The following is a 40,636-nucleotide window of genomic DNA, read 5'->3' as shown; positions in this document are numbered from 1 at the left end:
GCTCATCCGGGCTACGCGTCTTGCGCGAGGGAACCAACCTGCCTTCGTTCTACCCTCCCGCCATCAAATCCTTGGCCAGCGCCATGTAAGCCGGCAGCGTCACAGGGTCGTTGGCGGCGTTGCCGGCGGCCGGGTGCGAGGCGTAGCGCGCGATCACCATCTCGGCCTTCGGATCGATATAGAGGCCCTGGCCATAAACGCCGCGCGCCATGAAGGCGCCGTGCGCATTGTGCGTCACCCACCATTGATTGCGGTAGGATGCCCCTGGCAGTGTGGTGTAGCCGGCCGGCTTGAATTTCCCGGGGTCGCCGCCGCACGCGATATCCTCGACCACTTGAGACGGCACGATCTGGCGGCCGTTGAAGCGGCCGTGGTTGCGCATCGTCTCGCCGAAGCGGGCGAGATCGCGTAGCGTCTTCGACAATCCGCCACCACCGCTTTCGGTGCCGATGCGGTCGACGTGATAATGCGCATCCTCCTCGGCGCCCATCGGCGCCCAGATCCGCTCGGAAAGCAGGTCCGACAGCGTCATGCCGCTGGCACGGCGGCAGATCCAGGCCAGCACGTCGGTGTTAACGGTCTTGTAGGCGAACGCCTTGCCATGCTCGCCCTGCTTCTGCTGCGCGCAGAGGAAATCGAAGATATTGGTCGCGCCCTCATAGCCCGGCTCGATCGGCGCCATGCCGTTGGCGCGCCGCAGCCCCCACACGTCGGAATTCTTGTCGGTATAGACCTCGGTGTATTTGAGGCCGGTGGTCATATCCATCGCCTCGTGCACGCGGGCATCGCCGAATGCGCTTGCCTTCAGCTCCGGCACGTAATCGGTGATCGGCGCCTGCGGATCGATCTTGCCCTCGGCGATCAGGATGCCGGCGAGCGTGCCGGTGAACGATTTCGTCACCGACATCGCGATGTGCGGCTTGTGCGGCCTCAAGGCGCCGAAATAGCGCTCGTAGATCAACTTGCCCCGGTGCAGCACGGCGATGCCGTCGGCATAGGTCTCCTCGAGCATGCGCGCGAAGGTCATCGGGCGGCCGTCCATCGTCACCGATGCCGACGCGCCGATATCACGGTCTTCGCGCGGCAGCACCGACGCCGGCCCTGCCCCGCGCCAGACATTCACGGTCGGCACCAGCTGGCGGATGTTGCTCCAGGCCCAGCGCAATTCGGGGAAGCTGCGGAACGAGCCGTTCTGGAAGGTGATGGTCCTGTCCTGCGGCGGCGGAAAGCCCTGCATCCAGCCAAGCGTTTGCGGATCGGATTCGGCGGCGGTGAGATTTTGCTGTTGATTGGCGGCGGCGGCTGCGACGGACATCAGGGCTGGCTCCAGAGCTGCGAATGCGAATTTCGTATCACGCGACAGCACCAGGCACATCCTGCGTTTGCGCCGGGGTGACCGTCGCGGCGAGCGCACGCCGCAACGCGAATGGCCGCGCGCCGCAAATACCAGCTCGATCGGACACCCGACTATCGAGCCCGGGCCAGATCATTCCGGCACGCGGATTACCCCGCCGCCGCGCGCTCGATCGCGGCGATGTCGATGTTCTTCATCGTCATCATCGCCTCCATCGCGCGCTTGCCGGCGACGCGGTCGGCGCTGTTGACGAGCTCGAGCAGCCGCCGCGGCGTGATCTGCCAGGCAAAGCCCCAGCGATCCCGGCACCAGCCGCACGGCAATTTCTCGCCGCCGTTGGACGTGACCGCATTCCAGTAGCGGTCGGTCTCCTCCTGGCTGTCGGTGAGCACCATGAAACTGACCGCCTCGTTCGGCGTGTAGTTGGAGCCTCCATTCAACCCGACGAAACGCCGGCCGAGCACGGTGAACTCGACCGTCAGCTCCTCACCCTGCCCGATGCCCGGTATCGGAGATTGATGGCCTGCGCCGACATGGCTGTCGGGAAACGTCGCGGCATAAAACTCCGCCGCTTCGCGCGCCCGGCCCTGATCGAACCAGAGGCATGTGACGAGATCGGTCATGGCAGTCTCCTTCCAGGGATGATCGAGCAGGATGGAAGGCATAAACCTTGATTATGGTCCTGGTTCGACGCGGCGCAGGCTTTCGTTCCACAACGTGTTTCGCCATCGCGGATCATGTTTCGCCACTTCGGCCCACGCGCATGATCACGAGCGGCACGATGACGATCACTCCCGCCATCAGCATCACTCCGGATACATCCGAGAGAGTCAGCATCCGGGCACCAAGAATGGCTCCGACGCCGATCGCCGAATTGATGACGGCCGAGTGGATCGCGGCCGCGGACATTGCCATGGAACCGGCCGCACGCAAGATCCAGGTCTGAAGGCCCGCGAACAGCGCCGCGACGGCGGCGCCCCAGACGACGAGCAAGGTAACGGCCGTGCCGGTCCCCAGTTGCGGGCCAAACCATCCAAGCCCGACGAGCGCGCCCGCGAGGGCAAGCAGTCCCCACGTGATGACGGATGTCATGAAGCGATCGATCAGAACACCGGTCAGGATGTTGCCGACAAATCCTGCTCCGCCAAAACCGAACAGCATCACGCCGATCATGAAGGACGGCACATCCGCGATCTCGCCGAGGAAAGGTTCGATGAAGGTGTAGGCTGCGAAATTCGCCGCCGCCATGAACGCCGTTACGGCATAGATTCTGCGCAGGTCCTGTCGGCGAACCACCGCTGCCAGCGCTTGCCATCCTGCCGGCGATCCGGCCCGGAGCCGCGGAAGAACCCCGACCATCAGGACGGACGTGCACAATCCGACGCCGCCGATCACGCCGAATGCCGCGCGCCATCCGCTGTTCTGTCCGATGAGGTTGACCAGCGGCACGCCGATGACGGTTGCCATCGAGATTCCGCCGAGCACGATCGCTGTCGCAACACCCATGCGATGAGACGGCGCAATCTGCGTTGCGATCGCGGCCGCCATCGCCCAGAAGAAGCCGTGAACGACGGCACCGACCGCCCGCGCCAGCAACAACCCCGTGAAACTGTCGGAAAGCATCGCCGCAAGATTGCTCGCGGACAGCACCAGCATCAGAACAACGAGCAGCGGCTTGCGGGGAAAACGTTGCAGCAGAACCGTGGACAACAGGCCACTGGCAGCGCCGATCCAGGCATAGAGCGTGACCGTGAGCCCGACGGCGGCCTGGTCTCGACCAAGATCGAGGGCGATCTGGGACAACAGCCCGACCGGCGCGAACTCGGTCGTGACCATCGTGAACGAAGCAACGCCGAGCACGATGACGGCGAGCCAGACGCGGAGCCCGGGACTGTCAGTCGTCATGCAGGTGACCGGTCTGGACGGGGCGGCCTGATGTCCCTGATGACGCGCCGATAGGCCTGACGCCGCGCTTCATCCATGAACGCAGCCTTGAGGCTGTTGTCGGCGAGGCTCAATTGTTCCTCGGCAGTCAGGCCTAACGCCGCTGCCGCGCGGACGAAGTTCTCGTTGACGTGACCTCCGAAATACGCCGGGTCGTCGGAGTTGACCGTGACGCAGAGGCCGGCGTGGAGCAGCCGGCGCAGATTGTGACCTTGGAGATCGGGGAAGATCCGCAGCGCCACATTCGACAGCGGGCATACCGTGAGCGGCGTCCCCTCGTCGGCAAGGCGCCGCATCAGTGCCGGATCGGCCTCGCATTGGACGCCGTGATCGATGCGATCGACGCCCAGCCTGTCGATCGCTTCGGTCACATAATCCGGCGGCCCTTCCTCACCGGCATGCGCGGTCGTCTTCCAGCCAAGCGCGCGGGCGCGGGCGAAGACCTCGTCGAAGGGTCCGGGCGGGTAGCCTTTTTCCGGTCCACCGAGTCCGAGGGCCAGCACGCCGTCGCGCCGGCGGCGTGCCGCCTCGATCGCGGCGAAAGCCTCTTCAACAGGCTCATGCCGGCGAACGCACAGGATCATGCCTCCGGTGATATCGCGTCGCGCGTCTGCAAAAGCGGCGCTGATGCCGTCCATGACAGCATCGAACGGCACGCCGCGCTCGGTATGGTCGGCCGGGGTAACGTAGATTTCCGCATGAACGACATTGTCTTCCCGCGCGCGGGTCAGGTACGCGCGCGTCAGCTCATAGAAGTCGCGCTCCGTCCGAAGCACGGTCAGGCCGGCCCAGTAGATTTCCAGAAACGACCGGAGATCGGAGAAGCGATACGCCGAGAGGACGTCGGTCATCGAGCGGTACGGAATCGCCACATCGTTCCGGCGGGCAAAATCGAGCAGCATGCCCGGCTCCAGTGTTCCCTCGACATGCACGTGAAGCTCGGCCTTCGGAACGGCCTTGATGTCAAACAACGGAACGGAATTCATTGAACGCGATTTCTGGCCTCGGGCGTGTTCCGCTTCAGGGCTTATTCCGGCGCATCCAAACGGATGCGCGGGCCAAAGCTCATCTGCCGTACGAGCCCGACCTAGCAGCCTTTGTCGAAAGGTCGCCACGCATAAAATATGCGAACGTTATCCGGCTCAGGCAGCCTCCCCCTGCTTCAGGCAATGGTGGTGACCAGCCGTGCGGGGGCACCGTCGGCGAGCATGATGCGCTCCCACAGCATGCGCCCCGGAAGGATCACGAGGTCCGCATCGGAGTTCGGACCCGTATTGACCTCGAGCGAGCTGAGCTGCCCATCATACCAGCCGAGATCATTGAGCGCGGTGTCGGCCGCGAGGATTTCCGGAGAGGCATAGACACGTAGCGATTTGCCCAGGAATTCGGACAAGCCGGTTCGCCATTCGGCCTGCCTGGGCGCCGATGCGGCAAGCAGCCGGTGCGTCAGGTCGCACACCAGATGGACCTTGCGCGTCGAGGATTCGACGAGACGCTTCAGGGCGGCATCCTGGGCCGGCTCGCACGGACCCATGAGCAATCGGCGCGCCGAGATCCACTGGCTTTCGGACAGATCGAGAATGCCGCGCTCCCAGCGCGACACGGTCGCCTGATCCACACCCATCAATTCAGCGAGGTGGCTTTGCTTCATCTGACGAAGCAATCGCATTCTTCGCAACCCGCGGCCTTGATCACCCATCATTCACCCGACTTTGTTCTGCAACTCGTGGCGCGGGTCAGCGAAGACATGCTCCGCGGACACCGCTACCAGGAGCGGCTGCGGCGTACACTCCGCAGCCGCGCGCCTGGCGCTGGTCGAACCACAGGCATCTCACGAGCCCGGTCACGGCAGTCTTCCTTTTTTTGCATAGGGTGGTTGGCGAAACCGCACACCGCCATCACGATGAAGATTCCTGTCCGGTCCGGCCGCGCGATGCGGTGGCCGCAACCGTTCCGCAAGCACGCTGTCGTCCCTGCGAAAGCAGGGACCCATACGCCGCGGCCGGGGTTGGGAACAGGACTCGTCGTTCTGGCATCGCTCAACAATGACCATCGGTGGTTATGGGTCCCTGCTTTCGCAGGGACGACACTGAGTGTGTTGCGCGAGCCGCTGATTTGCCCGTCGCAGGCAGCGCGAGAGGAATTGAATTGCGTCGGGGAAACTCGACTGCGTGACACGCATGCGCGAGCCTGTAGCCCGGATGGAGCGCAGCGAAATCCGGGGTTCTCGCCTTTGGCAGGACCGGTCCCGGATTTCGCTGCGCTCCATCCGGGCTATGCTTGGCCAAAAGATTCCGGAATCGGCTGTCGGGGCGCGCGCCGCCCGCTCGTCCTCGGGACGCAAGGACATGGAGAGAAACGATGCCCCCCATCATTACCGCCTTCGAACGGTCGCCCGATGGCGGCAAGGGACTGGCGCGGGATACCCGCGTTCGCTGGGCGCTCGAGGAAGTCGGCCAACCTTACGAGGTCCGCCTTGTTTCGTTCCAGGCGATGAAGGAGCCGGCGCATCTGGCGCTGCATCCCTTCGGCCAGATTCCGACCTATGAGGAAGGCGATCTCGCGCTGTTCGAGACAGGCTCGATCGTGCTGCATATCGCCGAACGTCATGCCGGCCTGCTGCCGGGCGATGCCAATGCCCGCGCCCGCGCAATCACCTGGATGTTTGCCGCGGTCAACACGGTGGAACCGCCGATCCTCGAACTCATGACCGCCAGGATTCTGGAGAGCGACAAGCCCTGGACCAAAGAGCGGCTGCCTCTGGTCATGGATCGCATCCGCGAGCGGCTGAAGCAACTCTCCGCCCGCCTCGGCAAGGCCGACTGGCTCGACGGCGCGTTCAGCGCCGGCGACCTGATGATGGTGTCGGTGCTGCTCAGGCTGAGAGCATCGGGCATTCTCGACGAATATCCGGGTCTGTCCGCCTATGTCGCCCGCGGCGAAGCCCGGCCGGCTTACCGCCGGGCTTTCGAGGCTCAGCTGGCGGTCAACACGGGTAAGCGACCGGCCGGCTGACGTTGGCGACATCAGGGACAGGCCCTCGCGCAGATGGCAAAGCCGCCGGACATCGCTGCGCCTGTCCGGGCCAGCTTTGCTAGTCGAACGGATCGTGTTCTGGCAGCGGTTCGGTCAGCTCGAATCCTGGATGAAGCTGCGAAATAATCTCCAGTGCGGTGCGGCCGGGTCCGATCCCCGCGGGGTGCACGCCCGACGCATCGTAATACTGGTTGCTCAGCACCGCGACACCGCATTGCAATTCCGGCACGACGATCACGATCGCTTCGAATCCGCCCCTGCTCGTCGCGCCGTTCTTTGTGAAAACGGTATGGCCCTGCGTGTCCGTGGTGATCTGCCAGGCGAGGCCCATGGTGACGCTGGTCTTCTCCCCGCAGATGGGGAATGTCCCCTGGTTCTGCTGCGTGAGCGCGATCTGCGACCCGAGCGGCCCCTTCGGCGCCGCGATCTGCGCCGCGAGAAACCTGATCATATCGTCGCCGGTGGTTTTCAGATCAAAGGCTGTGCCGCCGGTCGGCGTGTTGCGGTCGAAAACGATCTGGTATGGCGGCTCAGAGCTCTTGCTCCAATGCCCGATACATCCCTGCGCGATCTTCCACGACGAGTTGAGCACGGCTCCCGTTTGCTTCATGCCGAGCGGACCGGTGACGTATTCGGCCAGGATCTCGTTGTAGTTATGGCCCTTGTCTTTCGCAAACATCTGCGTGACCGCAAAGCCCAGGGTCACGAAGCCGATGTTCGAATACTGCCAGCAGCCCTGCGGCGGCGTATCATATTGATTCCACCAGTTGATGAGTTCACTGGAAGGCGGCTCGTCCGCAAACAGCTGCTCGCTGTAGCCGGTCAAGCCGTCCCCCGGCTGCTCCGGCATGCCGGAGGTATGGGTGGCGGATTGCACGAGCTGGATGGCGTCCAGCACCGGCGTTCCCACCGCGCTCGCGCTGAAGAGGTTCAGATAAGGGCCGATGGCGTCGTCAAGAGAAGGCCCGCCCGCCTTGACCGCCACCGCCAACAATGTGCTGGTGAACACCTTGGTCACCGATCCGATCTCGAACACCGTGTCGGTCGTGACACTGAATGGCGCGGGCGAAGAGCCCGCCACACCTGACAGTCCCTTGGGGTAGACGTAGCCCTTGGTGCCGAACGATTTTTCGTCATAGACCGCGATGCAGCAGCCAGGGGCGTTGCTGATGTCGAGATACTTTTTGGCCGCCTGCTGAACGATCTGTGCGGGACTTGTCGTCGCGTCGATCATCTGGTCGCTCATTTCGTCCTCCTGCCGATGAAGATGCATGATGTTGACCTTTGGTTGCATCATCTCATACAACTCCGTTCAGCGCGAGTGAAATCACCGTGACTGTTTGTTTCAAGTTGGGGCGGTGGAACGTTCGTGCGGAAAGCAGCGTCATCAGGCACGGGCTTGCGCCGGCGTTCCGGCAGTCGCGAAAAGTCTGGCGGATATCGCAGGGCGGTTAGCGACGCGCAACCCGCCGCCTCGCGCGTGGCTTCAAGATGTGGCGGATCACGCTTCGCCAGTCCTGCTGCGCGCTCGGCTGGATTATGCTTGCTGCCAGAGCATCGGAAATGACATGGTCGATTTCACACCGCTGATGCAGGCAGAGCGCAGGACCTATTCGTGAGCACCAATCAAGCGATCAAACTTGCAGTGATCGGACGCGGCCTGATCGGGTCGGCGGCTGCGCGGCATCTGAGCAAGATGGGCCACGATGTTGCGCTGATCGGGCCCGATGAGCCGGCGGATTTTTCGCGCCATGGCGGCGTGTTCGGCAGCCACTATGACGAGGGCCGCATCACGCGGAGTTACGATCCGGGGCCGTTCTGGCGGCAAGCGAACCGTGCTGCGATTTCGCGCTACGGCGAGATTTCAGCGGAGAGCGGCGTGGAGTTCTATAGGGAAGCCGGTGGGCTTCACATTGGCCACAGCGAAACCACCGATGTTGCTTCGATCGGCAGGGTCTGCGCCGAAGACGGGATCCGGTGTGAAGCCTATCATGATGCGGGGCTCGCGGAGCGCTTTCCGTTTCTGAGATCGACGGCGGGAATGCAGGGTTATTTCGAGCCGCGCAACGCCGGATACATCAGCCCGCGTCGCCTGGTCCGCGCGCAGACGATCGCGGCGGAGCGCGCCGGCGCCCGGATCATCGACGAACCCGCGCTGGGGATTTCGGAAAACGGCTCCGGCGTGACGATCCGGACGCGATCAGGCAGCGTCGAGGCCGAGCGCGTTCTGGTCGCGGCGGGCGGGCACACCCAATCGCTGCTCGGCCGCTCGCTGGGTTTTACGGTCTATGGCCGAACCGCGGCGCTGTTCCGACTTGGTGCGGCGGAGGTTCAACGCCTGGCCGGAATGCCGTCGATGCGTTGTCTCGGGCCCAAGGGCGACAATCCCTACATCCTGCCGCCGATCCTCTATCCGGACGGCCAGACCTGGCTGAAGCTCGGCGGCGATCCGGTCGATCTTCCGCTCGACAGCGAGGCCGATATCAAGGACTGGTTCCGCTCGGGCGGATCGATTGAAGTCGCCGATCGGCTTCAAGGACAGATCCTTGACCGCGTTCGCGACCTCGCTTTCGAGGAACGCCGCGTCGTGCCTTGCATGACCACCTTCGGCGACAGCGGCCTGCCCTGCATCGGACCGCTTTCGGAGCGCGTCACGGTCGCCTTCTGCTGCTACGGCAAGAGCGCAAAATGTTCGGACGAACTCGGCCGGCTCGGCGGCATGGCGCTGCTCGGCGAGGTCCGAGCAGAGCTCGCGCCATGACGGAGTTTTGTGCGGCGTTTGCGTCCGAAAGTTCCTAGGCACGCAGGACGGGTTCGCCGGCGGGTAGCCCGCATGAGCGCAGCGATGTGCGGGACACCACGACACGCCCCCGGATATCGCTTCGCCCGTCCGGGCTACGCTTGCTGAACCCGTCGGAGTGCCAACGCGTACGTAACGCACCCTCACGATCATCACGCGAGGACGTGATGGATTACGCTTCGTTCATCCGGCCTGTCGGTGATGGTCTGCATCGCACGGCGAGGATCGCATTGCTCACGCAGCGTTGAGCCGGCGTGAGTGATGATTGCATTTAAGTCCGCCGTTGCTGCGCACAAATATCTGACGAGGCCAGACTCCTTGGCCCCATAAACAAAACGGAGAAACTCAATGACGAACGTCAAACTCCTGTCGGCTGCTTTGATCGCGGTTGCCATGATCGCGTCGCCGGCAATGGCGCGTGAGACCCACGCCGTGTCCCGCCACGTCGCGGAGGCGAGCGCCGCCGCGCCGACCGAGCCCGTCTATGTCGACGGTCGCGCCTGCATTCCGGCGCCGCGCGTCGGCTCATTCGCCACCGCGCCCTGGACCGGCAACAACGTCCCCTGCGAGCCCGGTCCATATTGATCGCGCCGCGCGCATCGATCGGTCGGGCTGCCCCCTAGCCGCTTGACCGACGCGCTGCGCCGTCGCGACGCTGAAACAGCGAGTAGCCCGCATGAGCGCAGCGATATGCGGGATACCGTGCGACAAGCGGATAGCAATGCCCCGGACATCGCTTCGCTCATCCGGGCTACGCCTGCTCGATCGTTCGCATCGTGCCCAATGAGTTGATTTGTCGTTGCAGAACGTTTCTTCGTCTTGACTCCCGCCGCGCGTCAGTCGCGCGATGCGGACAGTCCGGCGAGAAGCGGCGCGTACGCGGCGAGCCTGCGGGATACGAACTCGGTGAAGAGCCGCACGCGCTTCGTCTTGCGTGTCTCCCCCTGTGTGAGAAGCCAGAGCGTCCCGTACATGTGCAGGTCGGTGCCCGGCACCCTCACCAGCAGGGGGTCGGCATCTCCGACGAAGCACGGCAGCGTCGTCATCCCGAGCCCCTGCCGCACCGCGACGATCTGTGCCTCGGCATCTGTGGCCCTGAACGGAACCTCGGCGGCGCGAACCTCGCCCTCGTGGGCCCAGTCCGGGATTCCGTGAATGCTGATGACGATCCACCTGACGGGATCAGGCGCGCCCGCACGCCACGCGGCCAGTCGATCGCGGGATATGTAGATGCCTCCGAACAGCTCCGGTCCCTTCAGGCCGTGAAGATTGAGCGGCAGGGTCTTGCGGTCGTAGACGACGCGGATCGCGACGTCGGCCTCTCGATTGGTCAGATTTGCCAGCCCGCCGGATGACAGGATTTCCATTTCGATGTCCGGATGCAGACGCGCGAAATCGGCGAAGTCCGGCATGAGCAGGTGCGTCGCGAGGGGCGGTGCCAGCGTCACCCGCAGACGCCCGCGCACGCCCTGGTCGCGGCCGAAAACGCGCGTCTCCAGCTGGTGCGACGACGCTTCCATCTGTTCCGCGAGCTCGAGGACCTCCTCCCCCGCAGCCGTCAGGCGGTAGCCCGAAGGCAGCTTCTCGAACATCTGCGCCCCGAGCCGTTCCTCCAGTTGGGCGACGCGTCGCAGCACGGTCGAGTGGTTCACCCCGAGGCGCTCGGCGGCAGCCCGCACCGACCCTCCGCGCGCGACGGCAAGAAAGTAGCGAACGTCATCCCAGTCGATCATGGTGCAATCCGGCACCGCTGGGGTGCGCCTTCCGAAGCCCGTGTCCAATACGTCGGACGGCATCTCGTATGTGGGTAGCACGGGCGATCATCATAGCCCAAGCCGTAGCCACGCCGACAAGCGCAGCCCAATTCCGAACGGCGGACACCGATCGTCGCGGCTGGCGTCAGTCGTCCAGCCGGATCGATTTCGCACCACCGATGTGCACGCTTCCGCACTCAACGCCTGACGCCGGCGGAGCTACGTCGAGGTTCTCGGGGGCCATCTCGCAAATGGGACCAGAGACGCTGTCCGACACGACGAAAGGAGAAGTCATGGGAAAGCTTGAGGGTAAGGTTGCAGTCGTCACGGGTGGATCGAGCGGCATGGCGCTGGCGAGCGCCCGGCGGTTCGTTGAAGAAGGCGCCTATGTTTTCATCACCGGCCGAAGGCAGGAGGTGCTCGATGAGGCCGTCAGGCTGATCGGCCGGAACGTGACCGGCGTGCGCGGCGACGCGGCCAATCTCGACGACCTCGACCGCCTGTTCGATACGGTCAAGCGGGAAAAGGGCAAGATCGACGTCCTATACGCGAGCGCCGGCATCGGCGAAGCCGTCCCGCTCGGCGAGATTACCGAGCGGCATTTCGATGCGACCTTCGGCCTGAACACGCGCGGCACGCTGTTTACGGTTCAGAAGGCGTTGCCGCTGTTCAGCGATGGCGGATCGATCTTCATGACCGGGTCGGTTGCGTCGGTGAAAGGCTTTCCTGGTTACGGCGTGTATGCGGCGAGCAAGGCGGCGTTGCGCTCATTCGCACGCACGTGGCTCAACGAACTGAAGGGCAGGAATATCCGGGTGAACGTGCTGAGCCCGGGGCCGATCGCCACACCGATGCAGGACCAGGTCCTCACCGAGGAGGCGAAGCGGATGTTCGAATCCCTGATCCCGCGGGGAAAGATGGGTCGTCCCGAGGAAATTGCGGCGGCCGCGCTGTTTCTTGCTTCAGACGATTCGAGCTTCGTGAACGGGGTGGAGTTGTCTGTCGACGGCGGCTTCTCGGCGATCTGAACGGCCGGGAAATCAATATCAACACGGATCGGAGAAGTATCATGAGCTATGCGATTGTCGGATTCGGTGCGGTAGGCCAGGCCCTCGCCCACGCCTTCACCCGCAAGAACATCGAGGTGACCGTCGCGAGCCGCCGGCCGCCCGAGGCGCTGGCGCCGCAGGCTCGGGCGATTGGACCCGCGGTCATCGCCAAGTCGTTGCGGGAAGCACTCGAGGCCGACACAATCATCCTGGCGGTCCCGTTCGGGGAGCATCGCGAGGTTGCGAAGGCCCTGCCGAGCTGGAAAGGCAAGACGGTCATCGACGCGATGAACGCGTTTCCAGTCCCTGAAGAGCTGGACGGCCTCCCGTCCTCCGCCTTCGTCGCAAAGGCGTTCACCGGCGCCAAGCTCGTCAAAGGGTTCAATCACCTGGTTGCGGCCAAGCTGGCTGCCGATCCGATCGTCGAGGGCGGCCACCGGGTGGTCTTTCTGGCTGGTGACGACGAGGACGCGACCGCTCCCGTGGCAGCCTTGGCCAAACAACTCGGGTTCGCACCCGTCAAGCTGGGAAAGCTCAACGAGGGTGGCGCGCTGGTGCACGCACGCGGCCGCACTTGGGGCCCACTCATCTTCCAGGATTTGTTCAAGAAGGAGCAGTAACGGATTTGCGATCCGTAGCCCGCATGAACGGAGCGACATGCGGGACGAGACGCGGAGCGCCGATCGGAAAACCCCGGATGTCGCTGCGCTCATCCGGGCTACGCTTGCGATCTTGCCGATCCGCTCTCGCGCAAGTCGCACGAGAGCGGTGTTCGCAAACTACGATCTCAATCAAGTGCCTTGATCGGCTCGGACATCGTTATCCGGTTCTTGACGCTGGGACGCTCCTGCATCCGTGCATACCATGCCAAAAGAGTCTCGCACTCCATCGGCACCGGCACCTTCACCAGTCCCGCGAATATCAAGCCGCCGATGAGGGTGATATCGGCCATCGTGAATGCGTCGCCGGCGACGAACGGCTGTCCTTTCAGAATGCCGTCAAAGTAGTGCATCCCCCTGAGGGCCTTGTCGCGCTGACGGAATCCCCATTCGGGGTTCTGATAGATCTCGACATGAGGCCCAAGACCCGGCGTGGCGTGGTGGAAATAGACGCTGATGGCGTCGAGCAGTTCCAGTTCGGCGCGCTTGCTCATCATGTGGATCACGGCCTTTTCGCGCGGCGTCCTGCCGGTCAGCGTCGGCGCGCCATCGAGCGCGTCAAGGTACTCGGTGATGGCCGTGCACTCGCCAATGAAGGTCCCGTCGTCGAGTTCGAGCACCGGCAGGGTGCCGGAGTAGTTCTTGGCGATGAATTCGGGCTTCTTGTGCTCGCCCTTGTAGAGATCGACCAATGCGAACTCCACTTGCGACCGCAGGTTCTTCTCGGCCAGGGCGATGCGAACGCGGGCCGGATATGGGCCAGTTGGCCAATCGTAAATCTTCATCATGACTCCTGTCTACCTGTCACTTGGTAGGTTCAAACTAGCCTTCAAATCCGGCCGGTCAACGCCTATCTGTCACTTGGTAGATAACGAAGCAGTGAGGCGACGAAGTGAGTTCAAGCTCTCGGGAGGCCATCCTGGCGGCAGCAAAGCGGACCGCGCAGGCGCGCGGCTATGGCGGCTTGAATTTCCGCGATCTCGCGGACGAAGTCGGGATCAAGGCCGCCAGCATCTATCACCATTTCCCGAGCAAGGCCGATCTCGGCGTGGCCGTCGCGCGGCGCTACTGGGAGGACACCGCCGTCCAACTCGAGTCGATGCTGGCAGAAACGCCCGATCCTGTCCGCTGCCTGCGTCGATATCCCGACGTGTTTCGCAAAGCGCTCGAGAGCAACAATCGCATGTGCCTCTGCAGCTTCATGTCCGCGGAAGTCGACCACCTGCCGGACGCAGTGAAGAAGGAGGTCCAGACCTTTGCCGACGTCAACGTGGCGTGGCTGAGCAAGCTGTTGGTAGCTGCGGGCCTGGTCAGTTCGAGAAAGAGCGAACAGCGGGCCCGCGCCATCTTCGCCGCCGTCGCCGGCGCGCAGCTCGTCGCCAGAAGCCGCTCCGATGTTTCGCTCTACGACTCGATGATCGACAGCTATCGCGCCGCGGGTCTTCTGCCGGCATAGCTGGCCCGAATGTCAGATCGAGCTGAGGCGGCGACGCCCTACTCCCACTCGATTGTTCTAAGCCATGGTAGCGAGTAGCCCGCATGAGCGAAGCGATATGCGGGACACCACGCGACACGCTGACAGGAAGTGCCCCGGATATCGCGGAGCCCGTCATCGGGCGCGCGTTCGCGCGACCCGTTGGCTCATCCGGGCTACGCTCGCTGGTGCACGCACGCGGCCGCATTTGGGGCCCGCTCATCTTCCAAGATTTGTTCAAGAGGGAGCAGTGATCGGCAGATGTGCGCCGTTCGAACAGTGGGGAGACACCCTGGCCGCGCCGGATGAACAGCGCACAGTTCGGTTCAACCGTGTCAAACAGCGTCAGATATGACAACGCGTTCTCGCGACGACAATCGTCCGAGCCTTGCTGTTGGTTTCACCCTCTTCGATCAGAGGGCGCAGGGAAGACCGGGTGCCGATCGCACCCATGGGCCCCGAGCAATGGGTAGAGAGCTCGGGGGTAGGACCACAGGTGTAACCGGAAACATCCGGCCTTCCCTGCGCGATGGTTGTGCGGCTTACTTCGTGCTCTCCCCGGCGAGACTGGGCTTTTTTGTCACCGTTTCGCGAAGATGCTTCGCATCTCGCGGAAGACACCTACCACTAGGGCGTCAGGACCACACGACTTCACCGTCCGCCTCATGCGCGTTCGTCAACTGCGCACTCAGCGTCCACCGCATCCCACACCACGTTCGTGACGACCGCGATCCGCCCCTCGTGTCGGGTGAGACGCGCATATTGAACATCTGAGTTGGGTCAAACGCCAAGCGGAATATTTTCTTATCTCGGGATTGACAGGTTTTGGTGAGTTGCCCGTCGGGGTGATTTGTCGCAGGCAAAGGAGATGCGAGATTTGAGATTTGATTTGCGTGAGGGCGCAAATCAGAGCTGCGGCTCACGTGCCAGCCGAAAACACAGACCCTCGCAGACAGCGATCGCATTAAGCACTCGATCGAGGTTCGCCGCGGAAATCGATCATCGTATTCTGGACTTCACGCCATCCGACTGGACAACAATTGCCACACCTGCAATCTTGGATTGTACCAGCTTCCTTCCAAATCGCTCCCTCAGGTAAACATAACCAACATATCAGCGCACACAATGGCAATTGAGCTTTATCCGCCGTCACGAAGTACTGTAAAATCCTTCTCCAGCCGTTTCGCCTTACAGCGTGACAACTGGAACGACTACGGCTTTCAAACGCTTTACCATCTTCACTATCGGCACAGTAACGAGCCACGCGACGTCACGTACCTAGGTGGCGTCAAAATATTGAAGCGTGGTCAGACAGCCGCCGATCGACCGCTCATTCAAGAGTCTTTTCAACGGCTCGGCCCAGAGTTTGTGTCTGTCGGGACGAGCCTCGACTACTATCAACGTCTGAACGATGTCCCAGCTGAGCGTCGCGCCTCTATCATGCGTGCTCTGAACGACGCTGTAGCTCATCCAGAGTTAGTCGATGATTTCTCGAGGGAAGAAGGCTGGAGCGTTTCCGTCTTTCGTGACAATTCTGACTGGCGCACCTTTTTGGCCGATGCCACGATCCTCTTTCAGGGTAACTTTGGCGCGCTACCAAATTTGGACACGGGCTTCAGTTTCACCCCGAGTGGCACCGACCACGCCATCCGACTAGACTTCAGCGCCCCGGAGCCGATTACTTATTTTGGCTCTCATCGCCGAGTCGGACCAAGTTGGAAGCCAACCCTGCTACCAGATCGTATCATTGTCCTTATCGGCAGAAACGGTTCCGGGAAGAGCACCCTCCTGTCGCGCTTGGCGCATGTTGCCTTCGCTTCACCGCAAGAGCGAATCAACCCGCAAATTAAGAACCTTGGTGCACTGAGCCCTCCGTCAATTGGGTTCATGCGAGTAATCACAATTTCCTACAGCGCTTTCGACAGCTTCATTGTCCCCGGACTTGCGACTAGGGACTTATCGCAGATAACGAGAGATATTGAGAACGGCGAAGGACGGTTTGTGTTCTGCGGCTTGAGGGACATCGCCGCTGAAGTGCGAGACGATGTCGAGCTAGCCGAGAAGTCGGCCGGAGATAGCGAAGCGGTCGAACGTCGCACCTCGACGAGACTTAAGTCTGTTGATTTTCTAGCTGAAGAATTTGCCAGTCTACTATCGCGAATTCGTAATGATCAAACGACCGAACTCTTTCGAGCGGCACTAGAGCCGTTGGTTGCAGACCCATCCTTCACCGATCTAAAGCAACAGACCGACCAGATTCTTGAATCCGCCCGCCGAGCGAGGCAAATCTTTTTGGGCTGGAGCACGGGCCACAAGATCGCCTTACACGTACTAGCTTCGCTTGTCGCCAACGCGAAGCCGCGTTCGCTTATACTATTTGATGAACCAGAAGCTCACTTACATCCGCCGTTGATGGCTGCGCTCATGCACGCGGTGCGTCTGGTCTTAACTGAAGTAAACGCCTTTTGCGTCGTCGCTACCCACTCGCCTGTCTTGCTTCAAGAAACACTCGCTCGGCACGTTCGAATTGTCGAGCGTGTCGGCGACCGACTGGAGATCGCCACACCGCCCCTTGAGACCTTTGGAGAAAACATAGGCCTCCTCAGCTACGGCACATTCGGCCTCACCGCGTCGAGCACCGACTTTCACAAGATTCTCGACCTTCTCATCGACGGTTGTGACACGCTTCAAGAAATTGACGAATTCTTTACGCCTGGCCTAAGCGCCCAAGCTCGAGCGTATGTTCTCTCGCGACTTGCAACGAAAGGAGAGGACGCTTGAGAAACCTCCCTTTGCCATCCCGCGCCGCCGCGCGAGAAGATTTGATTAAGGCGATTAAGACTTATCGGTACAACGGTGAGGTAAGGGGCTACACAGCGACATCTGAAGACATTGACGCTATTCTCGAGCTATACGATCGCTACGATGAAGGTGCAGGCCTACCGCTCGATGTACTCAAGGGGACAGCGCTCTCGGAACATTTAGTAGACGCCCTATACGACGCGTATGACTTCACGCAAGAGAAGAGAAAGCTCTGGTCTGTTCGGAATCTGATCTTCTCGGGTGTAACTCTATGCCCAATCTGCGGCATCTCTCCGGCAAGAGAACTCGACCATTATCTGCCTCGCTCGGTTTTCAAGACGCTCTCAATCTACGCTCGCAACCTCGTTCCGCTCTGTCACCACTGCAACCACGTTAAGCTGGCTGGCTTTGGAGGTCAGAATGAAGCGGAGAAGCGGCTTCTGCATGCATACTTTGATGCGATACCAGACGTCGACTTCCTAAAAGCCGAAGTAGATATTAGAGGACCAAGTCTAGTTGTTGACTTTGCAATCGACGGGACAGTTGCTGCACCGCTCGAGCTCATCGGGCGCCTAACCCACCAATTTACAACTCTGAGGTTGAATCAGCGTTACCGACAGGAGATCAATGCTTATCTCAGCAGTCACGCTGTGGCGTTGCATACATCACATCGAGCGGGAAGCGCAAACGGCGTTCGGCGCTTTCTGTCGTTGCAAGCGCGCTATGAGCTTAGTGCGTTCTACCGCAATCATTGGCGTCCAACTCTTCTCCATGCTCTCGCCACTCACAACGAATTCTGTGATGGCAGATTTAAGGAGGTACTTCCGATGCCACCAAGTATACTTGATGATCTTGCCGGCGCGGCACAACCTTAGCGAACCCGGCTGTTCAATCGCTCCACAACCTCAGTAAACCGATCGCGTAGCTCGCATGAGCGTGGCGATATGCAGGATCACGTGACGCACTGATGGAAGAGCACGCATATTCGCTAGGTTACCATCCCCGTCGCCGCCGGTATGGTTATCGTCAAAATTGATCCGATCGGATTAAGTCTCGTTGTTGTCGTCCAACCACAAACGGAATTCTCAGCTGCCAAAGGAGCACTTGATGGAGCCTAGCGCAAAAACGTGCGAGGAAGTCGGCCGACTTTGCCAAGCTTGGGCAAATCTAGAAGCCACCATGGAGTTCACGGTTTGGGGCCTGTTAGGGTTAGACGAGAGAGTCGGGCCCCTGGTTACCTGGAAGCTGGACGTCAACCAACGTTGGGCGCTCATTATGGAGCGCGCGCCTGAAAAGCACAGCTCGACAGCGATCGAACGGCTTAGAAGGATTGGCCGCCATCTCTCCGAGGTTACTAGGGACCGCAACATTATTGTAAAAGGGGTAATTCGTGCGAAAGCGCACCCACCTGCGGGTCTCGGATTCGGCGACCCCGTTCTCGAGGTTGGAAAGTCAATCCCCTTCACACGATTGCCGTGCTGGTCCATCTTCAGAGGCGGAACTGCGGCTAAGAATTTCCTAGTCTCGACCGACGCGGCGCGCACTGTACGGGAAAACATTCAGCGGCTAAACGAAGCGCTACTCAGATTCAACGCCGACTTTAGATATACAACAGCGACCCCCATCACTGACGAAATAGAGCAGCACTGGCCTAAGGCAATTGCGATTGAGTGAGCCGGTCCAAACGCGTTTTGCAATGACCCAGCGCACGAGTATCCGGGAAACCGGTACAAGCGTAGCGGACCGAGTGAGGCGGACTGCGATTGCTGCTTGAAGGCCCTCCTACTCCCACTCGATCGTCCCCGGCGGCTTCGACGTCACGTCGTACACCACCCGGTTGACGCCCTTCACCTCGTTGATGATGCGCGTGGCGGTCTCCCCTAAGAACTTCATGTCGAACTGGTAGAAGTCGGCGGTCATGCCGTCGGTCGAGGTGACGGCGCGGAGGCCGACGACGTATTCGTAGGTGCGGCCGTCGCCCATCACGCCGACGGTCTTCACCGGCAGCAGCACCGCAAAGGCCTGCCAGATCGCATCATAGAGGCCGTGCTTGCGGATCTGGTCGATATAGACCGCGTCCGCGTTGCGCAGGATGTCGAGCTTTTCCCTGGTGATGTCGCCGGGGCAGCGGATGGCGAGGCCGGGGCCCGGGAACGGGTGGCGGCCGACGAACACTTCGGGCAGGCCGAGCTCGCGGCCGAGCACGCGCACCTCGTCCTTGAAAAGCTCGCGCAGCGGCTCGACGAGCTTCATGTTCATGCGGGCCGGCAGGCCGCCGACATTGTGGTGCGACTTGATGGTCACTGACGGGCCGCCGGTGAAGGAGACGCTTTCGATCACGTCGGGATAGAGCGTGCCCTGCGCCAAAAATTCGGCGCCGCCGATCTTCTTCGCCTCCGCCTCGAACACGTCGATGAACAGCCGCCCGATGGTCTTGCGCTTCACCTCGGGATCGGTGACGCCTTCGAGATCGCCCAAAAACTCCTTCGACGCGTCGACATGGACCAGCGGGATGTTGTAGTGGTTGCGGAACAGGTCGACGACCGTCTTGGCCTCGTCGAGCCGCAGCAGGCCGTGATCGACGAACACGCAGGTGAGCTGGTCGCCGATCGCCTCGTGGATCAAGACCGCGGCAACGGCGGAATCGACGCCGCCGGAGAGGCCGCAGATCACCTTGCCCTTGCCGACCTGGGCGCGGATCTTCTCGATCGCCTCCTCGCGGAAGGCGCGCATGGTCCAGTCGCCGGTGAGCCCTGCGACCTTGCGCACGAAGTTGCGCAACAGTTTTGCGCCATCCGGCGTGTGCACCACTTCGGGATGGAACATCAGGCCGTAATATTTGCGCGTCTCGTCCTGGATGATCGCGAACGGCGCATTCGGCGAGGTGCCGGCAACGGAGAAGCCGGGCGGCATCTTTGTGATGCGGTCGCCATGGCTCATCCACACCTGGTGCTTCTCACCATGGCCCCAGATGCCGTCGAACAGCTGGCTGTCGGTCTTCACCTCGACATCGGCACGGCCGAACTCGCGGTGGTGCCCGCCCTCGACCTCGCCGCCGAGCTGGGCCGCGAGCGTCATCTGGCCGTAGCAGATGCCGAGCACGGGAACGCCGGACTCGAAGATCAGCTGCGGCGCGCGCGGCGAGCCGGTCTCGTGCACCGACTCCGGACCGCCGGAGAGGATCACCGCCTTCGGCTTCATCTCCTTGAAGGCGGCTTCCGCCTTCTGGAACGGCACGATCTCGGAATAGACGCCCATCTCGCGGACGCGGCGGGCGATCAGTTGCGTCACCTGGCTGCCGAAATCGACAATCAGAATCTTGTCATGCGCCGAGGCCACGGAGGGCGTCGACGGTTCGCGGGCTGTGTGCTGGGCTGTCATGGCAAGCAGATACGCGACGGCGCCCGCCCCCGCAACCGCGCTCGAAGGGGCGCCCACATTCTTCTTTGGGCATGGACAAATCCATATAGGTCAGTATTATTGACCTAATTTGGCCATAAGCCACATGGAGGAAACCAATGCCGGATTTTCACGACCCGTCGCGCCTTAAAACCCTCGGCCGCGACTGGATCGCCGCCTGGAACGCGCGCGATCTCGAGCGGGTGCTGGCGCTGTATGCGGAGGACGCCGAGATGACCTCGGACCGGATCCCGCCGCTCGGTTTCGGCGCGTCAGGCACGGTGCGCGGCAAGGCGAGCTTGCGGGCCTATTGGAGCGCGGCGCTGGCAAAATTGCCCGAGCTGCATTTCGAGCTGATCGACCTCTATGTCTCGCCCGACAGCGTCGTCGTGTTCTACCAGAACGAACGCGGCAAGAAGATCTGCGAGTATTTGCGGCTGGATGCCGAGGGGAAGATTCGGCAGGGCTCGGCGAACCATCTGGTGGGATGAGGCTGCGGCATGCAGTAATCCGTCACCCTGAGGAGGTCGCGAAGCGACCGTCTCGAAGGGCGACGGCCCGGCTCCATCCCATCCTTCGAGGCTCGCCGAGCGTTGCTGCCGCACCGCTCAACGCGCACCTCAGGATGACGCCGGTGTATAGGATGCAGAGGCGGAAGACGCGACGTCAGGATCCAGCCCATGAAAATCCCCACCCTGCCCTTCACCGTCACCGACTGGAGCAATGTCTCGCCCACCGTGCATCCCGGCGAGACCGGACAGGCGCTGTGGCGCACGCTCAACATCGGCGAGCTGCGGGTGCGGATGGTCGAGTATTCGCCTGATTATCTCGCCGATCACTGGTGCGATCGCGGCCATATGCTCTACGTCGTCACGGGCGAGCTCGACACCGAGCTGCGCGACGGCCGCAAATTCACGCTGAGGCCGGGCATGAGCTACCAGGTCTCCGATTTCGGCGACGCCGCGCACCGTTCGTCGACGAAGATGGGTGCGACGCTGTTTATTGTGGATTGAGACGATACCTCACTCTCTCCCGTCACCCTGAGGAGGTCGCGAAGCGACCGTCTCGAAGGGCGACAGCCCGGCTCCATCCCATCCTTCGAGGCTCGCAAGAGCTCGCACCTCAGGATGACGCCGGTGTTTGAGGATAGCGACGACGTTGGCGACTGCGCTCCACACGCTCACCGCCTCCGCGCCGCCACCTTGCTCACCTTCGTGTCCGCCCAGCCCAGCGGCTTGCCGCTCTTCGACGGCAACACGAGCTGCCCGACCGCCTGCCCCGTCTGGTCCAGCAGCACCGAATGCGGCTCGCCGCGCGCGTAGAGATGCGCCTCGCCCCATTGCCTGAGACCAACCACGATCGGGAACAGGTCGTGGCCTCGCTTGGTCAGCACATATTCCTGATAGGCGCTGCCATCCGAGGCCGCGACCTGCTCGAGCACGCCAAGCTCGACCAGCGTGCGCAGCCGCGTCGTCAGCATGCCCTTGGCGATGCCGAGATTCTTCTGGAAGTCGCCGAACCGGCGCAGGCCGTCGAACGCGTCGCGCACGATCAACAGCGACCACCAGTCGCCGATCGCGTCCAGCGCGCGCGCCACCGGGCATTCCGCTTTTGCAAATGCGGTCCGCTTCATCGCGCTCCGCCTCCCTCGATCACGATTCCGAACTGGTCTTAAAATAGGACTAGACAGTGTCCGATGCAACTGGTCTCATTATGAGACCAGATTGCGAATTGCAGCGGAGGCAAGATGACGAACCAGACCAAGGCTGAGGCCCGGCCGGCCGAGGACCATCTCAAGACAAACGACAAGCCCGGCGACACCACGGCTCGCGCTCTGTCGCCCGCCGTCGTGCTGCTGTTCGCCGTCGCGTGCGGCCTGAGCGTCGCCAACATCTATTTCGCGCAGCCGCTGCTCGACACCATGGCGCAGGATCTCTCCATCACGCCGGCGGTGATCGGCGGCGTCGTGACGCTGACCCAGGTCGGCTACGCCTTCGGCCTGATGCTGATCGTGCCGCTCGGCGACCTCTGGGACCGCCGCAGGCTGATCGTCGGCCAGACCGTGCTGTCGGCGATCGCGCTGACCATCGTCGGCACCGCGCCGAACGCCGCGGTGCTGCTTGCCGGCATGGTGCTGGTCGGGCTGCTCGCCGTCGTAATCCAGGTGCTGGTCGCCTACGCCGCGACGCTGGCAGCGCCGGCCGACCGCGGCCGCACCATCGGCACCGTCACCAGCGGCGTGGTGTCGGGCATCCTGCTGGCACGTTTTGCCGCCGGCGCGCTGGCCGATCTCGGCGGCTGGCGCGTGGTCTACCTCACCTCGGCCGCGCTGACGCTGGTGCTGGCGGCGCTGTTGGCGCGCGCGCTGCCGCGGCATGCGCCGCAGCCGATGGCCGGATCGTCCTACGCGAAGCTGCTGCGCTCGACGGTCGCACTGTTCGTCGAGGAGCAGGTCCTGCGCGAACGCGCGGTGTTCGCGCTCTTGATCTTCGCGAGCTTCAGCGTGTTCTGGAGCTCGGTCGTGCTGCCGCTCGCGGCACCCCCGCTGTCATTGTCGCACACCACGATCGGGATGCTCGGGATCGCCGGCCTCGCCGGCGCGCTGGCGGCGCGCAATTCCGGCCAGCTCGCCGACCGCGGCTGGGGGCAGCGCACCACCGGCTTGTCGCTGCTCTTGATGCTCGCCGGCTGGGTGCCGATCGCCTGCCTCGACACCTCGCTATGGCTGGTCGTGGCCGGCGTTCTGATGATCGACTTCGCGGTGCAGGCGATCCATGTCACCAACCAGAGCCTGATCGTCGCCGCGCGGCCCGACGCCGCGAGCCGGCTGGTCGGCTGCTACATGGTGTTCTATTCGATCGGAACAGGTTTTGGCGCGATCACCTCGACGATGGCCTATGCGGCCGCCGGCTGGCCCGGCGTCTGCGTGCTGGGTGCCGCGATCAGCGCCTGCGCGCTGCTGTACTGGGTGATCGTGGTGAGCCGGACGCCGGCGGCGGTCTGCGTACAGACGCGCTAGCGACGACCGTCATTCCGGGTCGCGCAAAAGCGCGAACCTCAGATGCGCAATTGCGCATCGGGGAATCTCGAGGTTCCCCGGCGCGCAATTGCGCGCCTGAGGTTCGATGCTGCGCATCGCCCCGGAACGACGAAATTCAAATCACGCCTTCTTCAGCACCGAGACGTAAAACCCATCCGTGCCGGTGCGGCGCGGCGTCATCAGCAGGCCCTCCGCCGATTGCAGCGCGGCCTCGGCAAAAGCTTCGGCCTTGTCCCACAGCACCGCTGCGGTCTGCTCCGGCGGCTGCACGGAAAACTCCGGATGCCGCGCGGTGAAGGCCCTGACCTGCTCGCCGTTCTCTTCCGAGAGCACCGAGCAGGTGATGTAGGCGATCCGGCCGCCGCCCTTCACCAGCGGGGCGGCGCGCTCCAGCACCTCGGCCTGATCCTTCAGCCGCACCTCGAGCGCGCCGGGGCGCATGCGCCATTTGGCGTCGGGATTGCGGCGCCAGGTCCCGGTGCCGGTGCACGGCGCGTCGATCAGCACGAGGTCAGCGGACGCCTTGATGTCCGACAGCACCTCCTCCTCGCCGCGCGGCGTACGCACATCGCAATTGTGCACGCCGGCGCGCGACAGCCGCTCATGGATCGGCGCGAGCTGGCGCTTGTCGCTGTCGGTCGCGATCAGCCGGCCCTTGCCTTGCATCTGAGCTGCCACCGCCAGCGTCTTGCCGCCGGCGCCGGCGCAGAGGTCGATCACCTGCTCGCCGGGCTTGGCCGCCGCGAACAGCGCGGCGAGCTGCGAGCCCTCGTCCTGGACCTCGATGGCGCCCTTGATGAAATCCTCCTCGGCATGGATGCCGGGATTGCGCGCGTCGGCGCCGAGCTCGATGCGCAGGCCGAGCGGCGACCACGGCGTTTCCCTGGCGCCGAGATGCGACAGCCGCGGCAGCACCTTCTCGCGCTTGCCGCGCAGCGTGTTGACGCGCAGATCGAGCGGCGCACGGCTCGCCATCGCGGTCGCTTCCGCCGCCCGGTCGTCGCCGAACACCTTTGCCAGATGCGGATCGAGCCAGTCCGGATAGTCGCCCGCGACATGCGCCGGCGCATCCTCGAGCGAGCGCGAGGCCAATGCGGCCTCCTCGGTCGCGGTCAGCGGATCCGGCGCGAACCGGCCGCCGTCGCACAGCGCCTGGATCGTGGCGATGTCCATGCCGCGTTCGAGCTTGAGCATGCCGAGCAGGCGCGACCGGGCGCTGGCGTCATCCATCAAATAGGCCGCGGAGGATTGCCGGCGCAGCACGTCCCAGATCAGGCCGGAGATCGCGGCGCGATCGCCGGAGCCGGCATAACGGTGCGCGGTGCCCCATTCCTTCAGCGCTTTCGCCGCGGGAATGCGCTGTGCGTCGATGGTGGCGATCAGCTCGATCGCGGCGGAAAGCCGGGCAGCGGGGGTCATTGATCTCTTTCGGTTGGGCGCATCAGATCAGCAGCAGCAGTCTGAGCGCGAAATACAGCCACATGGCCGCCAGCACCAGCGCGCCGGCGAACCAGGCGAGCGAGCGCGGCCGCACGTCGTTGGAGGTGACGAACACGCTGGCATGGGCAAACCGCGTCACCACGAACACCCAGGACATCAGCACGATGAACAGATCGGCACGGCGCAGCGGCAGCGCAATAGCGATCAGGACATAGAACAGGATCGGCAGCTCGAACTGATTGGCGAAGCAGTTGCCGAACTTGGTGGCCTGGGCCGGCCAGTTCGGCTCGCGCAGCGCGATGTCGGCGATCTTGGTCTCGCCGCTCGTCAGCGCCCTTGTACGCGTCGTCGCCATGGCAAACAACAGCGCGAAGGCGAGCCCGATCTGGATGAAGACCGGCAACAGAACCATTTGAACCGACATCAAAAATCTCCCTCAGCCGCGGGCGCCCTGCCGCCCTCTTAGCCGCCACTCGCCCCCAAGACAATGAAGCGCGCGCGGTAACCCGTTGAAACATCACCCGAGCCCGGATGACCAACTCCCAGGACCAATGGCGGTTTCAGCCCTCATGTGTGACGCGATCAGCATCATCACCCCGATCCCCGACAGCGCGGCCCGGGCAGCGGCGTGCCCGGCATGGTGACGGCGGGCTCGCCGGCGTCGGTGCGGCAACTGGCGATCAGCGGCCGCCAAGGCGCAAAACCAAACAACACATCAAACAGGGCTTCAAACGAGACATCGAACAAGACGGCAAAATCGTCATCGTTCCGACTTCGCGCCGACCTATGCTCCGGCCGAAAGGAGCGATGCATGCCCCAATTTCGCCTGACACAAATCTCCGACACCCATCTCGCGCGCCGCTTCAAGCCGCTGATCGACAACTTTCATCGCGTCAGCGAGCACATCGACGCGACGCGTCCCGATCTCCTGCTCAACTCCGGCGACGTCTCATTCGACGGGCCGACCAGCCGCGACGACCTCGCGTTCGCCAAGGAGTTGCACAACGCGCTGCCGGTCGATTGCCTCTATCTGCCGGGCAATCACGACATCGGCGACAATCCGACCGCGGTCGGCGCGCCACCGACGCAACTGCCGACCGAGGAGACGCGCGGCGCCTTCACCTCGGCGCTCGGCGAGGACCGTTGGCATTTCGACGCTGCCGGCTGGTGCTTCATCGGGCTGAATTCGCTGATCATGAACACCGGCCTCGACAGCGAGGCCGAGCAGTTCGACTGGCTCGCAGGCGCGCTCGACAAGGCCGTCGGCAGGCCGGTTGCGCTGTTCCTGCACAAGCCGCTCTATCTCGACCTGCCCTACGATGCCGAGCGCGCCGAGACCGCGATCCGCTTCGTCCCGCAGCCGGCGCGCCGCCGCCTGATCGAGATGTTCGGCAAGGTCGATTGGCGTCTGGTCGGCAGCGGCCACGTGCACCAGCGTCGCGACTACACGTTCGAGCATGTCAGACACATCTGGGCGCCCTCGGCCGGCTTCGTCATCTCCGATGCGCGGCAGGAGGTGATCGGCATCAAGGAAGTTGGTCTCGTCGAGTACCGCTTCCAGCCCGACAGTTTCGAGGTCCGCCACGTCAGGGCGAAGGGCCAGGTCGATGTCGACCTGGAGATGCTGCTCGGCAAGCAGCCGGCGGCCTGAGCCGCGTCAGCTCCGCGCCGCGTCGTGCAGGTCCTGCTTGATCACGGTGAGCAGCGCCTGCAGCGAGTCTTTGTCGGGCGGTGGTGCGGCCGGCGCGGGCCGTACGCGAGGTACGTGCGGCATGATGCGGACTGGGGTCGTGTCCGGCTGCTCCTCGACGAATCTTCCATGCAAGACGTCGTCGCGGCGGCCCATGACGAACATCGTCGCCCAATAGCCGACGGCGAGGAGAATGACCCCGAAAACAACAAGTTCAAAAATCATGGCTACACCTGAAATATAGCCATATTGAATCAACTGCTGCGGGTCTCCGTCAAGCAAATGGGGGCCAAAAGGCCCCCAAATCCCCGCCATTGTGGCGCTTTTGATACTTTGTTGCGCGGAATGGGAGCTTCCGGGGCCTGTAACTCAGGCCTTGTCCGGCCCGACCCGGACCAGCTGCTTGCCGAAATTGGCGCCCTTGAGCAGGCCCATGAAGGCATCCGGCGCGCTGTCCAGGCCCTCGGTCACGAACTCCTTGTACTTGACCTTGCCCTCACGCACCCACTGCGACATGTCGCGGAGGAAGTCGCCATGCATGGCGGCAAAGTCGCTGACGATGAAGCCGCGGAAGGTCAACCGCTTGGTCAGGATGTTGCGCATCATCGCGCCGGCCCATTTCGGGGCGTGCGCTTCGGTGTCGTTGTAATGCGCGATCAGGCCGCAGACCGGGATGCGCGCGAACGCATTGAGCAGCGGAAACACCGCGTCGAACACCGCTCCGCCGACATTCTCGAAATAGACGTCGATGCCCTTCGGGCAGGCTTCCTTCAGCTTTGCCGCGAGATTGGGATCGCGGTGATCGAGGCACTCGTCGAAGCCGAGCTCGTTCTTGACGTAGGCGCACTTGTCCTTGCCGCCGGCAATGCCGATCGCCCGCGCGCCCTTGATCTTGGCGATCTGGCCGACCGCCGAGCCGACCGCGCCGGACGCCGCCGCGACCACCACCGTCTCGCCCGCCTGCGGCTTGCCGATTTCGAGCAGTCCCGTATAGGCGGTCATGCCGGGCATGCCGAGCACACCGACCGCGGTCGAGATCGGCGCGATCTTCGGATCGATTTTGGCCAGCCCCTTGCCGTCGGACAGCACATGCGTCTGCCAGCCCGCGCGCGACAGCACGATATCCCCCTTGGCAAAACCGGGATTGTTGGAGGCGACCACCTCGCTCACCGTGCCGCCTTCCATCACGCCGCCGACCGGCACCGGTGCGGCATAGGACGGACCGTCGGCCATGCGACCGCGCATATAGGGATCGAGCGACAGCCAGATGGTGCGCAGCAGCACCTCGCCCGCACCCGGTGTCGGCGGTGTGTAGTCCTCGAGCCTGAAATTGGCCGACGTGGGCTCGCCGTGCGGGCGCGAAGCCAGAACGATGCGCTTTCCTTGGGACATGTTGATTTCCTCTTGGGGTGATTGGTTCGTGGCGCACAGGTAGTCATGCAATCCAGCTCCCCGCAAGAGAGATGGATTTGCTGTTTTCGCGTAGAGCTGTTTGAAATGTTGTTTGAAATGACGGCCGTCATGCCAGGCACATTGGCGCCAACGCGATACTGTCATGTCGGGGGCGGTTCGCCGGGCCTCCTGGTGGCGGCAAGGTTGTCATGGCGCGCCACCGGCAAACGAAGCGGCCATGGTCAAGTCGCCTGATCCGACCTCGCCATCCGGCACGGCGGAGCCAAAGGGTCAGGCGGTCCTCCATGGGTCGCAACGAGGGCGGCCGCGCAGCAAATCGGCAAACGGTTTCCGGTCGCCCTCGACACCTGAGTGGCGCAGGACTTCGGGTCAGCTTCGCGGCACCGCCCGACGGACGTGAGGCTCTCCGAAGCATTGGGGTTACCTCTTGAGAGCCGACCAGTGTCTTCGCGCCGCAATGTCCGTCTGGTGGCGGCCGGATTCGCCTTCGGCGAATTGGCAGCCGGTAGACCTATCTCTGCCGCGCGCGCCCGCGGCAAAAACGCGATCCATCAATCTGGCCCTTGTCGGACTTGCGATTCGCTGTAATCTCGGACCATGCGGCACTCGCATGTCTGCTACCCAAAAATGGAGCAGGCATCACCATAACAGGAGCGAACCAACGCTTCGGTTTTTGGATCGAGACCGACATGGCCGGCGGCGGATCGTATGACACGTTTCCCAAATTGCTGCTGCGAAACACGGCACAATTTGGCACGCGGCCAGCGTTCCGGCATAAGGATCTCGGCATCTGGCAGAGCTGGACCTGGGCTGAGGTTGCCGAGATCGTACGTAGCTACGCTGCCGGCTTGCATCGGCTTGGCTTGCGACCAGGCGAGACAATCGCGGTAGTCGGCTCCAATCGGCCCAAGCTTTACTGGACCATGATGGCAGCGCAGACGCTGCGCGCAATCCCCGTTCCAGTCTACTCCGATGCAGTGGCTGATGAGCTTGCTTTTGTTCTCGCTCACGCCGAGGCGACGCTGGTCGCTGCGCAGGACCAGGAGCAGGTCGACAAGGTCCTGTCGGTGTCCGACCGACTGCCGCAACTGAACAGGATTATCTACGACGAACCGCGCGGAATCGACGGCTACGACCACGGTCGACTGATCGCAATCGGCGATATCATCAATGACGGCCGCGCCGCGCTTGCAGCCGATCCCGCGCTTGGCGAACGGATCGATGATTCCATTCGGGCCGGCAACGGTTCGGACATCGCGGTCATCCTCTATACCTCGGGAACGACCGGCGCGCCCAAGGGCGTCATGCTGTCGGCGCGAGGCTGCATCGATGCTGCAACCGACACGACGCGGTTCGACAAGTTGACCGACAAGGACGTGGTGCTGGCCTATCTGCCGCTGGCTTGGGCGGGCGATCATTACGTCAGCTATGCCCAAGGCATGGTGGCCGGATTCTGCATGGCGTGCCCGGAGAGCAGCAACACAATCGAGCAGGATCGTCATGAGATAGGACCAACCTTCTACCTGGCCCCGCCACGCGGTTTCGAGGCCATGCTGACGCGGCTGATGGTCCGGATGGAGGACGCAGCGCCGATCAAGCGGCGATTGTTCAGCTACTTTCTGGACGTCGCGCGGCGGTATGGCGAGCAAGTCTTGACGGGACGTCCGGTGCCGCTGTCAGGCCGATTGCTCTATGCGCTCGGGCGCTGGCTGGTCTACGAGCCTCTCAAGAACGTTCTTGGCCTGTCTCAGGTACGCGTTGCATACACCGGAGGTGAAGCTATCGGTCCGGATCTGTTCGCGTTCTACCGCGCGATCGGACTGAACCTGAAACAGCTCTACGGCCAAACCGAAGCGTTCCTCTATGTAACGTGTCAGCCCGATGGCGAGATCTATTCGGATACGGTTGGTCCGCCGGCGCCCAACGTCGACATCCGTATCGCGGAATCGGGTGAAGTGCAGTTTCGCTCGCCCGGCATGTTCCTCGGATATTTCAAGGATCAGGCAAAGACCGCGGAAGCGATGACGTCCGATGGATATGTCAGGACCGGCGATGCCGGCTTTTTCGACGAGAAGACCGGGCATCTGAAGATCATCGATCGTGCGAAGGACGTCGGTCGATTGGCTGACGACACGATGTTTGCTCCCAAGTACCTTGAGAACAAGCTGAAGTTCTATCCCAATATCAAGGAAGCGATCACGTTCGGCGACTCGAGAGAGTTCGTATGCGCCATGCTCAACATCGACCCGGTCGCGGTCGCGAATTGGGCGGAACGCAACAACGTCGCCTACGGGTCCTATCAGGAGCTTGCCGGGCATCCGCTGGTCTACGACATGGTCGCCAAGGACGTTGCCGCGGTGAACCGCTCCCTGGCCGGGGAAACGGTGCTCGCGGGCGCCCAGATTCGCCGCTTCCTCATTCTGCACAAGGAGCTCGACGCGGATGACGGCGAGCTGACCCGCACGCAGAAAGTGCGCCGTCGCTTCATTGCCGAACGCTATGCGTCGTTGGTCACGGCACTCTACAACGGAGCGCATGACGCCGACATTTCCACGGAAGTGACGTTTGAGGATGGCCGGAAGGGCACGATCGCGGCACGAGTCAAGATTCGCGACATGCAGATCATCGGTCCGGCAGAATCGCTGGGAAGAGCAGCATGAGAGCGCCAAACGCCAACGAAATCCTGCTGCAGGTCGAGGGCGTGGCACTGGCCTTCGGCGGCGTCAAGGCGCTGCGGGACGTCTCGTTCAACGTCAGAAAAGGCGAAATTCGCGCCATCATCGGCCCCAACGGCGCCGGCAAAACCTCAATGCTGAACGTCGTCAACGGTTTCTATCATCCCAACCATGGCGCCATCACCTTCAAGGGAAGCACCCGGTCCAAAATGCAGCCCTTCGAGGCGGCGCGCGGCGGCATCGCGCGCACCTTTCAGAATGTCGCCCTGTTCAAGGGGATGAGCGCGCTCGACAACATCATGGCAGGCCGCACCTTGAAGGTGCGCCGGGGGCTGTTGTGGCAGCTGCTGCGTTATGGCCCTGCCCTCACAGAGGAGATCGAGCATCGGCGCAAGGTCGAGGAGATCATCGACTTCCTGGAGATCGAGACAATCCGCAAGGTACCGGTCGGGCGTCTGCCATACGGCTTGCAGAAGCGTGTCGAACTCGGTCGCGCCCTGGCGATGGAGCCCGACCTTCTGCTCCTCGACGAGCCGATGGCAGGCATGAACCTGGAGGAGAAGGAGGACATGTCGCGGTTCATCATCGATGTGAACAACCATTACGGCACGACCATTGCCCTGATCGAGCACGACATGGCCGTGGTCATGGATCTGTCGGACCGCGTAGCGGTGCTTGATCACGGCGTGAAGATCGCCGACGGCACGCCTGATGAAGTGAAGAGAAGTCAAGCCGTGATCGACGCATATCTTGGCGTCGCGCATTGAGGTGCGTCCATGATCGCACTGGGTCAGTTTCTCGAGGTCCTTATCGGCGGATTGATGTCCGGCGTGCTCTATTCGCTGGTCGCGCTCGGCTTCGTGCTGATCTTCAAGGCATCCGGCGTATTCAACTACGCGCAGGGAGCAATGGTGTTGCTCGCGGGATTGGCGCTGGTTCGCGCCCTCGACCTCCTGGTCGCCAACGGCCTTCCGCTTTGGGTCGCGGTCATCCTCGCTATCGGCTTTGCCGCCGTGATCATGGCGGCAACCGCCTGGCTGATCGAGCGGTTCGTGATCGGACCTCTGGTCAATCAGGACGGCTTGACGCTGTTCATGTCGACGATCGGCGTGACATTCGTCATCGAGGGCGCCGCGGAGATGATCTTCGGATCGGATGTCTACCCGTTGCGGCTGTTTCCGACCGACGCCTGGTTCTTGTTTGACGGCCTGTTCCCGGGCGGGATTCTGGTCAACAAGCTGGATGTCTGGGGCGCATTGATCGCGGGCGTCCTGGTCGCCGGCCTCGCGGTCTTCTTTCAGCGTACCAAGACCGGTCGCGCGCTCAGAGCCGTGGCCGACGACCATTTAGCCGCGCACTCGATCGGGATTCCAATCAGTTGGATTTGGTTCGTGGTCTGGCTCGTTGCCGGCCTCGTTGCGCTCGTCGCGGCGACCGTGTGGGGGACCAAGCTTGGCGTGCAGTTCTCCATCACGTTTCTCGCGCTGAAGGCTTTGCCGGTCCTGATCATCGGCGGCCTCACCTCGATTCCCGGAGCGATCGTCGGCGGGCTCATTGTCGGGGCGGGTGAGAAGCTCGCAGAGGTATACCTCGGGCCATCCATCGGCGGCGGCATCGAATATTGGTTTGCCTACGTGCTGGCGTTGGCGGTGCTGCTCTTGCGGCCGCAGGGCCTGTTCGGCGAACGCATCATCGAACGCGTCTGAGGCAAGGAGGTCATCGTGCTCTATCGCGAAGCCGGCCAGTTCAAGGCGACCTATGCGGAGGATATGGCGATCTTCCCGATCCGGCAGGATCGTATTGCCCTCGCTGTCTTGCTCGGAATTGCTTTCATTGGCGTGCCGCTGCTGGCCACCTTCCGGATCTGGCCGTTCGGCACCGACTATCTGTTGTGGGCCATCCTGCTTCCCTTCCTCATCCTGGCGCTCGCCGCCATCGGGACAAACATTCTCGTCGGCTATTGCGGCCAGATCTCGCTCGGCAGCGGCGCGTTCATGGCCATCGGCGCCTATTCCGCCTACAAGCTGGCGACCGGCGTTCATATCCCGCTTGCCTGGCTTGGCTTCGCGATCGCGATCCCACCGTTGCCCGTGCTGGCATCCATTCTGCTTGGCGGGTTCATGGCGGCGGGTGCCGGAATCCTGTTCGGCATTCCCAGTCTGCGGATCAAGGGTCTCTACCTGGCGGTCGCAACGCTCGCCGCGCAATTCTTCTTCGATTGGGCGTTCCTGCGGATCCCGTGGTTCACCAACTACGCCCCGTCGGGATCAGTGAATGCGCCGGAACTGGATTTCTTCGGTATGGTCGTTCGCTCGCCGGTCGAGCGTTACCTGCTGTGCCTGCTCTTCGTGACCGTGATGGCGGTGTTGGCGAAAAATCTCGTGCGCGGCAATCTCGGCAGGCAGTGGATGGCGATCCGCGACATGGATATCGCCGCCGAGCTGATCGGCATCAGGCCGCTCTATGCAAAACTAACGGCTTTCGCGGTCTCTTCGTTCATCATCGGGGTGGCGGGTGCGCTCTGGGCGTTCGTCTACCTCGGTTCATGGGAGCCGCTTGCGTTCTCGATCGACCGCTCGCTTGAGCTTCTGTTCATGGTCATCATCGGCGGGCTCGGCTCGATCATGGGTTCGTTCATCGGAGCAGCTTTCATCCTCATCGTGCCGATCATGCTGAATGTGATTCCGACCAAGCTCGGCCTGCCACTGTCGACGCAAACGATCACTCATCTCCAGTTCATCATCTTCGGGTCCTTGATCTGCTATCTGCTCATCAAGGAACCCCATGGCTTCGCCCGGCTGATCTCGATCGGCAAGGAGAAGCTCAGACTTTGGCCGTTTCCGTATTGAGGGAGCGATCGTGCCTTGATCGCAATGCGGATGGCGGCCGCCGACAACGAAGAGGAAGGAAGTACCGCGGACGGGAAACAGCGCTTTATGAAGGAGGACATCAATATGGCAAGTATTGCACGCAGGTTACTGATACTCGCGACCGCCTTGGCCGGCGCGGCACTTAGCGCACCGGCCGCAGCGCAAAACGAACAGTTCATCCCAATCCTGTCATACCGGACCGGACCGTACGCTGTGAACGGCGCGCCCTACGCAAACGGCGTGGTAGACTATTACAACCTGATCAATGAACGCGACGGCGGCATCAACGGCGTCAAGATTTTGATCGAGGAATGCGAGACGGGTTACGCGACCGACAAGGGAGTGGAGTGTTACGAGCGTCTCAAGAGCAAAGGACCAACCGGCGCGGCCTTCATCAATCCGCTGTCGACCGGGATCACCTTCGCACTCACCGAAAAGACCGCGGCTGACAAGATCCCGATCATTACGATGGGGTATGGCCGTGCCGATTCCAAGAACGGCGCGGTGTTCGCATATAATTTTCCATTGCTCGGCACCTATTGGTCCGCGGCCGATATCGCGATCCAGCACGTCGCCAAGGAACTCGGCGGCTTCGACAAGCTGAAGGGCAAGAAGATTTCGCTGCTGCACCATGACAGCCCCTATGGCAAAGAGCCAATTCCGATGCTGCAGGTGCTGGCGCAGAAGTACGGCTTTGAGTTCACGCCGATTCCCGTCACGCATCCCGGCGTCGAGCAGAAGTCGCAATGGCTGGCGATCCGCCAGCATCGGCCGGACTATGTCCTGGTCTGGGGCTGGGGCGTCATGAACAGCACGGCAATCAAGGAAGCGGCCGCCGTCGCCTATCCGCGCGACAAGATGATCGGTGTCTGGTGGTCAGGCGCGGAGCCGGATGTAACGCCGGCGGGCGATCAGGCCAGCGGTTACAAATCGTTGATGCTTCAGCATGGCGCAGGAAAATTCCCCGCGCACGCCGACATAGAGAAGTACGTCTACGCCAAGGGAAAGGGTTCGACAGAACCTGGCAAGATCGGCGAAGTTCTCTACAACCGCGGCATCACGAATGCCATGCTCGGCGTAGAGGCGATCCGCAAGGCGCAAGAAAAATTCGGCAAGCAACCGCTGACGGGCGAGCAGGTCCGTTGGGGGCTTGAGAACCTCATACTCACCGATGCACGAATCAAGGAGCTCGGCTTTGAGGGAATGTTGAAGCCGGTCAGCATTTCCTGCTCCGACCACGAAGGCGCGCGCTACGGGCGCGTCCAGCAATGGGATGGCAAGGGTTGGAAGGTGATCTCCGATTGGTACACGGCTGACGAATCGCTCATCGAACCGCTCGTCGCCGATGTGTCCGCGAAGTATGCCGCGGAGAAGAAGATCAAGCCGCGCGACTGCGCGAAAGAAACCTGACCCCGTGCGAGTGGTCCGGGAGACAGGCTTGCCTGCTCCCGGATCGCAGCCCCTGCTCGGTTTGGAGGTCTGCGCATGTCAATCGCCAAGGTCGTCACCGCTGCGACGGAAGCGGCAGCGCTGATTTTATCGGTCAACAATATCGAGGTTGTCTACGATCACGTCATTCTCGTGTTGAAGGGTGTCTCGCTGGAGGTCCCGCGAGGCGGCATTGTTGCGCTTCTCGGCGCCAACGGCGCCGGCAAGACGACGACGCTGAAGGCGGTCTCCAATCTGCTGCACGCAGAGCGCGGCGAGGTCACCAAGGGCTCGATCCTGTTCAACGGCGTCGAGGTGAAGTCCCTGTCGCCAAACGAGGTGGTGCGACGCGGCTGCATCCAGGTGATGGAGGGTCGGCGTGCCTTCCCTCATCTGACGGTCGAGGAGAACATCTTGACCGGCGCCTTTACTCGGACGGACGGCAAGCTCGCGATCGCCCAGGACCTTGAACGTGTCTATGCTTATTTCCCCCGCCTCAAGGAGCGACGCAATTCCACCGCCGGCTATACGTCGGGCGGCGAACAGCAGATGTGCGTGATTGGCCGCGCGCTGATGTCGCGCCCGAAGATGATCCTGCTCGACGAACCATCGATGGGCCTCGCGCCGCAGATCGTCGAAGAGATCTTCGAAATCGTGAAGGATCTCAACGCCAGGGAAGGTGTGTCGTTTCTTCTCGCCGAGCAGAACACCAATATGGCGCTCAGATATGCAAGCCACGGCTACATCCTCGAGAACGGCCGCGTGGTGATGGACGGCGAAGCGCACGCGCTCGCCGCGAATGAGGACGTCAAGGAGTTCTATCTTGGCGTCGCCGGAGAGAAGCGAAAATCATACCGCGATGTGAAGCACTACAAGCGACGCAAGCGCTGGCTCGCCTAGCAGATGATGGCATCCCGGAATCCCGAGACTCCGGGTTCGGTCCTTCGGACCGCCCCGGAATGACGGTGCTTGGGCTTACACCCCGCCCGGATAGTTCGGGGCTTCGCGCGTGATGGTGACGTCGTGGACGTGGCTCTCGCGCAGGCCGGCGCCGGTGATGCGGACGAATTCGGCCTTGTCGTGGAAATCCTTGATGTCCTTGGCGCCGACATAGCCCATCGCGGCGCGCAGACCGCCGGCGAGCTGGTGCATTACATTGCCGACCGGACCCTTGTACGGCACCTGGCCCTCGATGCCTTCAGGGACGAGCTTCAGCGTGTCCTTGATGTCCTGCTGGAAGTAGCGGTCGGCCGAGCCGCGCGCCATCGCGCCGACCGAGCCCATGCCGCGATAGGCCTTGTAGGAGCGGCCCTGCCACAGGAAGACTTCGCCCGGCGTCTCGTCGGTGCCGGCGAGCAGCGAGCCGACCATGGCGATGTCGGCACCGGCGGCGAGCGCCTTGGCGAGGTCGCCGGAATATTTGATGCCGCCGTCGGCGATCACGGGCACGTCGGCCTTCTTCGCCGCGGCCACCGCGTCCATGATCGCGGTGAGCTGCGGCACGCCGACGCCGGCGACGATGCGCGTGGTGCAGATCGAGCCCGGGCCGATGCCGACCTTGATGCAGTCGGCGCCGGCATCGATCAGCGCCTGCGCGCCGCCCTCGGTCGCGACGTTGCCGGCCACCACCTGCACGGCGTTGGAGAGCCGCTTGATGCGGTTGACGGCGTTGAGCACGTGGCGCGAGTGGCCGTGCGCGGTGTCGACCACGACGACGTCGACGCCGGCATCGATCAGCCGCTCGGTGCGTTCATAGCCGGTCTCGCCGACCGTGGTGGCGGCGGCGACGCGCAGGCGGCCGTGCTCGTCCTTGCAGGCGAGCGGATGGGCAACCGCCTTCTCGATGTCCTTCACGGTGATCAGGCCGACGCAGCGATACTGGTCGTCGACGACGAGCAGCTTCTCGATGCGATGCTTGTGCAGCATCCGCTTCGCCTCGTCCTGGCCGACGCCCTCGCGCACCGTGACAAGGTTCTCGTGCGTCATCAGCTCCGAGACCTTCTGCCGGGGATCGCTGGCGAAGCGGACGTCGCGGTTGGTCAGGATGCCGACCAGCTTGCCTGGCACGTTCTTGGCGGCACCGGTGACGACCGGAATGCCCGAGATGCCGTTCTCCTTCATCAAGGTCAGCGCGTCGGCCAGCGTGGCGTCGGGGCCGATGGTCAGCGGATTGACCACCATGCCGGACTCGAACTTCTTGACCTGCCGCACCTGCGCGGCCTGGCCTTCCGGATCGAAGTTGCGGTGGATGACGCCGAGGCCGCCGGCCTGCGCCATCGCGATCGCCATCCGCGCCTCGGTGACGGTGTCCATCGCGGACGCCATGATCGGGATATTGAGCGAGATTGCGCGGGTGACGCGCGAGCGAATATCGACTTCCGAGGGAAGCACGTCGGACAAACCGGGCTTCAGCAGCACATCGTCGAACGTGAAGGCTTCGCGGATAGCCGGAAATCCCGTGGCCATTGCCAACTCCTTTATCTGCGGCCCAGCCGCGATGGTCTTACGGATGAACGCCGCCTGCGGCGACGCTCGCTGCGTCACCGTCGAATCGGCGCCCATCGGTGGGGTTGACGCTGGTCGATAGCATGGCGGCATGACGAATCAAAGTGTTTGCCAGCCATGCACAGGCCTTTTTAGGGGCCGGTTCAGGGCGCCCGGTAACCCGGCGGCGGGCCATGGCGGCGGATCGCCTCGACCATTTCGCGATGGCGCCGGTCCTCGCGCTTCATGTGGACCGCGATCACGGCATGGGCCGACGGCACCAGCAGCAACACATGGAAAAACAGCCCGAAAACCGCGCAAAACACGATCAGGACCAGATTAAAGATGGCCGAAAACGGCTGTCCGTTCAGGAGCAGTCCGATCGGCGGCAAGAGAGCGGCAAGGACGTAGATCACGGCGAACCTTTGGACACGGGCGGATGCATACCAGCGTCACGCAGGATTTAGGGCGTTTGGCCGGTTCCGCAATAGCGTGGCCGAGAGCAGGATGATATGGCCCGCTCGCCCGCCTTTTCAGCACAGCTGTCCTATTTTGATGAACAAGCAACGCCTGATCCCGCTCATCGTGGCCACCGCCCTGTTCATGGAGAACATGGACTCCACGGTGATCGCGACCTCGCTGCCCGCGATCGCCGCCGATATCGGCACCAGCCCGCTGACGCTGAAACTGGCGATCACCTCCTACCTGCTGTCGCTCGCGGTGTTCATCCCGGCGAGCGGCTGGACCGCGGACCGCTTCGGCGCCCGCATCGTGTTTGCCGGCGCCGTCGGCGTGTTCATGCTGGGCTCGATCGGCTGCGCACTGTCGTCCTCGGTGACCGATTTCGTGTTCGCCCGCATCCTGCAGGGCCTCGGCGGGGCTATGATGACCCCGGTCGGGCGGCTGGTGCTGCTGCGCTCGGTCGACAAGAGCGCGCTGGTCAACGCGATGGCCTGGGTCACGGTCCCGGCGCTGATCGGCCCGGTGATCGGGCCGCCGCTCGGCGGCTTCATCACCACCTATTTCTCCTGGCACTGGATCTTCCTGATCAACATCCCGATCGGGCTGCTCGGCATCTTCCTGGCGCTGAAATACATCGACCCGATCAAGAGCGAGGATCCCGAGCGCTTCGATCTCGTGGGACTGGTGCTGGCCGGTATCGGCCTTGCCGGCATCGCCTTCGGGCTGTCGGTGGCCGGGCTCAATTTGCTGCCGTGGCCGATCGTCGCCGCGCTGGTCGGGGTCGGCACGGTGTCGATGACGCTTTACGTGATCCACGCGCGGCGGACCGGTTCGCCGGTGCTCGATTTCGGCTTGCTGCGGCTGCCGACCATGCGCGCGTCGATCGTCGGCGGCTTCATGTTCCGACTCGGCATCGGCGCGCTGCCGTTCCTGCTGCCGCTGTTGATGCAGGTCGGCTTCGGCCTGTCGCCGTTCCAGTCCGGTCTCGTCACCTTTGCGTCGGCGGTCGGCGCCATGGGCATGAAGACGCTGGCGGCGCGCATCATCCGCGCCTTCGGCTTCCGCAACATGATGACCGTCAACGCGGTGGTCAGTTCGGCCTTCCTCGCCGCCTGCGCCCTGTTCACGATCTCGACGCCGCTGATGCTGATCTTCACCATCCTGGTGGTCGGCGGCTTCTTCCGCTCGCTGCAATTCACCGCGATCAACACCGTGGCCTATGCCGAGGTCGAGGCGCCGCAGATGAGCCGGGCTACCACCCTCGTCAGCGTCAACCAGCAGCTCGCGGTGTCCGCCGGCGTCGCGGTCGGCGCGTTCTCGGTTGAGACCACGCTGGCGCTGCATCACCAGACCGAGCTCTCCGCCGACGTGTTCGCGCCGGCCTTCATCGTGGTCTCGCTGATCTCGGCGGCCTCGGCCTGGTTCTTCTGGCAGATGCCGGCCGAGGCCGGCAACGAGATCGCCGGCCGCAAGGCGATCGACATCTCGAGCCGCAAGGGCGCCGAGAAGCGCGCCGCGACCGAAGCCGTCAAGGTCGCCACCGAGGACACCCAGAATGCGCGCGATCAGCGGCTCGGCTAGTCGATCGAACGAGCCGTTCCCGAGGCACGGACACCGCGAGCCATCGTCAGGTCACGACCAGGCCATCAGGGGTGGCCGGTCATTCCGCCTGGCTGTCCTCGATCCGGACGTTCGATAAGTTCGTATGTGGGAACGTGGGTCGCTTCCAGCCACGATTCCAACGCTGCTCCGCAGACCGTGCAGATCGCATCACCCGTATGCGGCACCAAGAACTTCTCTTCGGTGCGTCTGTACTCGGCGCCGCAATTGCATTGAACAATGGTCGCCATGCCAGAAATATGCGCCCGCGGTATCCAATTTTCCAGTCCGGCACGAAACGGCCCCGGTGCGCGAAACTGACGCTACACCAAGGCCGCCAACCCAGTGGGGGTTTTCTCCCGGTGGGCTTGGGGGGCATTGGCCGGGAGCAACGGAATCGACTCCGGCCGCGCGCCGAGGTTCCAACCTGTCGCGCTGAATTGCCTTCGTGCGCGTGTCGCGACCGGGACCGCGCCCGGCCAGGCTCTCCTGGCGCAAGCGGTCGAGATGTGTTCGATGAATCGCCGCCGCTTCGTCCCGGAAAAAAATCTCCGCGAGAGTCAGAAAGCGAACGGAAGCTGCGCCGCCGATCCTGCATAGTCGGCTCAAGCGGGCACGCGGTGACCCGGCATCAGCAAAAAGCCATGTGGAAGGAAGCGCTCCAGGTGCGCTTCCCCAGCGTCCGTGCACCGCGAGGCGCGGATTTTCCTTGATCTGGTTTCGCTTGAAAGGATCAGAGCCAGTGAGTGACGTCCATACGAATGAAGTGAGCGATGATCCGAAAGCCGGCGGCTTTGGCCTGCCCCTGTTCGCGTTGCCTCAGGCCTTTCAGGGTATCGCCGAACAAAATGCGAGGCGTGCCCGAGAACAGCTCGAGAAGGCCAAGGAAGCTTCGGAGGAAATCTCTGTCCTGCTCAAGGAGGCATACGCGGTCAACGCCAAGGGCGCCGCGGACTACGCAGCCAAGGTGATCGATATCTCGCATATCAACGCCAGTTCGGCCCTCGCCTTCATATCCGAGCTCGCCGGCACCAGGTCGCTGTCGGAAGCCATCCAGCTTTCGGCCGATCACGGCCGCAAGGCTTTCGAAGTGACGACCGCGCAGAACAAGGAGCTCTGGGAGATCGCGAAGAAGGTCGCGACCGAGACCTCCGAGCCGATCAAGAAGAGCTTTGCAAAGGCCCTAAAAACACCTTCCTGAGGAGCCGCCCCCCCCCCCCCCCCCCCCCCCCCCCCCCCCCCCCCCCCCCCCGCCCCAAAAGAG

General features: G+C 62.9%; 38 protein-coding genes. 21 read left to right on the top strand and 17 right to left on the bottom strand.

Going from position 1 to position 40,636, the window contains the following annotated elements:
- Positions 1-49 precede the first annotated feature (49 nt).
- The 5 genes from PMN64_RS22360 to PMN64_RS22340 all read right to left on the bottom strand — a co-directional run bounded on the left by PMN64_RS22360 (position 50) and on the right by PMN64_RS22340 (position 4,997).
- Positions 50-1,315, bottom strand: a complete 1,266-nt coding sequence (locus PMN64_RS22360; protein ID WP_411782194.1) for a serine hydrolase domain-containing protein — start codon at positions 1,313-1,315, stop codon at positions 50-52.
- A 188-nt stretch (positions 1,316-1,503) separates the two neighbouring features.
- Complete coding sequence (locus tag PMN64_RS22355) at positions 1,504-1,977, bottom strand: VOC family protein (protein ID WP_411782193.1); 474 nt, start codon at positions 1,975-1,977, stop codon at positions 1,504-1,506.
- Between the two features lie 112 nt (positions 1,978-2,089).
- Positions 2,090-3,214: an MFS transporter gene (locus PMN64_RS22350; protein WP_411782192.1), complete on the bottom strand. Its 1,125-nt coding sequence runs from the start codon at positions 3,212-3,214 to the stop codon at positions 2,090-2,092.
- 41 nt (positions 3,215-3,255) lie between these two features.
- Positions 3,256-4,284, bottom strand: a complete 1,029-nt coding sequence (locus PMN64_RS22345; protein ID WP_411782199.1) for an adenosine deaminase — start codon at positions 4,282-4,284, stop codon at positions 3,256-3,258.
- Between the two features lie 176 nt (positions 4,285-4,460).
- Positions 4,461-4,997: a helix-turn-helix domain-containing protein gene (locus PMN64_RS22340; RefSeq protein ID WP_411782198.1), complete on the bottom strand. Its 537-nt coding sequence runs from the start codon at positions 4,995-4,997 to the stop codon at positions 4,461-4,463.
- 662 nt (positions 4,998-5,659) lie between these two features.
- Here PMN64_RS22340 and PMN64_RS22335 point away from each other — a divergent pair.
- The gene (locus PMN64_RS22335; RefSeq protein ID WP_411782191.1) at positions 5,660-6,313 is read left to right on the top strand and encodes a glutathione S-transferase family protein; all 654 of its coding nucleotides are present in this window, start codon (positions 5,660-5,662) and stop codon (positions 6,311-6,313) included.
- A gap of 79 nt (positions 6,314-6,392) precedes the next feature.
- On the opposite strand, the gene PMN64_RS22330 is transcribed toward PMN64_RS22335, so the two are convergent.
- Positions 6,393-7,631, bottom strand: coding sequence for a serine hydrolase domain-containing protein (locus PMN64_RS22330; RefSeq protein ID WP_411782190.1), 1,239 nt, complete (start codon positions 7,629-7,631; stop codon positions 6,393-6,395).
- A gap of 318 nt (positions 7,632-7,949) precedes the next feature.
- Between PMN64_RS22330 and PMN64_RS22325 the strand changes: the two genes are divergently transcribed.
- Positions 7,950-9,095, top strand: coding sequence for an NAD(P)/FAD-dependent oxidoreductase (locus PMN64_RS22325; protein WP_411782189.1), 1,146 nt, complete (start codon positions 7,950-7,952; stop codon positions 9,093-9,095).
- A gap of 387 nt (positions 9,096-9,482) precedes the next feature.
- On the top strand, positions 9,483-9,719 hold the full coding sequence (locus PMN64_RS22320) for a hypothetical protein (RefSeq protein WP_018271197.1): 237 nt from the start codon (positions 9,483-9,485) through the stop codon (positions 9,717-9,719).
- 251 nt (positions 9,720-9,970) lie between these two features.
- Here PMN64_RS22320 and PMN64_RS22315 read toward each other — a convergent pair whose 3' ends face one another.
- Positions 9,971-10,867 (bottom strand): LysR family transcriptional regulator, encoded by an 897-nt coding sequence (locus PMN64_RS22315; RefSeq protein ID WP_411782188.1) that lies wholly within the window; start codon positions 10,865-10,867, stop codon positions 9,971-9,973.
- Positions 10,868-11,181: 314 nt separating this feature from the next.
- Between PMN64_RS22315 and PMN64_RS22310 the strand changes: the two genes are divergently transcribed.
- Together PMN64_RS22310 and PMN64_RS22305 are read left to right on the top strand one after the other, a co-directional pair.
- Complete coding sequence (locus PMN64_RS22310) at positions 11,182-11,916, top strand: SDR family NAD(P)-dependent oxidoreductase (RefSeq protein ID WP_411782197.1); 735 nt, start codon at positions 11,182-11,184, stop codon at positions 11,914-11,916.
- 41 nt (positions 11,917-11,957) lie between these two features.
- Positions 11,958-12,557, top strand: coding sequence for an NADPH-dependent F420 reductase (locus PMN64_RS22305; protein WP_411782187.1), 600 nt, complete (start codon positions 11,958-11,960; stop codon positions 12,555-12,557).
- Between the two features lie 167 nt (positions 12,558-12,724).
- Here PMN64_RS22305 and PMN64_RS22300 read toward each other — a convergent pair whose 3' ends face one another.
- Entirely contained in the window at positions 12,725-13,381 is a 657-nt protein-coding gene (locus PMN64_RS22300) for a glutathione S-transferase (RefSeq protein ID WP_411782196.1), read from the bottom strand.
- Between the two features lie 107 nt (positions 13,382-13,488).
- Between PMN64_RS22300 and PMN64_RS22295 the strand changes: the two genes are divergently transcribed.
- The 4 genes from PMN64_RS22295 to PMN64_RS22280 all read left to right on the top strand — a co-directional run bounded on the left by PMN64_RS22295 (position 13,489) and on the right by PMN64_RS22280 (position 18,546).
- Positions 13,489-14,052 (top strand): TetR/AcrR family transcriptional regulator, encoded by a 564-nt coding sequence (locus PMN64_RS22295; RefSeq protein ID WP_411782186.1) that lies wholly within the window; start codon positions 13,489-13,491, stop codon positions 14,050-14,052.
- 1,143 nt (positions 14,053-15,195) lie between these two features.
- Positions 15,196-16,851, top strand: a complete 1,656-nt coding sequence (locus tag PMN64_RS22290; RefSeq protein ID WP_411782185.1) for an ATP-binding protein — start codon at positions 15,196-15,198, stop codon at positions 16,849-16,851.
- Entirely contained in the window at positions 16,848-17,747 is a 900-nt protein-coding gene (locus PMN64_RS22285) for an HNH endonuclease (RefSeq protein ID WP_411782184.1), read from the top strand. The genes PMN64_RS22290 and PMN64_RS22285 overlap by 4 nt, the downstream gene beginning before the upstream one ends.
- Before the next feature lie 304 nt (positions 17,748-18,051).
- A complete protein-coding gene (locus PMN64_RS22280; protein WP_411782183.1) occupies positions 18,052-18,546 on the top strand; it encodes a hypothetical protein in 495 nt (164 codons plus the stop codon).
- Positions 18,547-18,654: 108 nt separating this feature from the next.
- On the opposite strand, the gene guaA is transcribed toward PMN64_RS22280, so the two are convergent.
- Positions 18,655-20,253 carry a glutamine-hydrolyzing GMP synthase gene (gene guaA / locus PMN64_RS22275; RefSeq protein ID WP_411782182.1) on the bottom strand — a complete coding sequence of 533 codons (1,599 nt, stop codon included), beginning with the start codon at positions 20,251-20,253 and terminating at the stop codon, positions 18,655-18,657.
- Between the two features lie 137 nt (positions 20,254-20,390).
- Between guaA and PMN64_RS22270 the strand changes: the two genes are divergently transcribed.
- Together PMN64_RS22270 and PMN64_RS22265 are read left to right on the top strand one after the other, a co-directional pair.
- Positions 20,391-20,762, top strand: a complete 372-nt coding sequence (locus PMN64_RS22270; RefSeq protein WP_411782181.1) for a nuclear transport factor 2 family protein — start codon at positions 20,391-20,393, stop codon at positions 20,760-20,762.
- 189 nt (positions 20,763-20,951) lie between these two features.
- A complete protein-coding gene (locus PMN64_RS22265; RefSeq protein ID WP_411782180.1) occupies positions 20,952-21,284 on the top strand; it encodes a DHCW motif cupin fold protein in 333 nt (110 codons plus the stop codon).
- A gap of 167 nt (positions 21,285-21,451) precedes the next feature.
- On the opposite strand, the gene PMN64_RS22260 is transcribed toward PMN64_RS22265, so the two are convergent.
- The gene (locus PMN64_RS22260; protein ID WP_411782179.1) at positions 21,452-21,904 is read right to left on the bottom strand and encodes a winged helix-turn-helix transcriptional regulator; all 453 of its coding nucleotides are present in this window, start codon (positions 21,902-21,904) and stop codon (positions 21,452-21,454) included.
- A gap of 114 nt (positions 21,905-22,018) precedes the next feature.
- Between PMN64_RS22260 and PMN64_RS22255 the strand changes: the two genes are divergently transcribed.
- Complete coding sequence (locus tag PMN64_RS22255) at positions 22,019-23,290, top strand: MFS transporter (RefSeq protein WP_411782178.1); 1,272 nt, start codon at positions 22,019-22,021, stop codon at positions 23,288-23,290.
- A gap of 141 nt (positions 23,291-23,431) precedes the next feature.
- Here PMN64_RS22255 and PMN64_RS22250 read toward each other — a convergent pair whose 3' ends face one another.
- From PMN64_RS22250 to PMN64_RS22240, 3 genes are all read right to left on the bottom strand, one after another.
- A complete protein-coding gene (locus PMN64_RS22250) occupies positions 23,432-24,730 on the bottom strand; it encodes an RsmB/NOP family class I SAM-dependent RNA methyltransferase (protein WP_411782177.1) in 1,299 nt (432 codons plus the stop codon).
- A gap of 22 nt (positions 24,731-24,752) precedes the next feature.
- A complete protein-coding gene (locus PMN64_RS22245; protein ID WP_411782176.1) occupies positions 24,753-25,175 on the bottom strand; it encodes an MAPEG family protein in 423 nt (140 codons plus the stop codon).
- Positions 25,176-25,342: 167 nt separating this feature from the next.
- The gene (locus PMN64_RS22240) at positions 25,343-25,498 is read right to left on the bottom strand and encodes a hypothetical protein (RefSeq protein WP_411782175.1); all 156 of its coding nucleotides are present in this window, start codon (positions 25,496-25,498) and stop codon (positions 25,343-25,345) included.
- Between the two features lie 64 nt (positions 25,499-25,562).
- Between PMN64_RS22240 and PMN64_RS22235 the strand changes: the two genes are divergently transcribed.
- The gene (locus tag PMN64_RS22235; protein ID WP_411782174.1) at positions 25,563-26,402 is read left to right on the top strand and encodes a metallophosphoesterase family protein; all 840 of its coding nucleotides are present in this window, start codon (positions 25,563-25,565) and stop codon (positions 26,400-26,402) included.
- 6 nt (positions 26,403-26,408) lie between these two features.
- On the opposite strand, the gene PMN64_RS22230 is transcribed toward PMN64_RS22235, so the two are convergent.
- Entirely contained in the window at positions 26,409-26,666 is a 258-nt protein-coding gene (locus PMN64_RS22230; protein ID WP_411782173.1) for a hypothetical protein, read from the bottom strand.
- A 144-nt stretch (positions 26,667-26,810) separates the two neighbouring features.
- Positions 26,811-27,833 carry an NADP-dependent oxidoreductase gene (locus PMN64_RS22225; protein WP_411782171.1) on the bottom strand — a complete coding sequence of 341 codons (1,023 nt, stop codon included), beginning with the start codon at positions 27,831-27,833 and terminating at the stop codon, positions 26,811-26,813.
- Between the two features lie 710 nt (positions 27,834-28,543).
- Here PMN64_RS22225 and PMN64_RS22220 point away from each other — a divergent pair.
- From PMN64_RS22220 to PMN64_RS22195, 6 genes are all read left to right on the top strand, one after another.
- Entirely contained in the window at positions 28,544-30,514 is a 1,971-nt protein-coding gene (locus tag PMN64_RS22220) for an AMP-binding protein (RefSeq protein WP_411782170.1), read from the top strand.
- Positions 30,511-31,296, top strand: a complete 786-nt coding sequence (locus PMN64_RS22215) for an ABC transporter ATP-binding protein (RefSeq protein WP_411782169.1) — start codon at positions 30,511-30,513, stop codon at positions 31,294-31,296. The genes PMN64_RS22220 and PMN64_RS22215 overlap by 4 nt, the downstream gene beginning before the upstream one ends.
- A gap of 9 nt (positions 31,297-31,305) precedes the next feature.
- Complete coding sequence (locus tag PMN64_RS22210) at positions 31,306-32,235, top strand: branched-chain amino acid ABC transporter permease (protein ID WP_080687025.1); 930 nt, start codon at positions 31,306-31,308, stop codon at positions 32,233-32,235.
- A 15-nt stretch (positions 32,236-32,250) separates the two neighbouring features.
- Positions 32,251-33,378 (top strand): branched-chain amino acid ABC transporter permease, encoded by a 1,128-nt coding sequence (locus tag PMN64_RS22205; RefSeq protein ID WP_028344680.1) that lies wholly within the window; start codon positions 32,251-32,253, stop codon positions 33,376-33,378.
- Between the two features lie 105 nt (positions 33,379-33,483).
- Positions 33,484-34,809: an ABC transporter substrate-binding protein gene (locus tag PMN64_RS22200; RefSeq protein ID WP_411782195.1), complete on the top strand. Its 1,326-nt coding sequence runs from the start codon at positions 33,484-33,486 to the stop codon at positions 34,807-34,809.
- A 75-nt stretch (positions 34,810-34,884) separates the two neighbouring features.
- Positions 34,885-35,727, top strand: a complete 843-nt coding sequence (locus PMN64_RS22195) for an ABC transporter ATP-binding protein (RefSeq protein WP_411782168.1) — start codon at positions 34,885-34,887, stop codon at positions 35,725-35,727.
- 75 nt (positions 35,728-35,802) lie between these two features.
- On the opposite strand, the gene guaB is transcribed toward PMN64_RS22195, so the two are convergent.
- Both guaB and PMN64_RS22185 read right to left on the bottom strand, forming a co-directional pair.
- Positions 35,803-37,293: an IMP dehydrogenase gene (guaB, locus tag PMN64_RS22190; RefSeq protein ID WP_028344677.1), complete on the bottom strand. Its 1,491-nt coding sequence runs from the start codon at positions 37,291-37,293 to the stop codon at positions 35,803-35,805.
- Positions 37,294-37,475: 182 nt separating this feature from the next.
- Positions 37,476-37,727: a hypothetical protein gene (locus PMN64_RS22185; RefSeq protein WP_018271177.1), complete on the bottom strand. Its 252-nt coding sequence runs from the start codon at positions 37,725-37,727 to the stop codon at positions 37,476-37,478.
- A 139-nt stretch (positions 37,728-37,866) separates the two neighbouring features.
- Here PMN64_RS22185 and PMN64_RS22180 point away from each other — a divergent pair, with 139 nt between their 5' ends.
- Positions 37,867-39,354 carry a DHA2 family efflux MFS transporter permease subunit gene (locus PMN64_RS22180; RefSeq protein ID WP_028344675.1) on the top strand — a complete coding sequence of 496 codons (1,488 nt, stop codon included), beginning with the start codon at positions 37,867-37,869 and terminating at the stop codon, positions 39,352-39,354.
- A gap of 760 nt (positions 39,355-40,114) precedes the next feature.
- Positions 40,115-40,573 (top strand): phasin family protein, encoded by a 459-nt coding sequence (locus PMN64_RS22175; RefSeq protein ID WP_411782167.1) that lies wholly within the window; start codon positions 40,115-40,117, stop codon positions 40,571-40,573.
- Positions 40,574-40,636: the final 63 nt, after the last annotated feature.

The sequence above is a fragment of the Bradyrhizobium sp. UFLA01-814 genome (assembly GCF_046718885.1).
Taxonomy (GTDB): Bacteria; Pseudomonadota; Alphaproteobacteria; order Rhizobiales; family Xanthobacteraceae; genus Bradyrhizobium; species Bradyrhizobium elkanii.
This window is presented reverse-complemented; position numbering and strand designations above follow the sequence as displayed.

Bases quoted from the DNA above. Each gene is read 5' to 3' on its own strand.
- PMN64_RS22360 (WP_411782194.1), bottom strand. From the start codon at position 1,315: ATGTCCGTCGCAGCCGCCGCCGCCAATCAACAGCAAAATCTCACCGCC.
- PMN64_RS22355 (WP_411782193.1), bottom strand. From the start codon at position 1,977: ATGACCGATCTCGTCACATGCCTCTGGTTCGATCAGGGCCGGGCGCGC.
- PMN64_RS22345 (WP_411782199.1), bottom strand. From the start codon at position 4,284: ATGAATTCCGTTCCGTTGTTTGACATCAAGGCCGTTCCGAAGGCCGAG.
- PMN64_RS22340 (WP_411782198.1), bottom strand. From the start codon at position 4,997: ATGGGTGATCAAGGCCGCGGGTTGCGAAGAATGCGATTGCTTCGTCAG.
- PMN64_RS22335 (WP_411782191.1), top strand. From the start codon at position 5,660: ATGCCCCCCATCATTACCGCCTTCGAACGGTCGCCCGATGGCGGCAAG.
- PMN64_RS22330 (WP_411782190.1), bottom strand. From the start codon at position 7,631: ATGATGCAACCAAAGGTCAACATCATGCATCTTCATCGGCAGGAGGAC.
- PMN64_RS22320 (WP_018271197.1), top strand. From the start codon at position 9,483: ATGACGAACGTCAAACTCCTGTCGGCTGCTTTGATCGCGGTTGCCATG.
- PMN64_RS22315 (WP_411782188.1), bottom strand. From the start codon at position 10,867: ATGATCGACTGGGATGACGTTCGCTACTTTCTTGCCGTCGCGCGCGGA.
- PMN64_RS22310 (WP_411782197.1), top strand. From the start codon at position 11,182: ATGGGAAAGCTTGAGGGTAAGGTTGCAGTCGTCACGGGTGGATCGAGC.
- PMN64_RS22305 (WP_411782187.1), top strand. From the start codon at position 11,958: ATGAGCTATGCGATTGTCGGATTCGGTGCGGTAGGCCAGGCCCTCGCC.
- PMN64_RS22300 (WP_411782196.1), bottom strand. From the start codon at position 13,381: ATGAAGATTTACGATTGGCCAACTGGCCCATATCCGGCCCGCGTTCGC.
- PMN64_RS22290 (WP_411782185.1), top strand. From the start codon at position 15,196: ATGGCAATTGAGCTTTATCCGCCGTCACGAAGTACTGTAAAATCCTTC.
- PMN64_RS22280 (WP_411782183.1), top strand. From the start codon at position 18,052: ATGGAGTTCACGGTTTGGGGCCTGTTAGGGTTAGACGAGAGAGTCGGG.
- guaA (WP_411782182.1), bottom strand. From the start codon at position 20,253: ATGACAGCCCAGCACACAGCCCGCGAACCGTCGACGCCCTCCGTGGCC.
- PMN64_RS22270 (WP_411782181.1), top strand. From the start codon at position 20,391: ATGCCGGATTTTCACGACCCGTCGCGCCTTAAAACCCTCGGCCGCGAC.
- PMN64_RS22265 (WP_411782180.1), top strand. From the start codon at position 20,952: ATGAAAATCCCCACCCTGCCCTTCACCGTCACCGACTGGAGCAATGTC.
- PMN64_RS22260 (WP_411782179.1), bottom strand. From the start codon at position 21,904: ATGAAGCGGACCGCATTTGCAAAAGCGGAATGCCCGGTGGCGCGCGCG.
- PMN64_RS22255 (WP_411782178.1), top strand. From the start codon at position 22,019: ATGACGAACCAGACCAAGGCTGAGGCCCGGCCGGCCGAGGACCATCTC.
- PMN64_RS22250 (WP_411782177.1), bottom strand. From the start codon at position 24,730: ATGACCCCCGCTGCCCGGCTTTCCGCCGCGATCGAGCTGATCGCCACC.
- PMN64_RS22245 (WP_411782176.1), bottom strand. From the start codon at position 25,175: ATGTCGGTTCAAATGGTTCTGTTGCCGGTCTTCATCCAGATCGGGCTC.
- PMN64_RS22235 (WP_411782174.1), top strand. From the start codon at position 25,563: ATGCCCCAATTTCGCCTGACACAAATCTCCGACACCCATCTCGCGCGC.
- PMN64_RS22230 (WP_411782173.1), bottom strand. From the start codon at position 26,666: ATGATTTTTGAACTTGTTGTTTTCGGGGTCATTCTCCTCGCCGTCGGC.
- PMN64_RS22225 (WP_411782171.1), bottom strand. From the start codon at position 27,833: ATGTCCCAAGGAAAGCGCATCGTTCTGGCTTCGCGCCCGCACGGCGAG.
- PMN64_RS22220 (WP_411782170.1), top strand. From the start codon at position 28,544: ATGGCCGGCGGCGGATCGTATGACACGTTTCCCAAATTGCTGCTGCGA.
- PMN64_RS22215 (WP_411782169.1), top strand. From the start codon at position 30,511: ATGAGAGCGCCAAACGCCAACGAAATCCTGCTGCAGGTCGAGGGCGTG.
- PMN64_RS22210 (WP_080687025.1), top strand. From the start codon at position 31,306: ATGATCGCACTGGGTCAGTTTCTCGAGGTCCTTATCGGCGGATTGATG.
- PMN64_RS22200 (WP_411782195.1), top strand. From the start codon at position 33,484: ATGGCAAGTATTGCACGCAGGTTACTGATACTCGCGACCGCCTTGGCC.
- PMN64_RS22195 (WP_411782168.1), top strand. From the start codon at position 34,885: ATGTCAATCGCCAAGGTCGTCACCGCTGCGACGGAAGCGGCAGCGCTG.
- guaB (WP_028344677.1), bottom strand. From the start codon at position 37,293: ATGGCCACGGGATTTCCGGCTATCCGCGAAGCCTTCACGTTCGACGAT.
- PMN64_RS22180 (WP_028344675.1), top strand. From the start codon at position 37,867: ATGAACAAGCAACGCCTGATCCCGCTCATCGTGGCCACCGCCCTGTTC.